The organism is Pantoea sp. RG18, from assembly GCF_025910075.1.
GTDB classification, from domain to species: Bacteria; Pseudomonadota; Gammaproteobacteria; order Enterobacterales; family Enterobacteriaceae; genus Pantoea; species Pantoea agglomerans.
Map to the genome: position 1 here is coordinate 288358 of NZ_JAPCIL010000009.1, position 57671 is coordinate 346028.

General features: G+C 55.3%; 58 protein-coding genes and 1 tRNA gene (2 of these 59 only partly in view). 29 read left to right on the top strand and 30 right to left on the bottom strand.

The genetic code is table 11. The annotated features are described in order from the left end of the window. The 8 genes from murA to OK409_RS12405 form a co-directional block, all read right to left on the bottom strand. A protein-coding gene (gene murA, locus OK409_RS12370) for a UDP-N-acetylglucosamine 1-carboxyvinyltransferase (RefSeq protein WP_264367118.1) crosses the window boundary here: on the bottom strand, positions 1–1010 show its 5' portion. The gene continues 250 nt to the left of window position 1, outside the view; only the first 1010 of its 1260 coding nucleotides appear in the window; the start codon lies at positions 1008–1010; the stop codon falls past the left edge of the window. Between the two features lie 66 nt (positions 1011–1076). Further along, a complete protein-coding gene (gene ibaG, locus OK409_RS12375) occupies positions 1077–1334 on the bottom strand; it encodes a BolA family iron metabolism protein IbaG (protein ID WP_264367119.1) in 258 nt (85 codons plus the stop codon). A gap of 113 nt (positions 1335–1447) precedes the next feature. Continuing rightward, a complete protein-coding gene (mlaB, locus tag OK409_RS12380) occupies positions 1448–1753 on the bottom strand; it encodes a lipid asymmetry maintenance protein MlaB (RefSeq protein WP_010251883.1) in 306 nt (101 codons plus the stop codon). Next, a complete protein-coding gene (gene mlaC / locus OK409_RS12385) occupies positions 1753–2388 on the bottom strand; it encodes a phospholipid-binding protein MlaC (RefSeq protein WP_010251887.1) in 636 nt (211 codons plus the stop codon). The genes mlaB and mlaC overlap by 1 nt, the downstream gene beginning before the upstream one ends. 15 nt (positions 2389–2403) lie before the next feature. After that, a complete protein-coding gene (mlaD, locus tag OK409_RS12390; RefSeq protein ID WP_010251890.1) occupies positions 2404–2949 on the bottom strand; it encodes an outer membrane lipid asymmetry maintenance protein MlaD in 546 nt (181 codons plus the stop codon). 4 nt (positions 2950–2953) lie between these two features. Beyond that, complete coding sequence (gene mlaE, locus OK409_RS12395; RefSeq protein ID WP_010251894.1) at positions 2954–3736, bottom strand: lipid asymmetry maintenance ABC transporter permease subunit MlaE; 783 nt, start codon at positions 3734–3736, stop codon at positions 2954–2956. A gap of 4 nt (positions 3737–3740) precedes the next feature. After that, a complete protein-coding gene (mlaF, locus tag OK409_RS12400) occupies positions 3741–4556 on the bottom strand; it encodes a phospholipid ABC transporter ATP-binding protein MlaF (protein ID WP_010251897.1) in 816 nt (271 codons plus the stop codon). Beyond that, complete coding sequence (locus OK409_RS12405) at positions 4528–4785, bottom strand: hypothetical protein (RefSeq protein WP_124889623.1); 258 nt, start codon at positions 4783–4785, stop codon at positions 4528–4530. The genes mlaF and OK409_RS12405 overlap by 29 nt, the downstream gene beginning before the upstream one ends. Here OK409_RS12405 and OK409_RS12410 point away from each other — a divergent pair. From OK409_RS12410 to npr, 11 genes are all read left to right on the top strand, one after another. Beyond that, entirely contained in the window at positions 4784–5764 is a 981-nt protein-coding gene (locus tag OK409_RS12410) for a calcium/sodium antiporter (protein WP_010251901.1), read from the top strand. The two genes, OK409_RS12405 and OK409_RS12410, sit on opposite strands and share 2 nt — an antisense overlap. A gap of 16 nt (positions 5765–5780) precedes the next feature. Further along, positions 5781–6764, top strand: coding sequence for an arabinose-5-phosphate isomerase KdsD (gene kdsD, locus OK409_RS12415; protein WP_010251903.1), 984 nt, complete (start codon positions 5781–5783; stop codon positions 6762–6764). A gap of 13 nt (positions 6765–6777) precedes the next feature. Then, complete coding sequence (kdsC, locus tag OK409_RS12420) at positions 6778–7344, top strand: 3-deoxy-manno-octulosonate-8-phosphatase KdsC (RefSeq protein WP_010251905.1); 567 nt, start codon at positions 6778–6780, stop codon at positions 7342–7344. Beyond that, entirely contained in the window at positions 7341–7913 is a 573-nt protein-coding gene (gene lptC / locus OK409_RS12425) for an LPS export ABC transporter periplasmic protein LptC (protein ID WP_010251907.1), read from the top strand. Before kdsC ends, lptC begins: the two co-directional genes overlap by 4 nt. Further along, a complete protein-coding gene (lptA, locus tag OK409_RS12430; protein WP_010672013.1) occupies positions 7888–8439 on the top strand; it encodes a lipopolysaccharide ABC transporter substrate-binding protein LptA in 552 nt (183 codons plus the stop codon). Before lptC ends, lptA begins: the two co-directional genes overlap by 26 nt. A 5-nt stretch (positions 8440–8444) precedes the next feature. Continuing rightward, positions 8445–9170: an LPS export ABC transporter ATP-binding protein gene (gene lptB / locus OK409_RS12435; protein WP_003851107.1), complete on the top strand. Its 726-nt coding sequence runs from the start codon at positions 8445–8447 to the stop codon at positions 9168–9170. A gap of 48 nt (positions 9171–9218) precedes the next feature. Next, complete coding sequence (gene rpoN, locus OK409_RS12440; RefSeq protein WP_264367120.1) at positions 9219–10652, top strand: RNA polymerase factor sigma-54; 1434 nt, start codon at positions 9219–9221, stop codon at positions 10650–10652. 21 nt (positions 10653–10673) lie between these two features. Next, a complete protein-coding gene (gene hpf / locus OK409_RS12445) occupies positions 10674–10961 on the top strand; it encodes a ribosome hibernation promoting factor (RefSeq protein WP_010251913.1) in 288 nt (95 codons plus the stop codon). Positions 10962–11113: 152 nt separating this feature from the next. Then, a complete protein-coding gene (ptsN, locus tag OK409_RS12450) occupies positions 11114–11593 on the top strand; it encodes a PTS IIA-like nitrogen regulatory protein PtsN (protein WP_010251916.1) in 480 nt (159 codons plus the stop codon). Positions 11594–11640: 47 nt separating this feature from the next. After that, complete coding sequence (gene rapZ / locus OK409_RS12455; protein ID WP_010251920.1) at positions 11641–12495, top strand: RNase adapter RapZ; 855 nt, start codon at positions 11641–11643, stop codon at positions 12493–12495. Further along, positions 12492–12764 carry a PTS phosphocarrier protein NPr gene (gene npr, locus OK409_RS12460; protein ID WP_010251923.1) on the top strand — a complete coding sequence of 91 codons (273 nt, stop codon included), beginning with the start codon at positions 12492–12494 and terminating at the stop codon, positions 12762–12764. The genes rapZ and npr overlap by 4 nt, the downstream gene beginning before the upstream one ends. A 3-nt stretch (positions 12765–12767) precedes the next feature. Here npr and mtgA read toward each other — a convergent pair whose 3' ends face one another. Both mtgA and arcB read right to left on the bottom strand, forming a co-directional pair. Beyond that, positions 12768–13487, bottom strand: a complete 720-nt coding sequence (mtgA, locus tag OK409_RS12465; protein WP_250488958.1) for a monofunctional biosynthetic peptidoglycan transglycosylase — start codon at positions 13485–13487, stop codon at positions 12768–12770. An 888-nt stretch (positions 13488–14375) separates the two neighbouring features. Beyond that, a complete protein-coding gene (gene arcB, locus OK409_RS12470) occupies positions 14376–16709 on the bottom strand; it encodes an aerobic respiration two-component sensor histidine kinase ArcB (RefSeq protein ID WP_033780457.1) in 2334 nt (777 codons plus the stop codon). A gap of 889 nt (positions 16710–17598) precedes the next feature. On the opposite strand from arcB, the gene OK409_RS12475 reads away from it, so the two are divergent. Together OK409_RS12475 and OK409_RS12480 are read left to right on the top strand one after the other, a co-directional pair. Continuing rightward, complete coding sequence (locus OK409_RS12475; RefSeq protein WP_158149632.1) at positions 17599–23130, top strand: glutamate synthase-related protein; 5532 nt, start codon at positions 17599–17601, stop codon at positions 23128–23130. Between the two features lie 185 nt (positions 23131–23315). Then, positions 23316–25073 carry a sulfite reductase subunit alpha gene (locus OK409_RS12480; RefSeq protein ID WP_031592002.1) on the top strand — a complete coding sequence of 586 codons (1758 nt, stop codon included), beginning with the start codon at positions 23316–23318 and terminating at the stop codon, positions 25071–25073. Between the two features lie 111 nt (positions 25074–25184). Here the strand turns inward: OK409_RS12480 and sspB are convergent, their stop codons facing one another. The 5 genes from sspB to zapE form a co-directional block, all read right to left on the bottom strand. Then, complete coding sequence (gene sspB, locus OK409_RS12485; protein ID WP_010251939.1) at positions 25185–25670, bottom strand: ClpXP protease specificity-enhancing factor; 486 nt, start codon at positions 25668–25670, stop codon at positions 25185–25187. Positions 25671–25673: 3 nt separating this feature from the next. Beyond that, positions 25674–26315 (bottom strand): stringent starvation protein SspA, encoded by a 642-nt coding sequence (gene sspA / locus OK409_RS12490; RefSeq protein ID WP_009092481.1) that lies wholly within the window; start codon positions 26313–26315, stop codon positions 25674–25676. A 331-nt stretch (positions 26316–26646) separates the two neighbouring features. After that, positions 26647–27039 carry a 30S ribosomal protein S9 gene (gene rpsI / locus OK409_RS12495; RefSeq protein WP_008925401.1) on the bottom strand — a complete coding sequence of 131 codons (393 nt, stop codon included), beginning with the start codon at positions 27037–27039 and terminating at the stop codon, positions 26647–26649. Between the two features lie 15 nt (positions 27040–27054). Further along, positions 27055–27483: a 50S ribosomal protein L13 gene (gene rplM, locus OK409_RS12500; protein ID WP_008925400.1), complete on the bottom strand. Its 429-nt coding sequence runs from the start codon at positions 27481–27483 to the stop codon at positions 27055–27057. 227 nt (positions 27484–27710) lie between these two features. After that, positions 27711–28838, bottom strand: a complete 1128-nt coding sequence (gene zapE / locus OK409_RS12505) for a cell division protein ZapE (protein WP_010672014.1) — start codon at positions 28836–28838, stop codon at positions 27711–27713. A gap of 178 nt (positions 28839–29016) precedes the next feature. Here zapE and zapG point away from each other — a divergent pair, with 178 nt between their 5' ends. The 3 genes from zapG to degS all read left to right on the top strand — a co-directional run bounded on the left by zapG (position 29017) and on the right by degS (position 32053). Continuing rightward, complete coding sequence (gene zapG / locus OK409_RS12510) at positions 29017–29418, top strand: Z-ring associated protein ZapG (RefSeq protein ID WP_003848291.1); 402 nt, start codon at positions 29017–29019, stop codon at positions 29416–29418. A 110-nt stretch (positions 29419–29528) separates the two neighbouring features. Next, a complete protein-coding gene (gene degQ, locus OK409_RS12515; protein ID WP_010251960.1) occupies positions 29529–30902 on the top strand; it encodes a serine endoprotease DegQ in 1374 nt (457 codons plus the stop codon). Positions 30903–30991: 89 nt separating this feature from the next. Next, positions 30992–32053 (top strand): outer membrane-stress sensor serine endopeptidase DegS, encoded by a 1062-nt coding sequence (degS, locus tag OK409_RS12520; RefSeq protein ID WP_010251964.1) that lies wholly within the window; start codon positions 30992–30994, stop codon positions 32051–32053. A gap of 151 nt (positions 32054–32204) precedes the next feature. Here degS and epmA read toward each other — a convergent pair whose 3' ends face one another. After that, on the bottom strand, positions 32205–33182 hold the full coding sequence (gene epmA / locus OK409_RS12525; RefSeq protein WP_003848297.1) for an elongation factor P--(R)-beta-lysine ligase: 978 nt from the start codon (positions 33180–33182) through the stop codon (positions 32205–32207). Between the two features lie 135 nt (positions 33183–33317). On the opposite strand from epmA, the gene OK409_RS12530 reads away from it, so the two are divergent. After that, the gene (locus OK409_RS12530) at positions 33318–33842 is read left to right on the top strand and encodes a lipocalin family protein (protein ID WP_010672015.1); all 525 of its coding nucleotides are present in this window, start codon (positions 33318–33320) and stop codon (positions 33840–33842) included. A 55-nt stretch (positions 33843–33897) separates the two neighbouring features. Here the strand turns inward: OK409_RS12530 and OK409_RS12535 are convergent, their stop codons facing one another. From OK409_RS12535 to efp, 3 genes are all read right to left on the bottom strand, one after another. After that, positions 33898–34032, bottom strand: a complete 135-nt coding sequence (locus OK409_RS12535; RefSeq protein ID WP_003848302.1) for an entericidin A/B family lipoprotein — start codon at positions 34030–34032, stop codon at positions 33898–33900. 102 nt (positions 34033–34134) lie between these two features. After that, positions 34135–34266 (bottom strand): entericidin A/B family lipoprotein, encoded by a 132-nt coding sequence (locus tag OK409_RS12540; RefSeq protein ID WP_003848306.1) that lies wholly within the window; start codon positions 34264–34266, stop codon positions 34135–34137. A 51-nt stretch (positions 34267–34317) separates the two neighbouring features. Then, a complete protein-coding gene (efp, locus tag OK409_RS12545) occupies positions 34318–34884 on the bottom strand; it encodes an elongation factor P (protein ID WP_010251979.1) in 567 nt (188 codons plus the stop codon). Between the two features lie 43 nt (positions 34885–34927). On the opposite strand from efp, the gene epmB reads away from it, so the two are divergent. Beyond that, complete coding sequence (epmB, locus tag OK409_RS12550; RefSeq protein WP_010251981.1) at positions 34928–35956, top strand: EF-P beta-lysylation protein EpmB; 1029 nt, start codon at positions 34928–34930, stop codon at positions 35954–35956. Between the two features lie 53 nt (positions 35957–36009). On the opposite strand, the gene OK409_RS12555 is transcribed toward epmB, so the two are convergent. The 5 genes from OK409_RS12555 to OK409_RS12575 all read right to left on the bottom strand — a co-directional run bounded on the left by OK409_RS12555 (position 36010) and on the right by OK409_RS12575 (position 39948). Then, positions 36010–36357: a DUF4156 domain-containing protein gene (locus tag OK409_RS12555; protein WP_010251983.1), complete on the bottom strand. Its 348-nt coding sequence runs from the start codon at positions 36355–36357 to the stop codon at positions 36010–36012. A 303-nt stretch (positions 36358–36660) separates the two neighbouring features. Then, positions 36661–36816 carry a YegP family protein gene (locus OK409_RS12560; RefSeq protein ID WP_010251985.1) on the bottom strand — a complete coding sequence of 52 codons (156 nt, stop codon included), beginning with the start codon at positions 36814–36816 and terminating at the stop codon, positions 36661–36663. 217 nt (positions 36817–37033) lie between these two features. Continuing rightward, on the bottom strand, positions 37034–38683 hold the full coding sequence (groL, locus tag OK409_RS12565; protein ID WP_010251987.1) for a chaperonin GroEL: 1650 nt from the start codon (positions 38681–38683) through the stop codon (positions 37034–37036). A gap of 49 nt (positions 38684–38732) precedes the next feature. After that, a complete protein-coding gene (locus OK409_RS12570; protein WP_010251990.1) occupies positions 38733–39026 on the bottom strand; it encodes a co-chaperone GroES in 294 nt (97 codons plus the stop codon). A 460-nt stretch (positions 39027–39486) separates the two neighbouring features. Then, positions 39487–39948 (bottom strand): FxsA family protein, encoded by a 462-nt coding sequence (locus OK409_RS12575; protein WP_010251992.1) that lies wholly within the window; start codon positions 39946–39948, stop codon positions 39487–39489. A 328-nt stretch (positions 39949–40276) separates the two neighbouring features. Here OK409_RS12575 and aspA point away from each other — a divergent pair, with 328 nt between their 5' ends. From aspA to OK409_RS12605, 6 genes are all read left to right on the top strand, one after another. Further along, complete coding sequence (aspA, locus tag OK409_RS12580) at positions 40277–41713, top strand: aspartate ammonia-lyase (RefSeq protein WP_010251996.1); 1437 nt, start codon at positions 40277–40279, stop codon at positions 41711–41713. Between the two features lie 111 nt (positions 41714–41824). Further along, on the top strand, positions 41825–43126 hold the full coding sequence (locus OK409_RS12585) for an anaerobic C4-dicarboxylate transporter (RefSeq protein WP_010252002.1): 1302 nt from the start codon (positions 41825–41827) through the stop codon (positions 43124–43126). A gap of 65 nt (positions 43127–43191) precedes the next feature. Further along, positions 43192–43506: a divalent cation tolerance protein CutA gene (gene cutA, locus OK409_RS12590; protein ID WP_010672018.1), complete on the top strand. Its 315-nt coding sequence runs from the start codon at positions 43192–43194 to the stop codon at positions 43504–43506. After that, positions 43482–45182 (top strand): protein-disulfide reductase DsbD, encoded by a 1701-nt coding sequence (locus tag OK409_RS12595; protein WP_052271183.1) that lies wholly within the window; start codon positions 43482–43484, stop codon positions 45180–45182. Before cutA ends, OK409_RS12595 begins: the two co-directional genes overlap by 25 nt. A 63-nt stretch (positions 45183–45245) precedes the next feature. Continuing rightward, entirely contained in the window at positions 45246–45821 is a 576-nt protein-coding gene (dicD, locus tag OK409_RS12600) for a division control transcriptional repressor DicD (protein ID WP_010252014.1), read from the top strand. Between the two features lie 107 nt (positions 45822–45928). Continuing rightward, positions 45929–46004: transfer RNA gene (locus OK409_RS12605), tRNA-Phe, on the top strand. 261 nt (positions 46005–46265) lie between these two features. On the opposite strand, the gene OK409_RS12610 is transcribed toward OK409_RS12605, so the two are convergent. The 3 genes from OK409_RS12610 to OK409_RS12620 all read right to left on the bottom strand — a co-directional run bounded on the left by OK409_RS12610 (position 46266) and on the right by OK409_RS12620 (position 49539). Further along, on the bottom strand, positions 46266–47435 hold the full coding sequence (locus OK409_RS12610; RefSeq protein ID WP_010252017.1) for a Gfo/Idh/MocA family protein: 1170 nt from the start codon (positions 47433–47435) through the stop codon (positions 46266–46268). A gap of 10 nt (positions 47436–47445) precedes the next feature. Continuing rightward, complete coding sequence (locus tag OK409_RS12615; protein ID WP_264367121.1) at positions 47446–48363, bottom strand: sugar phosphate isomerase/epimerase; 918 nt, start codon at positions 48361–48363, stop codon at positions 47446–47448. 150 nt (positions 48364–48513) lie between these two features. Next, positions 48514–49539 (bottom strand): LacI family DNA-binding transcriptional regulator, encoded by a 1026-nt coding sequence (locus tag OK409_RS12620; protein WP_010672023.1) that lies wholly within the window; start codon positions 49537–49539, stop codon positions 48514–48516. 330 nt (positions 49540–49869) lie between these two features. Here OK409_RS12620 and OK409_RS12625 point away from each other — a divergent pair, with 330 nt between their 5' ends. The 4 genes from OK409_RS12625 (at position 49870) to OK409_RS12640 (ending at position 53196) form a co-directional block, all read left to right on the top strand. Then, a complete protein-coding gene (locus tag OK409_RS12625; protein ID WP_010672024.1) occupies positions 49870–50913 on the top strand; it encodes a Gfo/Idh/MocA family protein in 1044 nt (347 codons plus the stop codon). 18 nt (positions 50914–50931) lie between these two features. After that, on the top strand, positions 50932–51810 hold the full coding sequence (locus OK409_RS12630) for a sugar phosphate isomerase/epimerase family protein (protein WP_031593622.1): 879 nt from the start codon (positions 50932–50934) through the stop codon (positions 51808–51810). A gap of 218 nt (positions 51811–52028) precedes the next feature. Continuing rightward, on the top strand, positions 52029–52892 hold the full coding sequence (gene yghU, locus OK409_RS12635; RefSeq protein WP_010252027.1) for a glutathione-dependent disulfide-bond oxidoreductase: 864 nt from the start codon (positions 52029–52031) through the stop codon (positions 52890–52892). A gap of 10 nt (positions 52893–52902) precedes the next feature. After that, complete coding sequence (locus OK409_RS12640; protein ID WP_010252030.1) at positions 52903–53196, top strand: DUF1330 domain-containing protein; 294 nt, start codon at positions 52903–52905, stop codon at positions 53194–53196. A gap of 30 nt (positions 53197–53226) precedes the next feature. On the opposite strand, the gene OK409_RS12645 is transcribed toward OK409_RS12640, so the two are convergent. Together OK409_RS12645 and OK409_RS12650 are read right to left on the bottom strand one after the other, a co-directional pair. Then, positions 53227–54321 carry a YncE family protein gene (locus OK409_RS12645; protein ID WP_187511252.1) on the bottom strand — a complete coding sequence of 365 codons (1095 nt, stop codon included), beginning with the start codon at positions 54319–54321 and terminating at the stop codon, positions 53227–53229. Positions 54322–54522: 201 nt separating this feature from the next. Further along, on the bottom strand, positions 54523–55461 hold the full coding sequence (locus OK409_RS12650) for a LysR family transcriptional regulator (protein ID WP_022625248.1): 939 nt from the start codon (positions 55459–55461) through the stop codon (positions 54523–54525). Positions 55462–55525: 64 nt separating this feature from the next. Here OK409_RS12650 and OK409_RS12655 point away from each other — a divergent pair, with 64 nt between their 5' ends. Beyond that, a complete protein-coding gene (locus OK409_RS12655; RefSeq protein ID WP_033769471.1) occupies positions 55526–56596 on the top strand; it encodes a tartrate dehydrogenase in 1071 nt (356 codons plus the stop codon). A 1-nt stretch (position 56597) separates the two neighbouring features. Here OK409_RS12655 and OK409_RS12660 read toward each other — a convergent pair whose 3' ends face one another. Continuing rightward, positions 56598–57671, bottom strand: the 3' portion of a protein-coding gene (locus OK409_RS12660) for a glycoside hydrolase family 28 protein (protein ID WP_264367139.1). 258 nt of this gene lie beyond the right edge of the window; 1074 of the gene's 1332 nt are visible here — the last part of the coding sequence; the start codon falls outside the window, past its right edge; its stop codon occupies positions 56598–56600.

Below are 57671 nucleotides of genomic sequence, written 5' to 3' on the forward strand. Positions count from 1 at the left end.
TCCGGGATATGCATGAAACGGTTTTCGAAGATGGTTTCGGTAATCACGCCCGTGCCTTCCGCAACCATGTTTAACAGTGTGAACTGCGCCTGCATATCGGTCGGGAAACCTGGATGCGGTGCAGTGCGCACGTTGACCGCTGTTGGCCGCTTGCCGTGCATATCCAGACTGATCCAGTCTTCGCCGGTTTCGATATCGGCACCCGCATCACGCAGCTTGGCCAGCACAGCATCCAGCGTATCCGGCTGGGTTTTGTGACACATCACTTTGCCACCCGAAATGGCGGCAGCCACCAGGAAGGTACCGGTTTCGATACGATCCGGCAGGACACGATAAACACCGCCACCCAGACGCTCTACGCCTTCGATGGTGATTTTATCGCTGCCTGCACCACTGATTCTGGCGCCCAGGGTGTTAAGGAAGTTGGCGGTATCGACAATTTCCGGCTCACGCGCCGCATTCTCAATCACGGTAGTACCGGTCGCCAGCGTCGCAGCACTCATGATGGTCACGGTCGCGCCGACGCTGATTTTGTCCATGACAATCAGTGCGCCCTTCAGGCGGCCATTGACTGACGCTTTCACGTAGCCCTCTTCCAGCTTGATCTCGGCACCCAGCTGTTCAAGACCGGTAATGTGCAGATCAACCGGACGCGCGCCGATAGCGCAGCCACCCGGCAGGGAAACCTGACCCTGACCAAAACGCGCCACCAGCGGGCCCAGCGCCCAGATTGAGGCACGCATAGTTTTGACCAGATCGTAAGGCGCACAAAATACATCTACCGCGCTGGCATCGACATGCACAGAACCGTTGCGTTCCACCTTCGCACCCAGCTGGCTCAGCAGCTTCATGGTGGTATCAATGTCGCGCAGCTTTGGCACATTCTGGATCTCGACCGGCTCTTCAGCCAGCAGCGCAGCAAACAGAATAGGAAGCGCGGCGTTCTTTGCCCCGGAAATGGTTACTTCACCACTTAAGCGGGTGGGGCCTTGCACACGAAATTTGTCCATTAACACGGCTCTCAATTAACTAGCTAAAGATTGGACTCGCCAGCGACGAGTTCACCCCGCTGGGGATCAGAAACCGTTGAGTTTACGGTCACGCGCCCATTCAGCGGGAGTATAGGTTTTGATAGAGACAGCATGAATGCGGTTATCCGCGATAAATTCCATCAGCGGCGCGTAGACAGCCTGCTGCTTTTTTACGCGGCTCAGTTCGCCAAACAGTTCGCCTACGGCGATCACCTGAAAATGGCTGCCATCATTGCTCATCACATGCACTTCATCTAAAGGCAATGCTGCCATCAGCACGGCCTGAATTTCACAGTTTTCCATTGGGCTTAACTTCACTTAATAATAATAAGGCTGACATAGTAGAGGAAAGCGGCTGACTCTTAAATACGCAAAAGCCCCTGTTGAAAACAGGGGCTTAGCATAACAACCGGATATCAGGCGCTTTTATCCGCAGAAACAATAATCTGTTGCAGATTGTAAAGCGTTATCAGCGAATGCAGTTTGTCGCTGATGCCCGTAAAGCGAGGGGTAATACCCTGTGCCCGCGCGATTTCCCGCAGATGCACCAGCAGGGCAAGCCCGGAAGAGTCCACACGCTCCAGCGCCGCGACGTCGATGGTATCGACATCTTTAATCAGCGTTTCACGTTGCTGCCACAGGCTCATCAGCGTGTCGCGATCCAGTTCGCCTTTCAGTAATAGCGTGCTGGCTTCCCGCTCCCAGCGTAACGATTCGTGCATTATTGTTGTTTATCCAGCGTGATTGGCTGTGCCGCAGAAGATTTCAGCTGCGCCGTCAGACCATCGATACCTTTGGTACGTAACAGATCGCTCCACTCATTTTGTTTGGTGGTGATCATGCTGACGCCTTCAGCGATCATGTCATACGCCTGCCAGTTACCGCTCTGGCTGTTTTTACGCCACTGGAAGTCGAGGCGAACCGGTGGACGGCCATTTGGATCGATAATGGAAACGCGAATAGCGACAATCTGGGCATCGCCTAACGGCTGCTCAGGCTGAATCTGGTAGCTCTGTCCGTTGTACAGTGCCAGTGCCTGACCATAAGCCTGCGCCAGATAGTCACCAAAGGCGCTGAAGTAGGCTTCACGCTGAGCGGGCGTCGAATCACGATAGTAGCGGCCCAGCACTAACGCGCCCGCATATTTGATCTGTACATAAGGCAGCAGCTCCTGACGCACAATCTGACGCAGGTAGTTAGGGTCCTGCTTGATTTTCGGCTGCTCGTTTTTCAGACGGGTGAACGTCTTTTGCGCCGCTTCATTCATCAGTTTGTAGGGGTTGCTCTGATCGGCTGCGGTTGCCGTCAGCGGTACCGCAACCACCAGCATGGCAATCATCAGTAAACGTTTAAACATGGTATACCCTCTTCTTTAAGGTTGAGCCGGTGCCGCAGGCGCAGCACTGTCGCCTTCCTGCGCATCCTTGTTTTCACTGTTTTGTTTATTATCGCCGCTCTTATAAAGGAACTGACCGATCAGGTCTTCGAGCACCATGGCGGATTTCGTATCGCGCAGCGTATCGCCATCTTTCAGCATCGCCGAACCCAGTTCAGGATCGTCAAATCCTAAATTGAGTGCCAGGAATTGCTCACCCAGCAGTCCCTGAGTGCGAACCGCCAGCGAGCTGGTGTCTGAAATTTTATTCGCATACTGATCGCTGATGTCCATGGTGACACGGGGCAGCAGCGTTTTCGGCTCTAACTCAATGTCGGTCACCCGGCCAATCACCACCCCACCAATCTTGACCGGCGAACTGGCTTTGAGACCACCAATATTGTCAAAGGTGGCGTAGAGCTTCCACGTCGGCTCGGTGCCCATTGACTTTAAATCGGCGACGCGCAGCGCGAGAAACAGCGCCGCCAGCAACGCCATAATCATAAATATGCCAACCCAGATTTCGCTTTTTTTGCTTTGCATTGCATCAATTCCCAAACATCAGTGCTGTCAGCACAAAATCCAATCCGAGCACCGCCAGTGACGCGTGCACCACAGTGCGCGTCGTCGCGCGACTGATCCCTTCAGAGGTTGGAATCGCATCATAGCCGTTAAACAGCGCAATCCACGTCACGGTAATGGCAAATACCGCACTTTTAATCAGGCAGTTAACCACATCGGCACGAAAATCGACGGCATTCTGCATCGCCGACCAGAAGAAACCGGGATCAATCCCTTTCCAGCTCACCCCGACCAGCGCCCCACCGGCAATCCCTACCGCGGTAAAAATCAGCGTCAGTAACGGCATACTGATAAAACCGGCCCAGAAGCGCGGCGAGACCACCCGGCGCAACGGGTCAACCGCCATCATCTCCATACTGGAGAGCTGTTCGGTGGCCTTCATCAGGCCGATTTCGGCGGTCAGCGCAGACCCTGCCCGTCCGGCGAACAGCAGCGCGGTCACAACCGGCCCCAGTTCGCGCAGCAATGACAGCGCCACCAGCATACCGAGGCTGGTTTCCGCGCCATAGGTGTTTAAGACCAGATAACCCTGAAGGCCAAGCACCATGCCGATAAACAGACCGGAAACCACGATGATCAGCAGCGACAGCACGCCGACGCTATAAAGTTGTTTAATCAGTAGCGGCGTGTGTCTGCGGAACGCTGGCTTGCCCACCAGCGCATGAAAGAGCATGAGTCCTGCGCGTCCAAAACTGGCGCACGTTTCAATTCCCTGACGTCCAAATGTCGCCAGCGCCTTCAACACCATCAGTTTAGTTACTCCCTGAGCCGGTTAAATCAGCGAGATAGTCGCCGGCAGGAAAACGGAAGGGAACCGGACCATCCGCATCGCCATCAATAAACTGGCGAACGCGCGGGTCATTGTTCGCTCGCAACTCCGGCGTGGTGCCGTGTGCGATAATTTTTTGTCCGGCCACGATATAGGCATAGTCCGCAATACTCAGTACTTCCGGTACGTCGTGCGAGACCACAATACAGGTCAGGCCCAGAGCATGGTTCAGTTCATCAATGAGTTTTACCAGCACACCCATCGTGATCGGATCCTGACCGACGAAAGGCTCATCAAACATGATCAGTTCCGGCTCCAGCGCGATAGCGCGCGCCAGTGCCACACGACGCGCCATTCCGCCCGACAGCTCCGCGGGCTTCAGCTGGGCCGCGCCACGCAGACCCACCGCTTCCAGCTTCATCAGCACTGTGCTGTGCAGCAGCGGAGGAGGCAGACGGGTATGTTCACGCAGCGGCCAGGCAACATTTTCATAGACCGTCAGGTCAGTAAACAGCGCGCCAGACTGGAACAGCATGCTCATTTTTTTGCGCGCTTCGTACAATTTAGTGCGAGACAGTGACGGAATGTTTTCACCACGGAAAAAGATTTCACCGCTGGTCGGCTGAAGTTGCCCCCCAATCAAGCGTAGCAGCGTGGTTTTTCCTATCCCCGACGGCCCCATTATCGCCGTCACTTTGCCTTTTGGCACGGTCAGCGAAATGTCATCGAAGATGGTGCGATCTCCGCGCGAAAAACTCACGCCACGAACCTCAACCAGATTCGATTGCTGCTGGATCATTATAACCTCTTGTAAGGATCGGGCGTAAACATGGGGTACGATGGTAGCCTGTTCGGTCCTGATTCACGATAGCTTTACAGAAACTTACCGCTAAGATTTGGCGAAAATGGTCATTAAATTTACTTTTGCCGTCCGGACGGTCAAAATCAGCGCCTGTCTCGCCAAACAGAACCTTAAACCGGTCGGGAAAGGCATTGCCGGCCTGGGTTTTTACGCAAGGATTTTTCATGTTCGTAGCTTCTGCACTGCTGATTATCGGTTTGCTTTTACTGGCATATGGTGCCGATCGTCTGGTGTTTAGCGCCTCTATACTGTGTCGATCATTTGGCATCCCGCCACTGATTATTGGCATGACCGTTGTCAGCATCGGCACCTCGCTGCCAGAGATGATCCTCTCCTTTTCCGCCGCGCAGCATGGCCAGATGGATCTTGCTGTTGGCACCGCGCTCGGCTCGAATATTACCAATATTTTACTCATCCTGGGTGCCGCTGCGCTTATGCACCCGCTCAGCGTCCATTCTAATCTGATACGCCGTGAACTGCCGTTAATGTTGCTGGTTACCCTGCTCAGCGGTTTCATGCTGTTTGACAATCAGCTTAGTCGACTGGATGGAATAGGCCTGATCGCCATTGCCGCGATTTATCTGATGGTGGTGATTCGCATTGCGCGTAAAGCAGAACGGGATAACAACGACACCCTGACCCGCGAGCAGCTGGCCGAGCTGCCACGCGAAGAGAGCGGAAATACGGTGGCCTTTCTCTGGCTGGCCGTCGCGCTGATTATCCTGCCGATGTCGACACGAATGGTGATCGACAATGCCACGGCGTTTGCCGACTATTTTGGCGTCAGCGAACTGGTGATGGGCCTGACGCTGATCGCCGTGGGCACCAGCCTGCCCGAGCTGGCAACGGTTATTGCCGGTGCGCTGAAAGGCGAAGATGATATCGCGATCGGCAATCTGATCGGCGCCAACATTTATAATATTGCCATTGTGCTGGGTCTGCCGGCGCTGATTCACCCTGGCAGTGTCGATTATCACGCCTTCGCCCGTGATTACTGGGTGATGCTGGGAGTCAGCGTGCTGTTTGCCCTGCTCTGCCTGCTACGTCGCCGCCGCGTTGGCCGTACGGCAGGCTTATTTTTACTCTGTGGTTTCTTCGTCTGGGTGACGCTGCTGTGGATGCAGCCGGCATTCATGGACGGCTAACAAGGACAGACTCACTATGTCATATCAGCAACCAACAGCATTTGATTTCCAGCAGGCGGGGAAAACCGTACTGCGCATTGAGCGCGAAGGTCTGGAACAACTCGATCAATATATTAACGACGATTTCGCCCGCGCCTGCGCCCTGATCTACGCCTGTCAGGGTAAAGTGGTGGTGATGGGCATGGGCAAGTCTGGCCATATCGGCAAAAAAATGGCGGCGACCTTTGCCAGTACCGGCACGCCCGCTTTTTTTGTTCATCCGGCCGAAGCCAGCCATGGCGATCTGGGCATGGTGAGCAAAAATGATGTGGTCATCGCCATCTCCAACAGCGGTGAGTCGAACGAAATCCTCGCGCTGATTCCGGTTTTAAAGCGTCAGCACATTACGCTGATCTGCATGACCGGACGGCCTGACAGTGCGATGGGCCGGGTTGCCGATGTGCATCTGTGTGTCCATGTTCCGCAGGAAGCCTGCCCGCTGGGTCTGGCACCGACCACCAGCACCACGGCCACGCTGGTGATGGGTGACGCGCTGGCGGTTTCGCTGCTGGAAGCGCGCGGCTTCACCGCCGAAGACTTTGCTTTGTCCCATCCTGGCGGTGCGCTGGGTCGTAAACTGCTGCTGCATGTGGCTGATATCATGCACAGTGGCGATGAACTGCCGCACGTCACACGGGACGCCTCGCTGCGCGATGCGCTGCTGGAGATTACCCGCAAAAATCTGGGGCTGACGGTGATCGTCGACGACCTGATGAAAATTGAAGGTATCTTTACCGATGGTGACCTGCGCCGCATCTTTGATATGGGCATCGATTTCCAGCGCGCCACCATCGGGGAAGTGATGACGCCAGGTGGCATCCGCGTCCGGCCTAATATGCTGGCAGTGGAAGCCCTGAACCTGATGCAGACCAAAAACATTACCTCGATTCTGGTGGCCGATGACGACCATCTGCTCGGTGTGGTACATATGCATGACATGCTGCGCGCTGGCGTAGTCTGAACAGGAAGAGAAAATGCAACAGGCAACCCACCCGATTGAAACCTGCTACGGCCCGGTCAGCGCTGACGTTATGGCGCGCGCCAGCAGGATTCGTCTGCTGATCTGCGATGTCGATGGCGTGATGTCCGACGGAGTGATCTACATGGGGAATAATGGCGAAGAGCTGAAGGCATTCAACGTGCGGGACGGTTACGGCGTTCGCTGTTTGCTGACCTCCGATGTGGAAGTGGCTATTATTACCGGCCGCAATGCCCGCCTGATGGAAGATCGCTGCAAAACGCTCGGCATCCGTCATCTTTATCAGGGACAATCGGATAAGCTTTTGGCCTATCGTGAACTTCTGGATAAACTGTCTCTTTCCGACGACCAGGTCGCCTACATTGGTGACGATCTGATCGACTGGCCGGTTATGGCGAAAGTGGGTTTAAGCGTGGCGGTGGCGGATGCACATCCGATCCTGTTGCCGCGCGCGCATTATGTCACGCGGATTGCCGGTGGACGCGGTGCAGTTCGCGAAGTATGTGACCTGATCTTAATGGCGCAGAACAAATTTGAGGATGCCAAAGGGCAATCAGTATGAGTAAAAGCAGGCGTTGGATAACGCTGATTCTGACCTTGATTGCACTGGTTTTGATCGGCTGGAATCTTACTAACCAGGATGACGATGGCACGCCAGTCGGCACGGACAGTCAGTCACCGACCTATACCAGTGCTGATTCACACACTGTGGTTTATAACCCGCAGGGCGCGCTGTCATATAAACTGGTCTCTGACAAAGTGACCTATTTTTCGGATGATGAACTGAGCTGGTTCGACAATCCGGTCATGACCACCTTTGATGAGAACAAAATCCCTACCTGGACGTTACGCGCGGATAAAGCAAAGCTCACCAAAGATCGTATGCTTTACCTGTATGGCCATGTTGAGCTGAATACGCTGACGCAGGATTCTCAGCTTGAGCGGATCAAAACCGATAACGCCCAGATTAATCTTGTCACTCAGGATGTTACCTCTGATGACCAGGTGACATTGTATGGCCGCAGTTTTAACTCCACCGGCATGAAAATGCGCGGCAATTTACGGACAAAAAACGCCGAGTTAATCGAGAAGGTCAAAACCTCTTATGAAATTCAAAATGAACAAAAATAGCCTGAAGCTTTTACTGGCCAGCATGCTGCTGGCAACCAGCGTTCCGGCGCTGGCTCTGACCGGTGACTCGGACAAGCCCGTCAATATTGACTCGCAGAATCAGGCGCTGGATTTGCAAGGCAATGTCGCGACCTTTACCGGCAATGTCATCGTGACGCAGGGCTCAATTAAAATCACGGCAGATAAAGTCGTGGTGACCCGTCCGGGCGGCGACAGCAAGAAAACCATCGTTGATGCCTACGGTAATCCCGCCACCTTCTATCAGATGCAGGACAGCGGTAAGCCGGTGCAGGGCCATGCCGCAAAACTGCACTATGAACTGGCTAACGATTTCGTTGAACTGACCGGCAATGCATTCATTGAGCAGCAGGACAGCAACATCAAAGGCGATCGTATTACCTACCTGGTGAAAGAGCAGAAAATGCAGGCATTCAGTCAGGGTCAGAACAAGCGCGTCACGACTGTACTGGTGCCGTCGCAACTTCAGGACAAAGGTTCGTCCAACAGCGGAAAGAAGAGTAACTGATAGCTATGGCCACATTAATCGCAGAAAACCTGGCGAAGGCATATAAAGGCCGTCGCGTGGTAGAAGATGTCAGCCTGCAGGTAAAATCCGGCGAGATTGTCGGCCTGCTGGGCCCGAACGGTGCCGGTAAAACTACCACCTTTTACATGGTGGTGGGCATTGTGCCGCGTGACGCTGGCCGCATTATTATTGATGATGAAGATATCAGCATCCTGCCGCTGCATGCCCGTGCGCGTCGTGGCATCGGCTATCTGCCGCAGGAGGCATCGATCTTCCGTCGCCTCAGCGTCTACGATAACCTGATGGCGGTCTTGCAGATCCGTGACGATCTGACCGAAGAGCAACGCCAGGATCGTGCCCGTGAGCTGATGGAAGAGTTTCACATTGAGCACCTGCGCGACAGCATGGGCCAGGCACTTTCGGGTGGTGAGCGACGTCGTGTTGAGATTGCACGGGCGCTGGCGGCTAATCCTAAATTTATCCTGCTGGATGAACCTTTTGCCGGTGTTGACCCCATCTCCGTTATCGACATTAAGAAGATCATTGAGCATCTGCGTGACAGCGGCCTCGGTGTGCTGATTACCGACCATAACGTACGCGAAACGTTAGCGGTCTGTGAGCGGGCTTATATCGTCAGCCAGGGGCACCTGATCGCACACGGCACACCGAATGAAATTCTTGCGGATGAGCAGGTTAAGCGGGTTTATTTGGGTGAAGAGTTCAGACTCTGATAAGGTGTCGTTAATACCGATGTTTACCTGGGAACGATCATCCTGTCTATGAAGCAAGGTTTACAACTCAGGTTCAGCCAACAGCTGGCAATGACTCCGCAGTTGCAACAGGCGATTCGCCTGCTGCAACTCTCTACGCTTGAACTCCAGCAGGAGCTTCAGCTTGCGCTGGAAAGTAATCCGCTGCTTGAGCAGACTGACCTGCATGAAGAGATCGATTCACGGGAGTCTTCAGATGCCGAGGCGCTGGATACACGCGAAGCGCTTGAGCAGAAAGAGATGCCTGATGAACTGCCGCTGGATGCGACCTGGGATGAGATCTACACCGCGGGTACGCCTTCCGGCACCGGCACCGATTACCAGGATGATGAGTTACCGGTTTATCAGGGCGAAACGACCCAGTCGCTGCAGGATTATCTGATGTGGCAGGTCGGACTGACGCCGTTCAGCGATACCGATCGCGCCATTGCCACCTCTATTGTCGATGCTATTGATGACACCGGGTATCTCACCGTTTCGCTTGAGGAGATCCTTGACAGCATCGGCGATGATGAGCTCGAAGCGGATGAAGTTGAAGCGGTGCTGAAACGCATCCAGCGCTTTGACCCGATTGGTGTTGGCGCGCGCGATCTGCGTGACTGCCTGCTGGTGCAGCTTTCACAATATGCGCCCGAAACGCCGATGCTGGCAGAGGCGCGTCTGATCGTCAGCGAACATCTCGATCTGCTGGCAAACCATGACTTCCGCAGCCTGATGCGGGTCACACGCCTCAAAGAAGAGGTGCTGAAAGAGGCGATGCTGCTGATTCAGTCGCTGGACCCGCGTCCGGGTCAGTCGATCAACACCGGCGAACCAGAATATGTCATTCCCGATGTGCTGGTGCGTAAGATCGGCAGCCGCTGGACGGTTGAACTCAATGCCGATAGCGTGCCACGTCTGAAGATCAATCAGCACTATGCGGCAATGAGCGGCGCGACGCGGAACGACAGCGACAGCCAGTTCATTCGCAGTAATCTGCAGGAAGCCCGCTGGCTGATTAAGAGCCTGGAAAGCCGCAATGATACCCTGCTGAAAGTGACGCGCTGTATTGTTGAGCAACAGCAGGCCTTTTTCGAGCAGGGTGAAGAATTTATGCGCCCGATGGTGCTGGCGGATATCGCCCAGGCCGTTGAGATGCACGAATCGACCATCTCCCGCGTTACCACGCAGAAGTATCTGCACAGCCCGCGTGGCATTTTTGAACTGAAGTACTTTTTCTCCAGTCACGTTAATACGGAAGGTGGCGGTGAAGCCTCCTCTACCGCGATTCGTGCCCTGGTGAAAAAATTAATTTCGGCGGAAAATCCAGCCAAACCCTTGAGCGACAGTAAACTGACCTCCATGTTATCTGATCAGGGGATCATGGTGGCACGGCGTACCGTCGCCAAATATCGTGAGTCTTTATCCATCCCGCCATCGAACCAGCGTAAACAACTGGTTTGAAAGAAATGAGAAGGAAGACCTATGCAGCTGAACCTGACCGGGCAACACGTTGAAATCACTCCACCTCTGCGTGAATTCGTCAACGGTAAATTTGCCAAACTGGAACACTATTTTGAACATATCAATCAGGTCTATATTGTCCTGAAGGTTGAGAAAGTCACGCAGGTGGCTGACGCAACACTACACGTGAATGGTGGCGAGCTGCACGCCACATCCGAAGCGGAAGATATGTATGCGGCCATTGACGGACTGATCGATAAGCTCACCCGTCAGTTGACCAAACACAAAGATAAACTGAAAAAACACTAACCTTCACGCTAGCGACGCGCGCCTGGCGCGCAGAGCCGACAGGATGGGGCGGATAATCCGCCCCGTTTTGTCATCTGAGCAGGCGCCGTTTGTCACACGCGTCAATACGCGCTGGCGGTGAATGGCCTGGTGAACACGCAAGTGAAACGATAATGAACAACGATCTCACACTGGAATTGAGCACAGTGCTTTCGCCAGACTGCACCCGCAGCGGCGTCCACTGCCAGAGCAAAAAACGTGCGCTGGAAATCATCAGCGAACTGGCCGCTAAGCAGCTCAACCTGCCGCACCAGACGCTTTTCGAAGCGATCCTGACCCGCGAACGCATGGGCAGTACCGGTATTGGTAACGGGATAGCCATCCCGCACGGCAAGCTGGAAGAGGATACGCTGCGCGCGGTTGGGGTGTTTATCAGCCTCGAACAGCCGATTGCGTTTGATGCCGTCGACAACCAGCCGGTCGATCTGTTGTTTGCCTTACTGGTCCCGGCTGACCAGTGCAAAACACATCTGCACACCCTGTCACTGGTGGCAAAGCGTCTGGCAGATAAAACGGTTTGCCGTCGTCTGCGCGCAGCGCAGAGTGATGAAGAGCTCTATGCCATTATTACGGAAGTCCAGTCGGAGCAGTAACGCGTCTTTACCGGCCCGGTGCCGGTTTTAAAACGGGAGAGAAGGTCATGGTGCTGATGATCGTTAGCGGTCGTTCAGGCTCGGGGAAGTCAGTGGCGCTCCGTGCGCTGGAAGATATGGGGTTCTACTGCGTTGATAACCTGCCGGTCGTGCTGCTGCCTGAGTTAGCTAACTCGCTGGCTGAGCGCAATATTTCGGCGGCGGTCAGCATCGACGTGCGTAATATGCCCGAATCCCCGGAAATTTTTGAAACCGCACTGAATAATCTGCCTGATACATTTTCCCCTCAGCTGCTTTTTCTCGACGCCGATCGCAACACCCTGATTCGTCGTTACAGCGATACGCGCCGTTTGCATCCCCTCTCCAGCAAAAACCTCTCGCTGGAGAGCGCGATTGATGAAGAGAGCGATCTGCTGGAGCCACTTCGTTCACGTGCCGATCTGATCATCGACACCTCAGAGATGTCGGTGCATGAGCTGGCAGAGATGCTGCGTACCCGCCTGCTGGGCAAGCGTGAACGTGAGCTGACCATGGTGTTTGAGTCGTTTGGCTTCAAGCATGGCATTCCGATTGACGCTGACTATGTATTTGACGTGCGCTTTCTGCCCAACCCCCACTGGGATCCCAAACTGCGCCCGATGACCGGCCTCGATCGCCCTGTGGCGGCCTTCCTTGATCGCCACACTGAAGTGCATAATTTTATCTACCAGACGCGCAGCTACCTTGAACTCTGGCTGCCGATGCTGGAGACCAATAACCGTAGCTATCTTACCGTGGCGATTGGCTGCACCGGCGGTAAACACCGCTCAGTCTATATTGCAGAACAGCTGGCAGATTACTTCCGTTCACGGGGTAAGAATGTGCAGTCACGCCATCGTACGCTGGAAAAGCGCAAATCATGACCGTCAGACAAACTGTAGAAATTAAAAATAAGCTGGGCATGCATGCACGTCCGGCGATGAAGTTATTTGAGCTGGTGCAGAGCTTTGATGCCGAAGTATTACTGCGTAATGAAGCGGGCACTGAAGCCGAAGCCAGCAGCGTGATTGCGCTGCTGATGCTCGACTCGGCAAAAGGCGGCCACATTGAGATTGAAGCCAGCGGCCCGGAGGAGATTCCGGCGCTGGCAGCGGTCATTGAGTTATTTGAAGCGGGTTTCGATGAAGATTAACGCTTAATCGAGCTGATTACGCTGCAGGAAGCCTTCCCCGCCAAGCTGGCGCATCTGACGCAGTATCCACTGCTGCCGCTCTCTGACATAGCCTGAGGGTGCAGCAGCACGATAACGTATCGGATTAGGCAGCACCGCTGCCAGTAAGGCGGCATCTGCTGCGGTCAGCCGGCTGGCAGGCTTATGGAAATAACGCTGAGAAGCCGCCTCAACGCCAAAGATGCCGGGCCCGAACTCCGCAATATTGAGATAGACGGTTAAAATACGCCGCTTCGTCCAGACCGTTTCAATTCCTACCGTCAGACCCGCTTCCAGACCTTTACGCACCCAGCTGCGACCATCCCAGAGGAACAGATTCTTCGCCGTCTGTTGAGACAGCGTGGACGCCCCACGCATCCGGCTATCGCTGTTATCCAGTACAGACTCAATCGCCGCCACATCAAAGCCCCAATGGGTGGGAAACTTTTGATCTTCTGAGGCGATAACGGCCAGCCCCATCCAGGGCGAAATCTCGTCATGGCCGACCCAGTCTGAATGGGCGAAATAACTAAAATCACCGCGTAACCAGGCTCCGATCTGTCGTTCAGCCATCACCGCTGAGAACGGCACGGGTAAGAACGAAAAGAGTAAAATGCCCGCCAGCCATATTCCCAGCCACACCAGTACGATACGACCAACAATACGTCTGATACGCTGTCCGACGCTTCCTTTATGCTTGTTCATGCAATCTTCCCACACTTGTTTCAGACGTTAATCAATCACTCATGTAATCACTGCTAAAAAAGCAGCCTTTTTACGATTATCGCTGAAAACTGACAGGCTGTTTCCAGACTTTATTCAATCATTTTGCATCAACATGCTGCAACAGTTCGAAATAGTTCAAGTACTTCCGCAAAAAAGGAATCGGTTCCATTCATTGCCATTGCTTAGCATCTTTCCAGATAAACACTTAATAATAAGTAATAAGCGCCCGCATGAATCATTTACGATGCTTAACTGTTATTATTTTCTTAATCCTGCCGCGCCCAAAGGTTAATCAGAATTATCGTTATAACGGATAAATAAGCAGCGCTTAATGGCGTCACGGGTTGCCAGAATGGCACTATTTCCTTCCAGTAATAACCCTGATAGCAGAACGACAGAAGGACAAACTTTTAGATTCTTTTTTATCATTCCAAATCGTTTTGGATAATTCGTGTCATTTCAGGCAGCGCGCTTGCAATATCAGCGCGTTAGCCTCACTCAAAAGGCAAATGTTAACGGCGGCTCACTTTGGTGCTGCTCAGCCTCAGTTTCCCTGCCCGGCAGCATTAAAACTACACGAAAAAGCGCAAAACTGATTAAAATAGCAGCAACACAGCACAGAAATTAATTCCTTACTTGACTGTGTTGCCAAATTAATGTTTTCTGTATTTAAACGCTGCTCAATATCACAAATTTTAATGAATCTTGTCGCATGAGAAGATGAATTTGCTAAGGTGATGACAGTGTTAACCAATACCCTGCGGCTGCATTAATTATTCAAATCATAGCGGCCGCAATGATTTCCCTGGTGTTGGCGCAGTATTTCGCGCACCCCGGCCTCGGCTGGGGTCATTTTTTTCCGGGGTATCACTTATCCTGCTCTGCCACCCAGTCGCGTAATACCTGCACATCGTGTCGCCATTCATGCTTCAGCTCATCAATCCATTCACCTACATTGTCCCACCACGCCGGTAACTCCGGACTCTGAATCTGTTTCGCCAGCATCTGCAAACGCTGCAGCCCGACCGAACCCGCCGCCCCTTTGATTTTGTGTCCCTCTTCAGCAATGCCTTTCTGATCGCGCGCCATCAGATTCGACTCCAGCACCGCAAGGTAGTCCGGCATCATCTTTTCAAACATCGTCAGGCTTTGGGTAATCAGGCTGGGACCAACCAGCTCGATATACTGTTCGAGCATCGCGACATCCAGCAGCATTCGGGTTTTGTCATCGCTGACATCAGCGATCTCCTCTTCCGGTTCTGTCTGATAATCCCAGTACTTTTTAATCATCGCAGTGAGTGCCGGCACTGCCAGCGGTTTGCTGAGCACGTCATCCATTCCCGCATCGAAGTACTCTTTTTTGTCTTTGAGAACATTGGCGGTAAGAGCAACCAGCGGGGGCAGATGCGTTCCCTGGTACTGCTGGCGAATCGCACGTGAGACATCCAGCCCGGTCATATCAGGCAGTTGAATGTCCAGCAGCACCAGGTCAAACTCCAGCGGGTCAAACATCGCCAGCGCCTCGCTGCCGGTCATGGCGACCTCTACACTGCAGCCCAGCTTCTCCAGTACCGAGCGCGCGACAATTACATTGAGCTCAATATCTTCAACCAGCAGCACGTGCAGCGCAGGCAGTGGCAGGCTGTCGTCCACGCCTTCATCCTCCACCTCTTCAGCAATGCGTGGCGCTTTAATCTCTACGGTGAAGCAGGAACCCTGTCCCGGCGCACTGTGCACCCGGATATCACCGCCCATCGCCTGCGCCAGGCGGCGTGATACTGCCAGTCCGATGCCGGTACCGGTAGCCGGTTTACCGCCATGCTGATCTTTGACCTGATAATACATAGCGAAGATCTTGTCCTGCTCCTCCTGACGGATACCCATGCCGGAGTCCTGCACCTCAAAGCGCAGCGTCTCGTCCTGCTCATAGGTTACCCGCACCACGATCTCGCCCTGCTGGGTGAACTTCACGGCGTTACCAATCAGGTTCCACAGAATCTGGCGCAGACGCGTTCCATCGGTCGAGATCATATGCGGCAGCGGCAGTTGCGGCGCGAGCACAAACTTCAGCCCTTTCGGCTGTGCCAGCAGGCCAGAGAGGTTTTCTAAATCGGCCAGGAAACCGGTGAAGTCGAGCGGCTGATTATCCAGCTGTACTTTACGGCGCTCGATTTTGTCCACCTCAATCACATCATTGAAGATATTGCCCAGCGTGATGGCGGAGACGTGGATGGTTTTCAGGTATTTCAGCTGTTCCTGATTAAGGTCGGTGTCCAGCAGGATGCGGCTCAGGCCGACAATGCCATTAAGCGGCGTACGAAGCTCGTGGCTGATCGTAGAGATAAAGGTGGTCTTCTCCCGGCTGGCGTTCTCTAACGCGTCCTGATAGCGCTTACGTTCGGTTATATCGCGGCCAAAGCCCATCAATCCGCTGCGCTTACCCACGCGGTCGTAGTAAGGCACTTTACGGATCTCGAAGCAGGCTTTGCGTCCGTCGGGATATTGCAGCCACTGTTCATAGGTCAGCGAGACGTTGTGGCGGAACACCTTTTCGTCCGTTTCCAGCACCTTAGTGGCCGCTTCATCATCATAGATATCGCGCGGCGTCAGGCCAATCAGCTGCTTTTCGCTTTTGCCGGTCAGCAGCTCCATCGCGCGGTTGCAGCCGGAGAACTGTTTATCGATGTTGCGATAGAACACCAGGTCAGGCGAGGCATCCAGGAAGGAGCGCAGGAAGGAGGATTGCTGTTCCAGCTCAATCTGTGCCTGCTCACGACGCGTTACCTCTTCACGCAGCTTATCCATCACCTGTTCGCGTGCCAGCTCCGCCTTTTTACGATCGCTGATCTCCTGATTCAGCTGCGTAATGGTCTCTTTCATCTGCTGATTGAGTTCCAGATCCCGGGTACGCATCTCTTCCAGCTTATCCACCAGCCGTGCCAGTCGTTGCCGTGACTCCTCCAGCTGATCGACCACCACCGAGAGAAAATAGACCGCCCAGGGCGTGATCAGCAGCCCGAAGAAGACCGAACGCACCACGTCAATGCTCTCGACATGGCCCCGCAGTACCATCGTGACCGCCATCTGGACAATCATCGCCAGCACCACCAGCGCAGACGCCAGCAGCAGCGAGAACCTCACCAGTCCAAGCTTCACCATTAAATCAACGTAGTACTGCGCCAACAGACGAATTTGTTTCATAACAACTCCCTGGAAGAGAAACAGCCTCATAATAGCGCAGTTAACCCGCTGCCGTCGCAGCACGTCGCGTGGAGATAAGGGATCAAATGCGCTTTTATGGTGCAGCAGCCTCGCCGATCGGCGACGTTAAGGACAAAGCGGTTAAAACCCTTGACTGACTGTGCCAAATGAATAATCTGTAAGGCCGCCAGCGAATCACCGATTTCTCTGTACGGCCTTTTTTCAATATCCTGGCAGCGTCCTGTTGCACAGGCACACCCTTTTATATGCATAGCCATTCATCTTTAATGCTGTTTTAAGCATGCCCATGCTGATTAATTTTTCTTATAACCAACCGCGGTTTCATTCAAATAACCGGACATAAGAAAAACAGATACATGCTATGCATCATGGGTGCTGAACAGCATTTAATGCTGCTTAACACCCTGTCACCAGCATGGTGCAGAGATCTGACGCCTGCACTACAGTGAGTCAGTTCACATTTATCGGCCTGTCGCCAGGCACCAGAGTGATACATTTTAAACCTTAAAAAGCATTTAATTCATAGACTTAAGCAGATAAAACGCATGATAATCCCGTCTGACCGCCCTATTTGACCTGATTACGCTTTCCCGATAAGTTGGAAATCCGCTGAAAGCTTTCCAGACGGGCCATTGTCTCGGCATATCTATGCAACAAGAAGACTCCCGCGTGGTTTAAGTCATCTCCTTTAAGAGACCGGAAATCAGAGAGCAGCTCAATTAAGGACGTTTTACCGATGTCTGGAGAGAAATGCTCAGGGCTATGACGCGCGCTCGACAGAGCATGGCGATGAAAATGATAGCGCCCCCGTTGCGCTCAGACCCTGAAACAGTGCAGGTAATGTCAAAGCAGTTTAAGGAGACCCTCAATGTCCACTAAAAAACCTCAATCCTATGGCTTGTATGATCCGACAGCAGGCAGTGACAGCTGTGGTGTAGGTTTCATTACGCGTAAGGACGGCGAGCAGACCCACGAGATTCTGCAGATGGCGCACAGCGCCCTGTGTACGGTGCCTCACCGCGGCGGCATGTCAGCGGAAGGCGTTGGCGACGGCGCGGGGGTCAACGTTGATCTTTCGCTGCAATTCTTCCGCAAAATTACCGGCCAGCCGCTGGAAGCGGGACGCTTCGGTGTCGGTAACTTCTTTGTGCCGAAAGATGCTGAGCTGCGCGCGAATGCCGAACGTCTGGTGGATGAAACCCTCAGCAGCTTTGGTCTGCCGGTACTCATGAAGCGTGACATGCCGCTCGACAGCAGCGTGACGCGCCCGGCAGCCGCGCAGTTCCAGTTACCGATTCTGCAGTGGATTTTCACTGCGCCACAGGATGTGGTGGATCAGAACGACTTCGAAAAACGCATCTACCGTGCCCTGTTAACCATTGAAGCCCGAGCTTTCACCGAAAGCGAATTTGGCGGCCTCTATCCGCTGTCGCTGTCATCACGCACGCAGGTGTTCAAAGCCCGTCTGAATTCCAATGAAGTGATCCCTTACTTCAAAGATCTGACCGATCCCGATCATCAGGTGCGCGGGCTGTTTTTCCACACCCGCTTCTCCACTAACACCGATCCCCATACCACGATGGCGCAACCGTTCCGCCTGATGGCGCACAATGGCGAGCTGAACACTGACCGTAAAAACCGCATCGCTGAGTCCGCGCTGGCACTGGCCCGTGGCAAGACCATCGTGCGGCCTAAAGGCCAGTCCGACAGTTCGCGCCTGGATCAGAGCATCCACAGCCGTCTGATGGAAGATGACCTCGATCTGATCACCGCCGTGGTGTCGATGATGCCGCCCGCCTGGGAAAACGACAGCGCGCTGTCGCCAGAAGTGCGTGACATGCTGGAGTACTTCTCGCTGTATGAAGAGAAGAACGACGGCCCTGCTGCCTTAATCTTTGGTAACGGCGAAGTGATTGGCGCGCGTCTTGATCGTCTGGGTCTGCGTCCCCTGCGTTCAGTAGAAACCGCTGACTATATCGGTGCGATGTCGGAAGCCGGCCAGATCGCCTTCCCACCTGAAAGCGTGTTGCGTCGTGGGCGTATCGAAGCGGGCGGTATGCTCTATTTCGATCACCGTGAAAAACGCAGCTATACCACGCTGCAGGCGCTGGAAAAACTGGCCGCAGAGAAAGATTATTCGGCGTTGCTGCGTGAAGCGCGCGTCGGTCTTGACGATCTGCCCGAGATCCCGGCAGAACAGCAGGGTTCACCGCTGCGTTATCGTGGCGATCTGAAAACGTATCAGCGCTTTGTTGCCTACTACTACAATCAGGAAAGCTTCAAGTTCATGATGGACCCGATGCTGAATACCGGCGCAGAGAAGATCTCTGCGATGGGTTACGGCAACGCCATCAACGGCTTATCCGATCATGAAGGCGGCATGGCGCACTACTTCTCTCAGCGCTTTGCGCAGGTCACCAACCCGCCGCTGGACTCTATCCGCGAAGTGGATGGCATGACGTTGCGTGTCGCGCTGGGGGCAAAACCCCATCTGGGCCGCAGCAAAGGCCGTCAGATTGTGGTGCCGACCCCGATTCTAAGCCACCTCGATATGCTGCGTTTACGCGAGCAGACTATCGCACCTTATGCCCGCTTTGAGATGCTCTATGAGCCGGTGATCGGCAAAGATCTGCTGAGCACCACCGCGAACGCGAATGCTTTGGAAAAAGCGATTGATGACCTGGCGCAACAGGTGGTTGATTTTGCCCGTACCCAGGGTGGCATCGCCGTACTTACCGATCGCCATATCTCTTCAAAGCACGCCGCGATCCCGATGCTGCTGGTGGTTTCCGCCATCAACCAGCGCCTGATAAAGGAAGGGTTGCGTCTGGATGTTTCTCTGGTGGTTGAAAGCGGCCAGAGCATCTCGTCGCACCACATTGCCGCCACACTTGGCTTTGGAGCGTCAGCTATCTATCCGCTGGGCGTACAGATGCGCGCAGAGGAGAAATTTGGTGAAGGTGAAGAAGGTAACAAAGCCTTTAAGCGCTATGCCAAAGCGGCTGAAAAAGCACTGATGAAAACCATGGGCAAAGTGGGCCTCTGTACCGTTGAGAGCTACAGCAGCGGTGAGTTCTTTGAGCCTAACTTCCTCAACACCGATGATCCGGTGCTGAAAAAGTATTTCCCGAATATCAAAACGCCGGTGGGCGGCGCAGGCTTCGCGACGATCGCGCAGATGGCCGTTGACTGGCACCAGAGCGCACTGAAGATTCAGGGCGAATCTGAAGTTCCGTTGCTGGGCCTGTTCAAAGAGCGTGCAGAAGGCGCAGGTCACTCCTACGGCACCATCGCCGTGCGGACCTTTATCGACATGACCGAAGAGCCGATTCGCTTTGCCGACAAAGCGCGCGAAGAGGACAACTTCATCCGCCTGATGACGCTGGCTAAACTGGATAATGCGTTTGGTATCAAGCCAGAGACCTTTAAAGACAGCAGCTTTGAGCGCATCCCGGATGAGGTGATTAATAATTTCGCGATTACTGCTGATTACCGTCAGTTCTCAAGCCTGATGTATGAAGAGCGTAAACGTCGCCCGGCGGCCCTGCGCGACATCCTGACATTCCCGGCTGACCTGACCCACATCGACAGCGAAGCGGAGTTCCGCCGCAAGCTGGGACGCTACTCGCTGACCAACAACGGCTTTGCCATTCGTGGCATGGAGTGTGAAGCGGTAGATGGCAGCCTGAATCACTTTATGCTGCGTCTGACCGATGCGATTGAAGGACTGAAGCCTGAGAGCGAACGCCTGCAGAACCTGTCACGCGCCCTGAAATCCCGCTTCGGCGACGATATTGAAAGCAGCGAAGTGGTGACTGGCGGTCTGAAAGTGACCGCTTACGGTAAAGCGGCCGATTATCTGTCACGTATCTTCACCACCCTGCCCTCACTGCCGCTGAGCGAAGTGCAGCCAGCCTGTGAAATTACCCGTACCTTTGCGTCCGGGGCGATGAGCCACGGTGCGCTGGTGGCTCCCGCTCATGAAGCGGTCGCGCACGGTACCAATATGGTCGGCGGCATGAGTAACTGCGGTGAAGGCGGCGAGCATTATTCCCGTCACGGCACCATTCGTGCCTCACGCATCAAACAGCTGGCTTCGGGCCGTTTCGGCGTCTGGGCTGCCTATCTGGCGGATCCGATGCTGGAAGAGCTGGAGATCAAAATTGGTCAGGGTGCGAAACCTGGCGAAGGCGGCCAGCTACCGGCGGCCAAAGTTACCGTCGAGATTGCTGCCGCGCGTGGCGGTACGCCTGGCGTCGAGCTGGTCTCACCGCCGCCCCATCACGACACCTATTCCATCGAAGATCTGGCGCAGTTGATCCACGACTGTAAAGCCGCGCGGGTGCGCGTTATCGTCAAGCTGGTCTCGTCTGAAGGGATCGGCACCATCGCGGTTGGCGTGGCCAAAGCGGGTGCAGACGTGATTAACGTTGCGGGTAACACCGGCGGTACCGGCGCTGCGTCGGTGACCAGCCTGAAATATACCGGACGCGTGGCTGAAATCGGCATCGCTGAAGTCCACCAGGCGCTGTGCGCCAACGGCCTGCGTGAGAAAGTGCTGCTGCGCTGCTCTGGCGCCCAGCAGACCGGCAGCGACGTGGTGAAATCTGCGCTGCTGGGCGGCGACAGCTTTGAGTTCGGTACGACGGCGCTGATGATGCTGAAATGCGTGATGGCGAAGAACTGTAACGTTAAGTGCCCGGCTGGCTTAACCACGAATGCCGAAGCGTTTGATGGCGATCCGCGTCAGCTGGCGCAGTATTTCCTCAACGTGGCGCATGAAGTGCGTGAAATCCTGGCGCGTATGGGCCTGCGTTCCCTGCGTGAGGCACGCGGTCGCTCTGACCTGTTGCACCTGATGGATCACCCGCTGGAAGTGGGCAAGCTCGACTTACGCGCCATGCTTACCGTGGTGCCTGAGCTGAAAATCGACAAGCCGGTTTATCTGGAAAAAGATTTTGAGCTGGATGATGTCTGGATTGAGCAACTGAAGCTGTCGCTGGTGGATCAGGGAAATCCTGACGTCACTCTGGGCAACAACATCGTGCTGAATAACCGAAACAAAAGTGTCGGCGGCCAGCTGGCCATCGATATTGAGCGGATGCTGAACCATCAGCTGAGTTCTGAGCAGCTGCAGGCGATGCCTGCCGTAATGACTGACGATCGCGGTCGTCGCTATCTGGCCCCTGAGAGCGTAAAAATTTCCACCACCGGTTCTGCCGGTCAGTCGTTTGGCGCCTTCTGCAACGATGGCATGCAGCTGACCCATTACGGCACCTGTAACGACGGTGTCGGCAAAGGACAGTGTGGCGGCGAACTGATCGTGATGTCGCCTGGCGGCGGCGCGCAGGATGCCGATGGCAACGTGCTTATTGGTAACTTTGCGCTGTTTGGCGCGACCGGCGGACGTCTGTTCGTGCAGGGCCAGGCCGGTGACCGTTTCGCGGTGCGTAACTCCGGTGCCACCGCCGTGGTTGAAGGCGTCGGTGACTTCTGCTGCGAATATATGACCAATGGCGCCATCCTCAACCTGGGCACCTTCGGTAAAGGATTTGGCAACGGCATGAGCGGCGGCTTCGCCTACCAGTACGACCCCTATGGATCGCTGGCCAGCCATGCTGCCGGTGATTCGGTGCAGTTCGGCTCGATTGCCGATCAGGATGAGATGGCCCAGGTGCATAAGCAGGCGGTGCTGACCATGCTGAACTGGCATCTGGAGGCGACCAAATCACCGCGTGCCGCCTGGCTGCTGGAGAACTGGGAAACGGAGTGTCACCACTTTGTTTACGTGATGCCGCGCTCGCTGCTGCTCTATCAGGATGGCGGCGAGATTCTGAAAGCCAAGAGCCGCAAAGATCTGCTCGAAGAGCTGTCGACGGCGCTGGCAGGCCATCAGGTGGCGAAGTTTAAAGCCGCATGGCGTCAGGGTAAAACCATCGCCAACGGTGCCGTACCAGCTTATGGCGCGACCGATACGCTGGAGATGTTTGTCCTGCTCAACAACTACACCGTGCTGAGCTTTGCCCAGCAGCTGGCGCTGGCTAAGTTGCCGAAAGGCACCCCGGTTGAAGATGCGGCAGTTGAAAAAGCGGTCCGTAATCTGTTGATGACGGAAGACTTTTCGCTGATAAGCAAGCTGCAGCGTCATGCCCGTTCCGCTATCGAGAGCTACAGCGATGATGAACTGGCGAGTCTGATTGGTACCAAACGCATGTCAGATTACAAAGCGGCGCTGACGCAACGTAACATCCGCTCCATGGACAGTCTGGCAACCTATGGCTGGATCATGTATCAGGATGCCTGTAACCGGGAAGTGCTGGGCCACCTGCCTGACTTTGAAGAGCTGTTTGCACGTGCGGCATTGCCGGAAATCGCTGCTGCGGTGGGTAAACTCTCCTGACAGTGATACTGATCAGGCTGAACTGAATATTATTAATTGATCATTGCCCGGATTAATCGTTGTACCGGACAGATGCAGCACCGCTCTCCCCTGTCGCACACGCTGCGGCGCGGGAAAGCGGAACCGCTTTCACACCGGACAATGCCACTGATGACGGGCGAGAACGGGATTGAGTAAAAGTACCCATGAAAATTCCTTATATTCCAGAAGATGCACCTTTTAATGGCGATCAGAAGTACTGGCTGGCTGGCTTTCTTGCGGGTCTGCACTCCCGTTTGCTGGTATTAGAAGACAAGCAGCAACCCGCCGCGGGCACAGGCGCAGCCGCGACGACGCAACTGCACATTCTTTATGGTTCACAGACCGGCAATGCTGAAGCACTGGCGCAGACCGCAGCGAAATCTGCCCGCGCTAAAGGACTGGTGCCGGTGGTTCAGGCGCTGGGCGATGTCGATCTCGACGTATTTGCCACCATGCGCCATGTACTGATCGTCACCTCGACCTATGGCGAAGGTGAAATGCCGGACAACGCGCAGCTGTTCTGGGATGCGATCTCTGCCAGTACCGCACCGCGTCTGGAGCAGATGCATTTCGCCGTGCTGGCGATTGGCGATACCGGCTACGATGGCTTCTGTCAGGCGGGCAAGTTTATTGATATGCGCCTTGAGCAGTTGGGCGCGAAACGCGTGGTTGATCGTATCGATTGTGATATCGATTTTGAGGAGCCTTCCAGCGAGTGGCTGAACAGCTCAATGCCACAGTTTGCCGCCAGCGCGGGCAGCAGCGGCACCGTGCTGGAAAGCGCGCCTGAAGCGCCAGTCATTCCAGGCAGCAACAAATCCAATCCATACGCCGCCGCGCTGATCACTAACAAGCGTTTGTCAGGCGAGCAGTCAGCCAAAGATATTCGTCATTTCGAGTTCGACCTGTCTGACAGCGGCCTGAAGTATGAAGCGGGCGATGCGCTGGGCGTAATTCCGGTCAACGAGCCGTCGCTGGTCAGCCTGCTGCTGACCCAGCTTAACGCGGACTACGAGACGCCGGTGCCCGGCTTTGATCGCAGCCTTGGCGACCTGCTGACCTATCAGTTTGAGATCTCAGAGCCGTCACGCAAGTTAATCGAATGGGTCGGGCAGAACACCACCAACCAGGAGCTGCGTCATGTGTTACAGCATGATGATAAAGATGCGCTGGGCGTGTGGCTGTGGGGCAAAGATACCCTTGACCTGCTGCAGCTTGAGCTGACGCGCACGCTGGCGGTACCCGAGTTTGTCGCGCTACTGCGTCCGCTGCAGCATCGCGCTTACTCTATTTCATCCAGCTCTAAAGCCCATCCAGACCAGGTACATCTGACCGTTGCCTCGGTGCGTTATCACAGTGGCGGCCGTAATCGCGGTGGCGTCTGCTCAACTTATCTGGCCGAGCGTGTGCGTCGCGGTGAGAAGCCCGCCATCTTTATCTCACCCAATAAATCGTTCCGCGTGCCTGCCAACAACAGCGCACCGCTGATCATGGTGGGACCGGGTACCGGCATCGCGCCATTCCGTGCCTTCCTGCAGGAGCGCCAGGCAACCGGCGCGCAGGGGAAAAACTGGCTGTTCTTCGGCGATCAGCATCAGGAACATGACTTTATCTATCAGGATGAATTACTTGCCTGGCGCGATAATGGCTTGCTGACGCGTCTGGATCTCGCCTTCTCACGCGATCAGGAGAAGAAGATCTACGTGCAGAGCCGGATGCTTGAACAGGGCGCTGAGCTGTATGCCTGGCTGCAGGAAGGGGCTTACTTCTATGTCTGTGGCGATGCATCGCGTATGGCGAAGGATGTAGATAATGCGCTGTATGAAGTGGTTCGCCAGTTTGGTGGTCTCTCCACCGAGCGCGCTGCTGACTATGTCGATCAGCTGAAGAAAGAGAAGCGCTACCTGCGCGACGTCTATTGATCGCGATGGTTTGCTGAAAAAATCCGGCTTGCGCAGGCAGCCGGATTTTTTTATGGCCGACAGGCAAAAAAATACCCGTCGGATGGACGGGTATTCGCTGTTATGTCACTGCTATTTCACTACGCGCAGTGAAGGTCGTCCACCACGTGGCGGTGGATCGTCATCAGGCGGTGTCTCGTCATCGCTGGCATCGTCAGGACGATCACCATCAATCACCGACATCATAGTCTCTTCCTGACCCTCTGACGCCTCATGCGTGCCCAGCTCGTAAGCCGGTTCCGGTTCAAACATCGTCCCGGCGCCATTTTCACGCGCATAGATTGCCAGAATCGCCGCCATCGGCACGTTAACCTGGCGAGGAACGCCACCAAAGCGGGCGTTGAACGACACCTGATCATTCGCCAGATCGAGGTTACCGACAGCACGTGGCGCAATGTTCAGGACAATCTGACCATCGCGCGCATACTCCAGCGGCACCTGCACACCCGGCAGATTTATGTCGACCACCAGATGCGGCGTCAGCTGGTTATCGAGCAACCAGTCATAAAAGGCGCGCAGCAGATAGGGACGACGTGCAGTAAGTTGCGACATTTCCATACGTTAAGCCCGGGCTTGCAGCCGCATTTCACGTTCAGCTTCAGTTAATGAAGCGAGGAAGGAGTCACGCTCAAATACGCGATTCATGTAACCTTTCAGCTCTTTTGAACCTGAGCCGATCAAATCGATACCCATTGACGGCAGACGCCATAACAGCGGAGCCAGATAGCAATCAACCAGGCTGAACTCTTCGCTCATGAAATAAGGCGTACGGCCAAACAGTGGCGCGATAGCCAGCAGCTCTTCACGCAGTTGCTTGCGTGCCGCTTCCGCTTCCTGACCGCTGCTGTTCTCTACTTTCCTCATCAGGCTATACCAGTCCTGCTCGATGCGGTGCATCATCAGGCGGCTATCACCACGGGCAACCGGATAAACCGGCATCAGTGGCGGATGCGGGAAGCGCTCATCTAAATATTCCATGATGATGCGTGATTCATACAGCGTCAGCTCACGATCTACCAGCGTCGGTACCGTGCGATACGGATTGAGGTCAATCAGATCCTGCGGCAGGTTATCCATTTCGACCTGCTCGATCTCTACGCTGACACCCTTCTCCGCCAGGACGATACGTACCTGATGGCTGAAAATGTCAGTAGGACCAGAAAACAGCGTCATTACCGAACGTTTGTTGGCAGCGACAGCCATGAAAACCTCCAAGTTTGTTCACAAAAAGATACTGCGAATAGCCAACCACACGGCGACTCACTTGCTTATCGAACTCGCACGCAACCTGGTTAGCTGCGTCACAGATACTGACGCCCCGACAGTGGGGAGGCGCATAACGCACCGGCCTGCGGGCGCAAAGTGACACAGAGTTTACCAGATTTTAGGCTGCTTGTGGGCGTGGAATGAATCTTTGCAGGTAAATTGAGCGCGGCGTTACGGTTTTCGCGGACAGTTTATGGGAAGGCAGAAAATAAAAAACCCGCCGAAGCGGGTTTTTTGAGCCAATTGCCGCAGCCGGAGCTGCAAACAATTAACGCTTGGAGAACTGAGGACGACGACGTGCTTTACGCAGGCCGACTTTCTTACGTTCAACCTGACGCGCATCACGCGTTACGAAGCCAGCTTTACGCAGCTCGCCACGCAGTGATTCGTCGTATTCCATCAGAGCGCGGGTGATACCGTGACGGATCGCACCAGCCTGACCAGAAATACCGCCACCTTTAACAGTGACATAGAGATCGAATTTACCAACCAGGTCCAGCAGCTCAAGCGGCTGACGAACTACCATGCGGGCAGTTTCGCGACCGAAGTACTGTTCCAGAGAACGTTGGTTAATTACGATGTTACCGCTACCCGGCTTAATGAATACGCGAGCGGTAGAGCTTTTGCGGCGACCAGTGCCGTAGTTTTGAGTTTCAGCCATTGCCTTTAATCCCGATTAAATGTCAAGAACTTGCGGTTGCTGTGCCGCATGGGTGTGCTCGTTGCCTGCGTAAACTTTCAGTTTACGGTACATAGCACGACCCAGCGGGCCCTTCGGCAGCATGCCTTTAACCGCGATCTCAATCACACGCTCAGGACGGCGAGCAATCATCTCTTCAAAGGTCGCCTGTTTGATACCACCGATGTGGCCAGTGTGGTGATAGTAGATCTTGTCAGTACGCTTGTTGCCGGTTACAGCAACTTTTTCTGCGTTCAGAACGATGATGTAATCACCCGTATCAACGTGCGGAGTGTATTCCGCTTTATGCTTACCACGCAGACGGCGCGCCAGTTCAGTCGCCAGGCGACCCAAAGTTTTGCCCGTTGCGTCAACTACAAACCAGTCACGTTGGACGGTTTCTGGTTTAGCTGTAAAAGTTTTCATCGAAAAGCTTACCCAAATTAAGTTACACGTTGGTGAAATCCCAAACGCTTAAGTAAACGAATGAGGCTCACACGACCATTTTGACCAGCAAGCCACCCCTTCGGATAGAGTTACTGGAACACAGAGGATTTGGGAAAAAAATCCTTTGCTGTAACGTGGGGTCGCAAGATTATAGAGAAGTCGGTTACAAAAATCGAACCCTATTTCGGTATTTATCCCGATTATTCTCACGGCAGGTGCGGTAAACGCAGATACTCTTCGCTCTGCATCTCCTGAAGTCGCGATAAACAGCGCTGGTATTCAAACTTCAGCCGCGTGCCCTGATAAATCTCGGTCAGTGACGTTTCTGCCGCGACCACCAGCTTCACATGCCGTTCATAGAACTCATCGACCAGTGCCAGGAAACGCCGTGCCTGATCTTCGGTTTTGTAGATCATCACCGGCACGTCATACAGCAGCACACTGTGAAAACGGCGCGACAGCGCAATATAGTCATGCTGGCTGCGCCCTTCGCCACACAGGGTGGTGAAATTAATCGCCAGCACGCCCTCGCTGACGCCCAGCGTCGGCATCTGGCGGTGATTAATTTCCAGAACCGGCGCATCTTCAGGCTGGCTGCCCGACAGCGCTTTAAACATCCGCGCCATTTCAGCGTGCGTCTCTTTGTTCAGCGGGGAGTTCCACAGGTGCGCGGAGGTCAGCGTGCGTAACCGGTAGTCGATACCGGCATCCACATTCATCACATCACAATGACGTTTGATCTGCTCGATGGCAGGCAGGAAGCGCGCGCGCTGCAGACCATTACGATAGAGATCATCAGGCGGAATGTTCGAGGTGGCCACCAGCGCAATGCCGCGTTCAAACAGCGCCTCCATCAGCGTGCCCAGCAGCATCGCATCGGTAATATCGGAGACAAAAAATTCGTCAAAACAGAGGATGTCCGTTTCTGCTTTGAATTTGTCCGCGATAATCAGTAACGGATCGCTCTGCCCCTGGAGCTGCGTCAGCTCTTCATGCACCCGCAGCATAAAGCGGTGGAAGTGCAGACGCAGTTTGCGATCGCCAGGAATAGACTGAAAAAAGAGATCCATGACCCAGGTCTTACCGCGACCGACACCGCCCCACATATAGAGTCCACGTACCGGTTGTGGCGTCTCGTTTTTCTCTTTACCGATCAATTTTGACAGGCGACCCAGCAGGCCGGATGTGGCAGGCGCGGCGGATTGTTGCCGGGCAACCAGCGCCTGCTGCAGCGCGTCTAAACGGGTAATCGCTTCACGTTGTACGTCATCGGGCCTGAATTCGCCCTGCGACAGCGCCTGTTCATAGCGTGCAAGCGGAGTTGAGGTTTGCATTGTTGTTTCAAAGTCCCTGAATGGTGTCTGATTCATACCACGGTTGCTGAAAAAAAGGCCGTTCTACACTAAGCCATGCTGCTCCAGAGTTCCACATCCATAAGATTAACGGGTATAGTGACTATTATTGAAATGGTGCAATGCCCTACGGAACAATGGAAATAACACGGGAGTCATTATGACCTGGGAATACGGGCTAATTGGTTTAGTGGTTGGTATTATTGTCGGCGCAGTCGCCATGCGTTTTGGCAACAAAAAGCTGCGTGAGCAGCGCAGCATGCAGTACGAGCTGGAAAAATCGAAAGCGGAGCTGGCGGATTATCGCGAAGAGCTGACCAACCACTTCGCGCAGAGCGCGGAGCTGCTGGACAACATGGCGCGTGATTATCGTCAGCTCTATCAGCACATGGCAAAAGGCTCAAATGACCTGCTGCCGAATCTGCCTGGCCAGAAAAATCCGTTTGCCTATCAGCTGACTGAAGCCGAAGCGGACAACGATCAGGTGCCGGTGCAGATGCCGCGCGACTATTCTGAAGGCGCATCCGGTTTACTGCGTGGCGAGCGCCCTGCCCGCGACTAATCTTTTTGGGGCGCAGCCTGTCTGCGCCCGCTGTTTTTGCGAACCCTGACCGCAAACGACTGTCACACTTATTAATTCCTCCCACCTTTTGCAGCGAGAGCGTTGTAGCAATGAAAAAACAAGCACGCCTGTTTAGCGCATTAGCCCTGAGTATTGGGATGAGCCTTGCCGCCGCGCCAGACGCGATGGCAACGCTGCCAGCACAAATTGCGGGCCAGCCGCTGCCGAGTCTGGCGCCGATGCTGGAGAAAGTGTTACCTGCCGTGGTCAGTGTGCACGTGGAAGGCACTGATTCAGGTGCACAGGCTCAGGATATTCCTGAACCGCTGAAGCGTTTTTTTGGTCAGATGCCTGGCGGAAATAGTCAGCCACAGCCGTTTGAAGGTTTAGGTTCTGGCGTGATCATCGATGCCGCGAAAGGCTACGTGCTCACCAACAATCACGTGGTCAACGGTGCGGATAAAATCAACGTACAGCTTGGTGACGGCAGTGAATATGAAGCCAAACTGATTGGCCATGATGAGCAGACCGATATCGCGCTGATTCAGATTCAGGGCGCAAAAAACCTCACGCAGGTAAAAGTCGCGGACTCTGACCAGCTGAAAGTGGGTGATTTCGCGGTAGCGATCGGTAACCCGTTCGGTCTGGGACAGACGGCCACCTCCGGTATTATCTCCGCACTGGGGCGCAGCGGCCTGAACCTGGAAGGGCTGGAAAACTTTATTCAGACCGATGCCGCGATCAACCGTGGCAACTCAGGCGGTGCGCTGGTCAACCTTAACGGCGAACTGATCGGTATCAACACTGCGATTCTCGCCTCCAGCGGCGGTAACATCGGTATCGGCTTTGCTATCCCGAGTGATATGGCGATGAACCTCGCGCAGCAGCTGATTAAATTTGGTGAAGTGAAGCGCGGTCAGCTCGGCATCAAAGGCACTGAAATGACAGCCGATATGGCTAAAGCATTCAATGTCGATGCGCAGCGCGGCGCCTTTGTCTCTGAAGTCTTACCGCAATCTGCCGCGCAGAAAGCGGGCGTGAAGTCAGGCGATATCATTACGTCGATCAACGATAAGCCGATTACCAGCTTCGCTGAGTTGCGCGTGAAAGTAGGAACCACGCCGCCAGGTGAACAGGTTAAACTTGGCCTGCTGCGTGAAGGTAAGCCATTAACGGTTACCGTTACGCTGGAGCAGAGCGCACAGAGCACCGCCAGCGCACAGCTGATGTCACCCGCGCTTCAGGGCGCAACCCTGAGTGATGGACAGACTAAGACCGGTGATAAAGGCGTGAAGGTCGATACCATCGAAAAAGGCACACCGGCTGAACAGGTTGGTCTGCAGAAAGATGATGTGATTATCGGCGTTAACCGCAACCGGGTTCAGACCATTGCTGAAATGCGTAAAATACTGGAAGGGAAACCGCCGGTACTGGCACTGAATGTGGTGCGCGGCGATGAAAGTATCTATCTGTTGTTGAGATAAACCTCGCATTACGGCGGACACAAGCGCGTGTGTGTCCGCCGCTCTCATGCTATTCTCCCCTGCGATCTCCCCTGGCGTAATTTAACACCATGTTTCTTAAACTTTTGCGTGCCGTGGTGCTGGGCCTGATTGTGGCGGGTATTTTGCTCGCAGCACTGCCTGCACTGCGTATGGGCAGCGACGCCCTCTATAACCACGAAAATATTACAGACGAAACGCCCTTTAGCTTCAATCAAGGGGTGCGCCGCGCCGTGCCTGCCGTTGTGAACGTTTACAATCGTAGCGCCCACGGCAACAACAATCGTGGCATCACGACCCTGGGTTCAGGGGTGATCATGAATGCAAAAGGCTACATTCTTACCAATAAGCATGTGATCAATAATGCCGATCAAATTATCGTGGCGCTGCAGGATGGCCGCTTCTTTGAAGCGACGCTGGTGGGTTCCGATGGCATGACCGATCTGGCGGTACTGAAGATCACGGCCTCCGGCCTGCCCGTTATCCCCATCAATCCAAATCGCCAGGCGCATATCGGGGATGTGGTGATGGCGATCGGCAACCCCTATAACCTCGGTCAGACGGTCACGCAGGGCATCATCAGCGCCACGGGCCGGGTTGGCTTAAGCTCATCAGGCCGACAGAACTTTCTGCAGACCGATGCGTCAATCAATCAGGGTAACTCCGGCGGCGCGCTGATTAACTCGCTAGGCGAGCTGATGGGCATTAACACCCTGACCTTCGATAAAAGTAGTGATGGTGAAACCCCGGAAGGGATTGGTTTCGCCATTCCAACCGTTTTAGCCTCGAAGATCATGGATAAGCTGATTCGTGATGGTCGGGTGATCCGCGGCTATATCGGCATTACCGGGCGTGAGCTGCCGCCGCTGCATGGACAGGGCAGCAATCTGGATCGGGTTCAGGGCATTATTGTCAGCGTGGTCACGCCAGATGGGCCAGCGGATAAAGCCGGGATTCAGGCCAACGATGTGCTGCTCAGCGTTAATGGCAAGCCGGCCATCTCCGCGCAGGAGACCATGGATCAGGTGGCAGAAATTCGCCCGGGTTCAGTGATTGATGTGCAGGTACTGCGAAACGATCAGAAACTGACGCTGCCGGTCACCATTCAGGAGTTTCCTGACAGCAGTAGTTAGCTGAAACCTGTGCCAGGTCAGGGATGGCCCGGCTGATCGCAAAGAAGGCCGCCATCCATGGCGGTCGGCCTCGCCATCCTGGCTCGGACGCTTTGCTCTTCATCCGGGCCAACCCTTCCCCGTAAATCCGCCATCGTTTGTGATTAACCCATTAGCAGCGATCCACCGGAAACGCGATGACATCGCTCAATGACTCCGCTTTCAACGCCAGCATGATCAGGCGATCAATACCCAGTGCGACCCCGGAACAGGCTGGCATGCCATGCGCCAGCGCATCCAGCAGATATGTATCAATAGGATGCACAGGCAGGCCGCGCGCCGCACGGCGACGGTTATCCTGCTCAAAACGCTGACGCTGCTCACGGCTGTCGGTCAGCTCACGGAAACCGTTCGCCAGCTCAATGCCTTTGTAATAGACCTCAAAGCGTTCGGCCACACGGTGATCTTCGGTGCTGATCTCCGCCAGGGCTGCCTGGCTGGCCGGAAAATGATAAACGAAGCAGGGTTTATCCTGACCAATCTTCGGTTCCACACCCAGCATAAACAGGAGCATCAGTAAGGTATCGCGATCCTCTTCTGCACGCGCCAGCTCGCCTTCACCCAGCTTCTCTGCCGCTTCACGCAACTGCGCTTTATCCGCTGACAGCGGATCCAGCTCAAGATGACGGATAAACGCCTGCTGATAGGAGAGCGACTCAGCGCTGTCACACTCCAGCACCTGCTGCATCAGATCGTCGACTTCGTTCATCAGACGGTACATATCGTAATGCGGCCGGTACCATTCCAGCATGGTGAATTCCGGGTTGTGGTGACGTCCCGCCTCTTCATTGCGGAAGCTGCGCGCCATCTGATAGATCGGGCCACTGCCCGCCGCCAGCAGGCGTTTCATATGATATTCCGGGCTGGTCATCAGCCAGAGATCGCGCCCCTGCGCAGCGCCAGGCCCGACAAAACGCGTCTGGAATGGCACCAGATGGATATCGGTAATGGTGGCCTGGCTCATCGCCGGCGTATCCACTTCCAGCACGCCGCGATCGGCAAAGAAACGACGCACTTCTGCTAAAATAGCGGCGCGTTTTAACAAATTGGCGATGGATGCGCTTGGTTGCCAGCTTGCCGTTTCGCTCATGGTGATGACTCCTGATACAAATTAGGGGGGGAAGTCTACCTGCAATGCCTGCGGCAAACAATCTCGTGCCCGTACTGCCAAAAACAGCGTTTCGGCTTCTATACTTAAGCGGTTAAATCACAAAGGAATCCCACTATGTCTCCATGGAAAACAGTTGTTGCCAGCCTGAGTGCTTTTCTCTCTGTCGCCTGCAGCACTACGCCGCCAAAGAACGTCACGGTCGTAGATAACTTTGACAGCCAGCGCTATCTCGGTCAGTGGTATGAGATTGCCCGCCTTAACCACCCTTTTGAGCGCGGCCTTGAACAGGTAACGGCAAACTACAGCCCGCGTGAAGATGGCGGCCTGAAGGTAATCAACCGTGGCTATAACGTCAAAAAGCAGCGCTGGCAGGAGAGCGTTGGCAAAGCCTACTTTACCGGTGAACCCACGCGGGCTTCTCTGAAAGTCTCTTTCTTCGGCCCCTTCTATGGCGGCTATAACGTGATTGCTCTCGATCCTGACTACCGCTATGCGCTGGTATGTGGACCGAATCGCCACTATCTCTGGATACTGTCACGCACACCACAACTGGAACCGGGCGTAAAAGAGAAACTGGTTGATCAGGCGCGTCGGGATGGTTTCCCGGTTGAAGAGTTAATCTGGGTAAAACAGAAATAGTGCAGAATCTGACAAGCCGGTACGAAAAGCATTTCGTACCGGTTGGAATAACAGGTTACTTCGTGCTGTTCTGAATCGCCTGGCCGCCCGCTTCGACATCTTCACCTACGCCACGCGTTGTATTACAAGCTGTGAGCAGGGAAGAGAGCACCAGTACAGAGAAGATTGCAGCAATACTTTTCTTTAACATAACAATGTCCTTTTTGATGGATGTAAAGTACAGCGCTTTAAGCATAGCCGGATTTCCGGCAGTTGCTGCTGGCGAGACTTTAAAAAGGACAATCAGTTAAGGTCATTTTGCTGCCCGCGAAATGGCACCACCTAAGTGAGAGACATCTTCGCCAAAACCGTGGAATGTGTTGCAGGCGCTTAACGCAGAGGAGACCAGCAACGCGAACGCGATTAATTTTGCCAGCTTGATCATTTTTTTCTCTCAGACAAGAAAAAGGCGCACCAGAAGATGCGCCTGCGAATCTTATTTCACGCGTGACACGTATTCGCCAGAGCGGGTGTCAACTTTCACCACTTCGCCCTCTTGCACGAACAGTGGCACTTTCACCACGGCACCGGTAGAGAGTTTAGCTGGCTTGCCGCCAGTCCCTGCGGTATCACCTTTCAGGCCTGGATCGGTTTCGATAACTTCAGCTTCGATAAAGTTCGGCGGCTGAACGGCGATCGGACGACCGTTCCACAGCGTAACGATACATTCAGCGTTATCCTGCAGCCATTTCGCTGCATCGCTTACCGTCTTCTCTTCAACCTGGAACTGCTCAAAACTTTCCGGATGCATGAAGTGGTAGAACTCACCGTCGTTGTACAGGTAGTTCAGGTTGGTATCTACTACGTCAGCGCCTTCGGCGGAGTCGGTAGATTTAAAAGTTTTCTCAACGCGAGAACCCGTCAGCAGGCGACGCATTTTAACGCGCGCGAATGCCTGACCTTTACCCGGTTTAACGAACTCACTGGATTCGATGGCATACGGCTCGCCTTCGAACATGATTTTAAGACCGGGACGGAAATCGTTGCTAGAATAAGTCGCCATGAAGGCCCTCTACGAAAATTGACACTGGTACTAAGCCAAAAAAATGGCACACATTGTAACCCTAAAAACACCTTCCAGAGAAGATTGGTTGCAGCAACTTGCGGATGTTGTCACCGAACCTGATGAATTACTGCGGATTTTAGCCCTTGATCAGCACACTGAGCTGGCTGAAGGTGCGGATGCGCGGCGTCTTTTCGCCTTACGTGTACCGCATGCGTTCATCCGCCGGATGAAAAAAGGCGATGCGCACGACCCGCTGCTGCTTCAGGTACTGACCCGCCGCCAGGAATTCACTGATGCGCCAGGTTATAGCACCGATCCGCTCGATGAACAAAGCAACGTTGTACCTGGATTGCTGCATAAATACCGAAACCGGGCTTTATTGTTGGTAAAAGGCGGCTGCGCCGTCAACTGTCGCTACTGCTTCCGCCGTCATTTCCCCTATCAGGATAATCCCGGCAACAAGCGTAGCTGGCAGGCTGCACTGGACTATATCGCCGATCATCCCGAGCTGGATGAGATCATTTTCTCCGGCGGCGATCCGCTGATGGCGAAAGATCATGAGCTCGCCTGGCTTATCGCCGCGCTGGAACAGATCCCGCATCTGAAACGTCTGCGCATCCACAGCCGTTTACCGGTGGTGATACCGGCGCGCATTACCGATCAGCTCTGTCAGATGTTAAGCGAGACGCGTCTGCAGGTGGTGATGGTGACGCACATCAACCATGCGCAGGAGATTGATGATGAGCTGCGTGAGGCGATGAGCAGCCTGAAGCGTGCCGGCGTCACCCTGCTGAATCAGAGCGTCCTGTTGCGTGGCATCAACGATAATGCGCAGACGCTGGCCACCCTGAGCAATGCACTATTTGATGCCGGCATTCTGCCCTACTATCTGCACGTGCTGGATAAGGTACAGGGTGCGGCGCATTTCTTTGTGTCAGATGACGAGGCCCGCCAGCTGGTGCGTGCATTACTGTCACAGGTCTCCGGCTATCTGGTGCCAAAGCTGGCGCGTGAAATTGGCGGAGAGCCAAGTAAAACACCGTTAGATTTACAGTTACGTCAGGAATAAAAACGGCCAGCAAAAGGCTGGCCGGTTCAATTTGGCAGACTGCCTGATTCACATTATGGGCACTTGTAGACCTGGCCGGTCATTTTGCTGTCGAGTGGCGCAAACGCGGACAACAGGTTCTGCGTCGGACTGGTTGCCCCATAAATCACGTTACCGCCCATCTCTGCTGCGCGATTGCGCAGGTCGTTTGCTGCGCCACGCAGTGCACTGGTTTCGCCGCCCGCACCGCTCAGCCAGTTGCTCTGTGAGCCGGTAATATTGCCCAGAAGCTGACAGGTATTGCCAGGCTGCTGATCGGTGAACGTCACGCGCTGTCCTGCTGAAGAGAGTTGCGTAGAGCTGCTGCAGCCCGCCAGCAATAACGCGCCAGCCGTCAGTCCGAGCAAGAGGTTAATCCGCATTGTAATCCCCATTTATTATCATCAGAGTCGGGTGGCAGCGTAGCAGAAAAAGGATTTTTCTTTCTGCACATTCATTGCCCTTATCCCGTTATATCGTCTCAATATTTCACGCCGCTTGCAGGCTGGCAAGCGTGCCGATGCTGGTGAATAAAATGAAGCCAGTCGATCAGTCGGCGCAGCCGCAGACAGCGTGACATATCAAGAGGAAAGACGAACGATTGCGCCTTACTTATACTATTTTCCCACCCAAAAGAAAAACCCCCGACCGTTTCCGATCGGGGGTGATGTCAGAGCGTGATGCCCTTAACCGGTGTAGCCATTACGTCGTGCATTTTCGATGCAATCGGCTTTGTTAACGTAGCCCTGACTGGCGGCGCCGGTAATATTGCCGTTGGGCGCCGTTCTTCTCCAGCGCCACTTGTGTGCTTCGTCCTTATAAAATTCCCATTTATCGTGCATTTTAATTTTCCTTAATCTGTTGTTTATCCCTTTCAGAGCGCGCTATTTTGCGCCGGGATCCACGTTAGAGCATCCCGCCCTGACTAAACCATGATGCAGAACATAAAAAAAGTTAATGGGTTTTTCCTGCTGCTGCCAGCATTCAGACGCTGAAAAAGAAAAACCCCCGACCGTTTCCGATCGGGGGTTCTTTGATGACTTAAGCAGTCAACGGCAATTACATCATGCCGCCCATACCGCCCATGCCACCCATACCGCCAGCGCCGCCGCCTAAATCAGGTGCGTCGCCTTTTGGCAGGTCAGTGACCATACATTCGGTCGTGATCATCAGACCCGCAACAGAGGCCGCGTACTGCAGAGCAGAACGGGTCACTTTGGTTGGGTCCAGGATACCGAAGTCGATCATGTTGCCGTACTCTTCAGTCTGCGCGTTGTAACCGTAGTTACCGTCGCCCGCTTTCACGTTGTTAGCGACAACAGATGGCTCTTCACCGGCGTTAGAAACGATCTGACGCAGTGGAGATTCCATCGCGCGCAGCGCAACTTTGATACCGACGTTCTGATCTTCGTTCTGACCACGCAGATCAACCAGCTGTGCTGCCACGCGAACCAGCGCCACACCACCACCAGCAACCACACCTTCTTCAACGGCAGCACGGGTTGCGTGCAGCGCATCTTCAACGCGGGCTTTCTTCTCTTTCATTTCAACTTCAGTTGCTGCGCCTACTTTCAGAACGGCTACGCCGCCTGCCAGTTTCGCTACGCGCTCCTGCAGTTTTTCTTTGTCGTAGTCAGACGTTGCTTCTTCGATCTGCTGACGAATCTGGGTTACACGGCCCTGAATTGTCGCTTCTTCACCCACACCGTCGATGATGGTGGTGGTGTCTTTGTTGATCACAACGCGTTTTGCCTGGCCCAGATCTTCCAGAGCCGCTTTCTCCAGTTCCATACCGATCTCTTCAGAGATTACGGTACCACCGGTCAGGATAGCGATATCCTGCAGCATAGCTTTACGACGGTCGCCGAAGCCTGGTGCTTTAACCGCAGCCACTTTCACGATGCCGCGCATGGTGTTAACCACCAGTGTTGCCAGCGCTTCGCCTTCAACATCTTCCGCGATGATCAGCAGTGGTTTGCCGGCTTTCGCAACGGCTTCCAGCACTGGCAGCATTTCACGGATGTTAGAGATTTTCTTGTCAGCCAGCAGGATGAACGGAGATTCCAGTTCAATCGCACCGGTTTCTGGCTTGTTGATGAAGTAAGGTGACAGGTAGCCGCGATCAAACTGCATACCTTCAACCACATCCAGCTCATCCTGCAGGCCGGTGCCTTCTTCAACGGTGATCACGCCTTCTTTACCCACTTTCTCCATCGCCTGAGCAATCAACTGGCCCACGGTTTCATCGGAGTTAGCAGAGATAGTACCTACCTGCGCAATCGCTTTAGAGTCAGAGCAAGGAACAGACAGCGCTTTCAGTTTCTCAACCGCAGCGATAACAGCCTGGTCAATACCGCGCTTCAGGTCCATCGGGTTCATACCCGCTGCGACCGCTTTCAGGCCTTCGGTGATGATAGACTGTGCCAGTACGGTTGCAGTGGTGGTACCGTCGCCCGCAGCGTCGTTCGCTTTAGAGGCAACTTCTTTCACCATCTGCGCGCCCATGTTCTCGAACTTGTCTTCCAGCTCGATTTCACGTGCCACAGAAACACCATCTTTAGTGATGGTCGGTGCACCAAAAGATTTATCCAGGACTACGTTACGGCCTTTAGGACCCAGGGTAACTTTTACTGCATCTGCCAGTACGTTCACGCCACGCAGCATTTTTACGCGTGCGTCATTACCGAATTTTACGTCTTTAGCTGCCATCTTTAAATATCCCTTAAATTCGTTTCGTTCAGTGAATTACGCGTAAAAATTACGCTTCAACAACGGCCAGAATGTCGCTCTCAGAGATGATAAGCACCTCTTCGTTGTCGATTTTCTCGGTTTTCGCGCCGTAACCTTCGCTGAAGATCACGATGTCGCCAACCTTCACGTCCAGCGGCTTAATGTCGCCACTCTCAAGGATGCGGCCATTGCCGACAGCCAGTACTTCACCACGGGTGGATTTACCGGCTGCGGAACCGGTCAGCACGATGCCGCCAGCTGATTTAGCTTCAACTTCTTTACGCTTGACGATAACGCGATCGTGCAATGGACGAATTTTCATTTGATAGCTCTCCTTTGAGAAGTCCAATCATTCAGTTTTGGGGTTGAACACCGGGCTGCATGGCTTCCGGCCTCGTGACCAGAGAGATAGGGCCGCTGCCACCCACTTTCAAGGGGGCGGACAACAAATTTTTTACCTGTGAGTGATAAGTGATGGCTTTTTGAACAGATGATGGGGCAAATAAAAAACGCAACCCGAAGGTTGCGCCAGCGTGCTGATAAACTCAGTACAGGATGACCCTGGCAGCAACGGCTAAGCTCAGGGCGCAGGAAACAGGGTCAGAAGAGGAAAGCGTCCCGCGCCACGGATGGCGCGGGCCGAGCAGTCATGGATGACGATTTTGCGACTTTCCGATCTGACCCTGTTCCCTGTGCGGCTCCGGTCTCAAAGCTGGCCGGGTCAGGTTTTTCAACAATCTCACGCAACCCGAGGGTTGCGCTTTCAAAGGTGACAGCTGCGGTTAACGATCCTTGTGATCGTCATGATGCTCAAGGCGATCGCTGTCTTTACGCTCGAACTCGCCATCCATGGTGTAGCCGCTGTCTGGACCGGCTCCCGGTCCCCGCCAGACGCGCAGATGAGGCATCAGCTTCAGCGTCAGATGTTTCTGCACCGGTGGCAGCAGCAGCAGCAGGCCCAGCAGGTCGGTAAAGAAACCAGGCAGCAGCAGCAGGAAACCGGCGATGATCAGCGACACGCTTTTGATCATCTCATTGGCCGGGCTTTCATTACGTGCCAGCTTCTCCTGCATCAGCATAAAGTTTTTCATGCCCTGATTTTTGACCAGCGAGACGCCGATGCACGAGGTGAAGACCACCAGCAGCATGGTAAGCAGCACGCCCATGACGTGTGCAACCTGAATGAAGAGGGAAATCTCAATCCAGGCCAGAACGAAAAAGACTAATAACGGTATCCAGCGCACCGTACTCTCCTGTAAGTAGAGGCTGAACGGCAGCGTGCCGGTCAGCAGAAAGCGTTCATCCTGAGGATGATAAGAAAAGAGATGGGCACCCGCGCCGCCATTTTCAACCGATCCTGTCAAATTTATCCTGCGGGGTTAATTTTGTAACCAACTTCACATATCGTTAACCAGGCTGCAGCATTAAGTGATCTGCATGCGTGCTTTTCATATGCATCAGAATATGATCGCACACGCCCCTATGAAGACGGATAATATGTCGGCACGGGTACACCACGACAAAATAAACACATCCTTTGTGATGGTTAGCGGCAACAACAAGAAGGTTATCATGGCGAACAACATTCGTATCGAAGAAGACCTGTTAGGTATGCGCGAAGTTCCGGCGGATGCCTATTATGGCGTTCATACTCTGCGTGCGATTGAGAATTTTTATATCAGCAACAGCAAAATCAGCGACATACCTGAATTTGTCCGCGGCATGGTGATGGTAAAAAAAGCGGCGGCGATGGCCAACAAAGAGCTGCAGACCATCCCGCGCAACATTGCCGATACCATCATTAAGGCCTGCGACGAAGTGCTCAACAACGGCCGCTGCATGGACCAGTTCCCCGTGGATGTTTATCAGGGCGGTGCCGGAACCTCGGTCAACATGAACACCAATGAAGTGCTGGCGAACATCGGCCTGGAGCTGATGGGCCACCAGAAAGGGGAATATCAGTACCTCAACCCCAACGATCATGTGAACAAATGCCAGTCCACCAACGACGCTTACCCAACCGGTTTCCGCATCGCGGTCTACAGCTCGCTACTGAAACTGCTTGATGGCATCAGCCAGCTGGCCGAAGGCTTCCAGCACAAAGCCGATGAGTTCCAGACCATCCTGAAAATGGGCCGTACCCAGTTGCAGGATGCCGTGCCGATGACCCTCGGGCAGGAATTTCACGCCTTCAGCGTACTGCTGAACGAAGAGACCAAAAGCATTCTGCGCACCGCGGAACTGCTGCTGGAAGTGAACCTGGGCGCGACCGCCATCGGCACCCGCCTCAATACGCCGGAAGGGTATCAGCACCTGGCGGTACAGCGTCTGGCGGAAGTCAGCAACCTGCCGGTGGTGCCAGCGGAAGATCTGATTGAAGCAACCTCCGACTGCGGCGCCTATGTGATGGTCCATTCATCGCTGAAACGTCTGGCGGTGAAGCTCTCTAAAATCTGTAACGACCTGCGCCTGCTCTCCTCAGGCCCGCGTGCTGGTCTGAATGAAATCAACCTGCCAGAGCTGCAGGCGGGTTCCTCTATCATGCCCGCCAAGGTCAATCCGGTTGTACCGGAGGTGGTAAACCAGGTCTGCTTCAAAGTGATTGGCAACGACATCACCGTGACGATGGCCTCTGAAGCGGGCCAGCTGCAGCTCAACGTGATGGAGCCGGTGATTGGCCAGGCGCTGTTTGAGTCGATCAGCATTCTGACTAACGCCTGCTATAACCTGCTGGAGAAGTGCATCAACGGCATTACCGCCAACCGCGCAGTGTGCGAAGCCTATGTCTTCAACTCGATTGGTATCGTGACTTACCTCAACCCTTACATCGGCCACCACAACGGCGACATCGTCGGTAAAATCTGTGCGGAAACCGGTAAAAGCGTACGTGAAGTCGTGCTGGAGCGCGGCCTGCTGACGGAAAGTGAGCTGGACGATATCTTCTCGGTGCAGAACCTGATGTACCCGGTTTATAAAGCCAAACGTTATACTGATGAAAACGAACAGTAAGGTTTAACCGACGCTGGTTAACCAAAGGCACACCGCGATCAACACGGTGTGCCTTTTTTTTTGTTAAACAGCACACCCGGCTATTACCGGTTTATCTTTCAGGAGTCATTCATGTTTGTGGTTGAGCTGCTTATCGTCTTGATGGCGATCTGGTTGGGCGCACGTCTTGGCGGCATTGGTATCGGGTTCGCAGGCGGAATGGGCGTGCTGATCCTGACGCTGGGATTTGGCATGGCACCCGGCGCTATTCCGTTCGATGTGATTGAAATCATCATGGCGGTGATCGCCGCGATAGCCGCCATGCAGGTGGCAGGCGGGATGGATTATCTGGTGAGTCTGGCGGAACGCCTGCTGCGCCGCCATCCACGCCACGTTACGCTGCTGGCCCCACTAGTGACCTACCTGATGACGCTACTGGCCGGTACCGGACATACCGCGTTCTCAACATTACCGGTGATTGCAGAAGTGGCGAAAGAGCAAGGCGTTCGCCCTTCCCGGCCGCTGTCGATTGCGGTAGTGGCTTCGCAGATCGCGATTACCGCATCACCCATTTCAGCCGCGGTGGTCTTCTTCGCCACCCTGCTTGAGCCGCGCGGCGTCAGCTATATCACGCTGCTGGCGATTGCCATCCCCTCAACCATGGTGGGCCTCTTCCTGGCGGCTCTGGTGACTAACTTCTTAGGCCGTGAGCTAAAGGATGATGAGGTTTATCAGGCGCGTCTCGCCAAAGGCGAAGTCACGCTGCGCGGCGCCAGCCTCTACCAGGCAAAACCGGGCGCGAAAAAATCGGTGCTGCTGTTTCTGACGGGCATTGTGGCCGTGGTGCTTTATGCCACCGCGACCAGCGCCAGCGTCGGGCTGATCGTTAATCCGCCGCTGCCACGCAATGAAGCAATTGTGGTGTTTATGCTGACCATCGCCACGCTGATCAGCCTGACCTGCAAACTCGACACCAGCGAAATCCTCAGCGCCAGCACCTTTAAGTCCGGCATGAGCGCCTGTATCTGCGTGATGGGCGTCGCCTGGCTGGGCGATACCTTTGTGAAGGCACATCTGGCGGAGATTCAGATGCTGGCGGGAGACACGCTGAAAACCTATCCGTGGATGCTGGCGCTGGTGCTGTTCTTCGCCTCGATGCTGCTCTACTCGCAGGCGGCGACCACCAAAGCGCTGATGCCCGCCGCGCTGCTGCTGGGCGTTACGCCGCTTACTGCCATCGCTTCTTTCGCGGCGGTTTCAGCGCTGTTTGTGCTGCCGACCTACCCGACCCTGCTGGCCGCAGTAGAGATGGATGACACCGGTTCGACCCGGATTGGCAAGTATGTGTTTAACCATGCCTTTATCATTCCCGGCGTGATCGCCATTGCGCTGTCGGTGCTCTCTGGCTTCATTTTTGGCGGATTGCTGCTATAAGCACACTCCTCGTGTTACGGATGGAGCATGCTATCATCGGCGCTCTTTAAAACAGGAGTCACAGGATGAATGCTGTCGTTATCCTCTGCACCACGCCCGATCAGGCCACGGCGGAGCACCTTGCTGGCCTAGCGCTGGAAGCCAGGCTGGCGGCCTGTGTCACACTGCTGCCGGGCGCCACCTCCTGGTATCTCTGGCAGGGAAAAATGGAGCAGAGCAGCGAAGTCCAGATGCTGCTGAAATGCGACAGCGATCATCAGCAGGCGCTGTGTGATCTGCTCAAAGACGCTCACCCTTACGATGTGCCCGAACTGCTGGCGCTGCCGGTTCAATATGGAGACAGTGAATACTTGTCATGGCTGCACGCATCTCTCGCTTAATTACGCTTCTGCTGACACTGTTTATCGGCCTGCAGGCGCACGCTTCACTCTTTTCAAATCCGGCGACCAGTCGCTTTGTGCCGGTCGATCAGGCCTTTACTTTTGACTTCGACCAGCAGGGCGCGCAGCTCAACCTGCACTGGAAAGTGAAATCGGGTTATTACCTCTATCGCCAGCAGATCCACATCACACCGCAGAACGCGACCATCGCGCCGTTAACGCTGCCGGCTGGTCAGCCGCATGAAGATGAATTCTTCGGCAAAAGTGAAATCTATCCGCAGGATCTGACGCTGCCGGTGACGCTGCAACAGGCGGCCAGCGGCGCCACGCTCAGTGTGACTTATCAGGGCTGTGCCGCCGCCGGATTCTGTTATCCGCCAGAAACGCGCAGCGTTCCGGTAAGTGCGGTGACCGCCAGCAGCGCACCGCCGCCGGTCAGCGCTCAGCCCGCGCCCGCCAGCCCGCTGCCTTTCTCGCCGCTCTGGGCGCTACTGATTGGTATCGGTGTCGCGTTTACGCCCTGCGTACTGCCGATGTATCCGCTGATCTCCGGCATTATCCTTGGCGGACAGCGCCACTATTCGCTGGGCCGACTGTTCGCGCTGGCGATGGTCTATGTGCAGGGGATGGCGCTGACCTACACGCTGCTGGGAGTGGTCGTCGCGGCAGCGGGCCTGCGCTTCCAGGCCGCGTTGCAGCATCCTTATGTGCTGTTCACGCTCTCACTGCTGTTTATCGTGCTGGCGCTGTCAATGTTCGGCCTGTTTACGCTGCAACTGCCCGCCAGCCTGCAAACCCGCCTGACCCTGTGGAGTAATCGTCAGCAGGGTGGCTCGCTGCCCGGCGTCTTCCTGATGGGGGCACTGGCGGGTTTGATCTGCTCGCCCTGCACCACCGCCCCGCTCAGCGCCATTCTGCTTTACATCGCGCAGAGCGGAAATCTGTGGGCCGGTGCCGGGACGCTGTGGCTCTATGCGGTCGGAATGGGATTACCGCTGATCGCCGTGACCCTGTTTGGCAACCGGCTGCTGCCGAAAAGCGGCCCGTGGATGCAAACCGTTAAAGAGGGCTTTGGTTTTGTCATCCTGGCGCTGCCGGTCTTCCTGCTGGAGCGGGTGCTGGGCGATGCGTGGGGATTGCGGCTCTGGAGCCTGCTCGGCGTGGCGTTCTTTGGCTGGGCGTTCAGCGTCAGCCTGCGCGCCAGCAGCGGTAAGTGGCGCGTAGTGCAGATTCTCATGCTGGCCGCTGCGCTGATCAGCGCACGCCCGTTGCAGGACTGGGCCTTTGGCGGACCGGCGCAGCAGCAGGCTGTGGCACCGCTGCCGTTCCATACTATCCAGACGCCGCAGCAGCTTGATAGCGCGCTGCAGCAGGCCCGCGGCCGCATCACCATGGTCGATCTCTACGCTGACTGGTGCGTCGCCTGCAAAGAGTTTGAAAAATATACCTTTAGTGATAGCGCCGTGCGCGATAGCCTGAGTCAGGTACAGCTGCTCCAGGCCAACGTCACCGCCAACAACGCCAGTGATAACGTGCTGTTGCAGCACCTTCAGGTGCTGGGCTTACCGACGATTTTGTTCTTTGATGCGCAGGGCCGCGAAATCGCTGGATCGCGCATCACCGGGTTTCTCAATGCCGCCGACTTCCGGGCGCATTTGCAGAAACTTACCCCGTAAACAACACTGGAGTCAGGTCATTGCCCGGTGCATTACCGGGCCTGCATACCAGAGGAGAGTCACTTGCAGCGTGAACAGATACTCGAGCATGCATTGAATGTGCTTGAACAGAACGGCCTCGCCGCCACCCTCTCATTGGAAACCCTGGCGGGATCCGAATTAACCCGTGACCAGCTTCAGCAGTTCTGGCCCGATCGTGACGCCCTGCTCTACGATGCACTGCGCTATCACGGGCAGCAGATTGATACCTGGCGACGCCAGATCCTGCTGGATGAATCGCTGTCGCCCGACCAGAAGCTGATGGCACGCTATGAGGTCCTGAGTGAGCAGGTCAGCAAAGGACGCTTTCCAGGCTGCCTGTTTATTGCCGCCTGTAGCTTCTACCCGCAGCCCGATCAGCCCATCCATCAACTGGCCGAACAGCAGAAACGCGGCTCATGGCAGTTCACCCACGACATTCTGGTGGAGCAGGCGCTGGACAACCCCAGCATGGTGGCCGATCAGATGGAGCTGATTCTTGAAGGCTGCCTCAGCAAGCTGCTGGTGAAGCGCAATGTGCAGGATGTCGCCACCGCACAGCGGCTGGCGGAGGATGTTTACAGCATCGCGCTATGCCGTAAAAATGGCGCGCTGGCCTGAGGTTTTACCCGCTTTGACTGAAAATCAGGCAATCAGTCACGTTTCCAGGGGTTTTTTAGTGAAAGCCGTTGACGACCCGCGGCCTTTACGGTTTAATGCGCCCCGTTGCCCGAATAGCTCAGTCGGTAGAGCAGGGGATTGAAAATCCCCGTGTCCCTGGTTCGATTCCGGGTTCGGGCACCATATTTAAAGAACCCGCCTCTGGCGGGTTTTTGCTTTTGTGGAACGAACCCGTTATCGAAGGTTCGATACACTCGCCACATCCTGTGGCTCACCCTCCGGGTCGCGCGAAGCCGCGCGATGCAAAAATGCTCCCGGCATTTTTGTCCGGGTTCGGGCACCATATTTAAAGAACCCGCCTCTGGCGGGTTTTTTGCTTTTGTGGAGCGAACCCGTTATCGAAGGTTCGATACACTCGCCACATCCTGTGGCTCGCCCTCTGCTTCAGCACGCCACCCACACTGCACCGGCATCCGCCGATTTCACGCACTGCGCGACCCAGCGCACGCCCATTAATCCGGCATGCACGTCGGGATACCAGAAATCCTGCAGGAAGTCGGTGTCACGGCGATCGGTGGCATCCATCGCCAGCGCGAAGCGACGATAAAGATTGGACCAGGCTTCAAATAACCCCTCGGTATGCCCTCCGCCAATGCGGTCCTCTTCCAGCGCGCGCGGATTAAGATAGCCCATGCCGCGCTCCAGAATGCGCACTGGCTCGCCCTGCACTTCATAGCGCAACTGGTTCGGCTGCTCATCCCACCACTCCAGACTGGCTTTCGATCCGACGACCCGAATCTTCTGCCCGTGCATCGATCCGGCATTCACCGCCGACGCCCATAACGTGCCGACCGCGCCGTTGTCATACTCCATCATCACAAAGGCGTTATCCTCCAGCGGCGCACGCGACGCGACAAAGCTCTGACGCGAACAGAGCAGACGTGTCACTTTCAGCTGTGGCAACATCGTTTCTGCAATAAATAACGGATGCGTCGCCAGGTCGCCTAACACGTAACTCGGGCCGACAAAGCGCGGATCGACCCGCCAGCGGGTGCTTTCACTCTGCAACTCCACCGCCTCATTATGGAAGCCGTGAGCAAACTGCATGTTAACGATGCGGATCTCACCCAGAGCCCCTTCGGCGATCATCTCCCTGGCCTGATGAACCAGCTGATGCCCGGCGTAACCGTAGGTGACGCCAACAACCTTCTGCTTCTCCCGGCTCAGCTGCTCCAGCTCATCCGCCTCTTCGACCGTAAAACAGAGGGGCTTCTCGCACACCACATGCAGCCCGGCATTAAGCGCCGCGCGGCAAATGGCGAAGTGAGTATTATTAGGCGTGGCGACAGACACCGCCTCAATGCCATCTTCACGCGCGGCTTCCCCGGCGAACAGGCTGGCATAATCGGGATAACAGCGGTCCGGTGCCACACCCAGCGCCTGACCAAACTCACGCCCGCGTGCGGCATCAATATCAAACGCCCCCGCCAGCAGCACAAAGTTTCCGTCACGCTGTGCTGCAGAGCGATGGATATACCCAATCTGGCTGGTGCCGCCGCCGCCGATCATGCCCCAGCGCAGCGAGCGATTAGCCGCTTTTTTACCGTTAATCATGCTGTTGTCCTCAGAATCCTGTTGATCGGAGATAGTCCAGGCTGGCTTTAACATCCCGCAGACTGGTGTCGGCATGGCGCGGATCACGCTCCTGTTCGATGGTGATCCAGCCCTGATAGTTACGCTCAGTCAGCAGCGTGCGCACCGCCGGATAGTCAATTGCGCCCTGCCCCAGCGGACACATCACCCCCTGCGCGCAGGCAGTGAAAAAGTCGAGTCCGTGAGAGAGGGCGTCTCGCCAGACCCGCTGGTTAACGTCTTTGAAGTGGAGGTAATCGATGCGGGTCCAGTACTGTTGCAGCGAAGCGACCGGATCCATCCCGGCGTAATAGAGATGGCCGGTATCCAGGCATAAACCAGCCACCTGATGCGGAATATCACTGACCAGCCGCGCAAGCTCATCGGCAAACTCAATGCAGCCGCCCGCATGCGGATGGATCACCGGTCGCACGCCATACTCCTGCCAGGCAATCTCACTCAGAATGGTGATGTGTCGCATCATGCGCTGCCAGTCGTCAGCGGAGAGCCGTGGCGCTTTTTCTGACTGACCGGCATATTTCGCCCGCTCCGGATTCCCGAAGTCGATGATCACCAGATAAGGCGCGCTGGCGCCGGGCGTTTTGACGGCGGCTGGTACGCTGGCCAGCGTACGACACAGATTGTGGGTCAGCGTCACCAGTTCAGGGAAATGCGCTTCACTGACCAAATCATCAAAAATCGTACCCGCCACCAGCGAAAGCTGATGCGCATTAAGCTGCCGGGTCAGTTCAGCTGCATCCGCTGGCAGATAGCCCCAGGGGCCAAGTTCAATACTGGGATAGCCAGCCTGAGCGGCCTCGGTCAGGACTTTCTGCCATGGCGGCAGCCAGGGATTAGCGGGATCGTCGACGCCCCAGCTACAGGGCGCATTAGCAATGTGAAAGGTCATGATATCTGCCTGTGCAGTGATAACTGCTGGCAGTATCAAATGAAAATTTCATCTCAGACAACAATGAAAGTTTCATTTTTTGATAGAGATCGCGTTTAAATATTTCTTTATATGATAGCTTTCTATCAAATACCCGCTAACCTGCTCTTTCTACAGGTTTTCACGCGTCACGATTTCAAAGGGTACGGTCACCTGCGCAAAATGGTCGCGCTGTTCCATCCGGCTGTTGAGGCAGGTGGCGATCACCGCCGCAGCCATGGCATCAATACGATGGCGCAACATCAGCGTAATGGTGCCATCAATCAGCGCCAGCTCATCGCCGGGCAGCGGACCGTGGCACAGCAGATCGATCTGTCTGCGCCCGCTGTCACGCAGCGCCCGCACCACACCCTCGATGCCGCCGCATGGCGCATAAATCATCACCAGATCATCATGGGTGTCCAGCAACTGCCGGGTCGCCTGATAGCCCCCTTCACCCGACTCATGCGTTTTTAACGGTTCCAGTACCCGCTGACTGATGCCTGACTCGCGCAGGTAGGAGCGGAAACTGATCTCGCTGCTCTCCTGGCAGGTAAAGCGGTGATCGCCCAGCAGCACCCCAACGCATCCCGGCTGACGCAGCAGATGCTGTGCCATCCAGGCCGCCGTACGTCCCGCTTTCTGATTATCAATGCCGATAAACCCCGCATGCTCACAGGGCGAGAAATCAGAAAACAGCGCGTAAACCCGTACGCCCAGTCGTGACACATCCTGAATCGCGTGACGAATCAGCGGATGATCCAGCGCCACCAGCGCAATCACATCACTGCGCTGTGCCAGCAGACGCAGCGAGTGCGCCACCGCCTCCACTTCATGAATATCATGCCAGCAGAATTCAGGTTCGCTGCCCTGTGGCTGCTGCGCCTTCAGCTGCTGTTTCAGCACCTCGCCTAGCTGCTGATAAAACGAATAACGGGCAGGCAGCAGGATAAAGCTCACGCGAACTGTTGCCGCAGCGAGCGGCGATGTTGTCCGGATGTGTGCCTGCGTCAGGTGATAGCCCAGCTCGCGGGCCGCAGCCAGCACTTTCTGCTCGGTCACGCTGCGCACCGGCGCGCGTCCATTCAGCACCCGATCCACGGTGGCCACGCCCACGCCCGCCGCCTGCGCAATAGCGGTCATCGTCACTTTTGACATCATCCTTCTCCCTGCTTCTGCTCTCTGTAGCGCTGGCTGACGGCTACGCCTAAATATTCTGTTGTCTGAGACATCAACACTCTATCGCGGCAAAGCCATTTCCTCTCATTTATTTGATAGAAGGTCAGCGTTAATCTTGATCTTCCTCGCAAAATGAAACATTCATTTCTTTCTGCATTCTCTTTAAAACGCCCATTTGCTAAAACGGATAAAAATCCTGCGCCGATCGGGTTGATGGGATCACATCATTAAAAGGTTAGAGCGACGACGACGGGCTTTCTATAGTGGAGCCCTGAGCAGCACCTGCCTGCACGTATAAAAGGAAAAGTTATGTTCCCTTCAACGCTTCCGGTTCCACGCCTGACCGCTGCCAGCCAGGTACCACAGTTGCGCTGGGGCATTATCGGGCCAGGCTGGATCGCCGACCATTTTGCCCATGCACTGCGCAAGCATACCCACCAGCAGATCACGGCGGTGGCTGCGCGTGACCCGGCAAAAGCACAGGCCTTTGCCGACAAATGGTCAATCAGCCATGCCACGGGCAGTATCGACGTGCTGCTGGCGCGGGAGGATGTTGATGCGGTCTATATCGCTACGCCCCACAACCACCATTTTCCCGATGGTCTGCGCGCGATTGCCGCCGGAAAGCATCTGCTGATTGAAAAGCCGCTGGCGCTGAATGCTCAGCAGGCGACACAGCTTAAACTGGCCGCCGCTGCCGCGAACCTGCTCTGTATGGAGGCGATGTGGTGCAACTTCACACCGAAATATGACGTTATCCGTCAGCTGCTGGAGGATGGCGTGCTCGGCGATGTTCACACCCTGATTGCCGATCATGGCGAGTTTTTCACACCAGACCATCGCATCTTCAACGCCGATCTGGCGGGCGGCCCGATGCTGGATCTGGGCAGCTATCTGGTGGCGCTTAGCGTGTTTGTTGGCGGCGGTGCGCCTGACACGATCGTCGCCCGGGGCCAGCCCGTCCCGGCTGGGCGTGTAAACGGTCAGACGTCGATGCTGTTTACCCATCAGCACGGCATGCATTCGGTGCTGAATACCACCCTGTTCAGCAACACGCCAGGCGGCGCGGTGATCGCCGGACGCGAGGCCACGCTGGAACTGGCGGGCCAGTTCTATGCGCCTGGTAACTTCACCCTGACCTCCAGCGATCGGCGTCATCGCCTGCAGTGGCAGGAGCCTGCCAGCCGCTATGAACAGCTCTGTCATGAAATTAACCATTTCGCCTGGTGTATCGGTCAGAACCGGATCGATTCACCCATCCATTCGCTTGACCAGGCGATTACCACCCTGGCCACGATGGACAACGTCAGGCAGCAGATTGGCGTGACCTTCAATGAAGAACAGCAACCTTAATGTGCCCGGAGCAGAAAGATGAAAATCGCTTTTGATGTGGATGTGATTAAAGATTTAGGCATCACCCGTATGGTTCATCAGGTGGCCGACTGGGGATACAAATATATCGAACAGTCGCCGCATCCGCAGATCAACCCGTTTTATAAGCATCCTAAAGCCAGCCGTGAAATCATCACGGAGTATAAGAATGCGTTAAGCGCCACCGGGCTGGAGATCTCCTCGTTTATCGTGGTCTATCGCTGGTCCGGCCCGGATGAGCTGCGTCGTCAGGCGGCGGTGAAGAACTGGAAGCGGATGATCGAGATCGCGGTTGAGATGGGTGTGCAGGTGATCAACACCGAGCTCTCCGGCACGCCTAACGAGCCGGAAATCTGTGAAGAGATGTTCTATCGCTCCATGGAAGAGCTGCTGCCGATCATCGAACGTGAAGGCATCCGCGTCGAAATCCAGGCCCATCCGTGGGATTTCTGCGAAGAGAACAACGAAACCGTGGATATCGTGAAGTCGTTCCGCAGCGATAATGTGAAGTATATCTACAGCGCGCCACACACTTTCTTTTATGACAAAGGCAAAGGTGATGTGAAACCGATGCTGGAGTATGCCGGTGACGATCTGTCACACATGCTGATCGCCGACACCATGAACCATACAAAACACTGTCGCTACATCGTTAACCCGCCAGGGGTGGATGCCACCATTCACCAGCATGTCGGCGTGGGCGAAGGCGAAGTGGACTTCGACACCCTGTTTAAAACGCTGCGCGACACCGGCTTTGCCACCCGCAGTTATAAAGTCGGCGGTGAACCGATCATCGCGGCGTCTCTGTTTGGCTACCCGGAAAAGATGAAGGTTCAGGCGGTAGAAACCCGCGAACTGATTGAGCGTGAACTGCTGTAACCCTGCCTGCCGTGCAGTTGATGCTGACTGCACGGCCACCTCCGCTCAGGATAACGAACCACCTGCCTGACACACTTTTATTCACTTTTCTCCAGTGCCGCTGCCCGCCTGACATCAGCCCCCTGCTGCACGGCCTTGCGCAGCCAGCAGAGTTAAACCCCCTTCGCAGCACCTGCTACACTCCAGACCAATACCACACCATAAGGCGAACTTTCATTATGTCGGAAAATGCATATCAGCCCGCAAAAGTCTGGACCTGGGACCCTGAAGCCAAAGGTAACGGCGCTAAAACTAATCGTCCGTTCGCTGGTCCCACCCATGAAAAAGCGTTGCCGGTCGGCAAGCATCCTTTACAGCTCTATTCGCTTGGCACGCCTAACGGCCAGAAAGTGACCATCCTGCTGGAAGAGCTGCTGGCGCTTAACGTCAACGATGCGGAATATGATGCCTGGCTGATCCGTATCGGCGAAGGCGATCAGTTCTCCAGCGGTTTTGTCGACGTAAACCCGAACTCGAAAATCCCGGCGCTGAGCGACCACTCAGCAACGCCGCCGATTCGGGTATTTGAATCGGGCAACATCCTGCTCTATCTTGCGGAGAAGTATGGCTACTTCCTGCCGAAAGATATCGCTGGCCGCACCGAAACCCTGAACTGGCTCTTCTGGTTACAGGGCTCAGCGCCTTACCTGGGCGGTGGTTTCGGTCATTTCTATCACTACGCGCCAGAAAAAATTGAGTACGCCATTAACCGCTTCACGCTGGAAGCGAAGCGTCAGCTCGACGTGCTGGATCGTCAGCTGGCAGATAACCGCTATCTGGCCGGTGATGACTACACCATCGCTGATATCGCCACCTGGCCGTGGTACGGCAACATGGTGCTGAATGACCAGTATGGCGGTGCCGAATTCCTGGATGTGCAGTCCTATAAAAATGTGGTGCGCTGGGCGAAAGAGATCGCGCTGCGACCTGCTGTGATTCGTGGCCGCAAGGTCAACCGTGTCATGGGCGACCCGGCCGATCAGCTGCACGAGCGTCATGATGCCGCTGACTTCGATACCAAAACCCAGGATAAAAAAGCTTAAGGAGAGACCTGTGAGTGCATATGTTGTATTTATTCGTGATAACACCCTGAACCAGGACGAAATGGCGATCTATGCCGAGAAAGCGGGCGAGGCTCGCGGCGATCATCAGATCAATCCTCTCGCCTTTTATGGCGAACTGGAAACGCTGGAAGGACAGGAAGCAGAAGGCGTGGTGATTCTGGAATTCGCGAGCCGCGAAGCCGCACATGCCTGGTATGACAGCCCGGAATATCAGGCTGCCAAAGCGCACCGTCTGAAAGGCGCGAACTATCGCGTGGTGCTGGTAGAAGGTGTGGCTAAGTAAAGATACAAGCGGCAGCGATGCCGCCTTTTCTTATTGCAGTGTGATACGCGCCACGCCATCCAGCCCCTGACTGCTGTGATCGTCATTGAAGCCCTGTTTCAGGGTGACGAACAGGGTCTGCCCGTCCGGTGAGACCAGCAGACTGTTGGGGTGGCTATCAAATGACCAGCTGTTTTTCACCTCATAGGTGGTGCCATCCAGCTGCAGCACCTTCTTCGATTCGCGCTGGCTGATATAAATCTCATTGCGCTTGCCATTAAACTTAATCCCTAGTGAGTCGCCCGGATTCAGACGCTTAATGACCTTGCCGCTGCGCTCATCAAACACCAGCGTATTTTTCGCTTTTGAATTATCCGTAACAAACAGACGACCGGTTGCCGGATCCTCGGCCATATTCAGGAACAGATACTCCTGCCCGTCACCCGCCGTCAGGCGCTGCTCGATTTTATTATTGCGCGGATTGATCACCAGGATTTCTCCGCTGCCGTTCGCCGCATAAATCCGGTCGCTGACCGGCGAGAAGATGATGCCTGTGACCCACTTCCCGGCATTTTTTATCCGGGTTTTCAGCGTCAGGGTTTTAGCATCAACCACCCAGATCACGCCTGGATCGCCCACGCCGCCGACATAGAGCAGCCCGTCATGCAGAAAGATTTCACGCGTGCCATAGGGCATGCCTTTCTCGTTTTTCTCGTCAAACATCAGGCGCTTCAGCACCTTACCGTTATCAGGATCGATCTTAGAGATACCGCCATCCAGCGTGTTGGTGGCGTAGAGTGCGTTGCCGTCAGGCGCACTGATCAGACCAAAGTTTTTCAGGTCGAAGTGTCCCGCGCCGGTGCTCTGCAGCGTGGAAGCATCAAGACGGTAGATCATGCCGCCGCTGATATCTTTAAATCCCTGCGCGCTGGCGACATAGAGGGCATTTTTTGCTGGCAGATAGGCCATCTCATACAAACCTTCACCCAGCTCGCGCTGAATCAGGTTATCAGGGCTGGAGGGCTGCATCACCACCGGCGCACTGGCATCCACTTTTTTCGCCGGCATCTGGCACGCCGTCAGGCTGAAGGTGGTCACCATCGCCAGTGTAAGTGCCGCTGTACGCGGACTGAACAACGCTTTCATACTTAACTCCCCTATCTGCCTGCTGCTCCCGGCTGGCCACAACGCAGAGGACAGGCAGGAAATAAAAAGAATAAGAATCATACGCAGCCGCTAAAACGCTGTAAACGCAGCGGCACGCTGCCGCAACCGAATCAGCTTAATGCGGTATATTTATTGTCCGCAGGCGTCTGGCCGCGCCAGAAACTGCCTTTAAAAGCCTGGCTAATCAACCGATTGCAGATTGCTCTGCAGAAACGCCACAAATGCGGTAATACGCGCCGGAAGCTGACGCTGCGCCTGCCAGACCGCAAAAATATCGCCATCCGGTGCCTGCCAGTCGGGTAACACCGGCAGCAGTTCGCCCGTCGCCAGACTGTGCTGCGCATCCCACCAGGAACGCAGCAAGATGCCATGCCCATCCATCGCCAGCCGCATCGCCACTTCGCCATCGTTGGTGATCAGACTGCCACGCACTTTCTGATTGATGCTCTGTTCGCCGCTGGTCAGTCGCCACAGGGTAAAATCGCTGTCGTGCTGGCGCAGTAAAATGCAGTTGTGTTGTGCCAGATCGCGCACTGTCTCCGGCAGACCGTGCCGGGCGGCATAGGCGGGTGAGCAGCAGAGAATGCGCGGATTGGTACGCAGTTTGCGCGCCACCAGCCGTGAGTCGGGCGGTTCCCCGACGCGGATATCAATATCCATGTGGGCATCAAGAAAATTAAGTGGCTGGCTGCTGAGCTGCAGCGACAGCGAGAGTTCCGGGTGCAGCGCGGCAAAAGCCGAGACGCAGGGCGCAATATGCCGACGGCCAAAGCCAAATGAGGCGTTGATGTTAAGTGTGCCGCGCAGCTGGGCGGTTTCGCCGCTGACCGCCTCTTCCAGCGCCGCCAGCTGATCCAGCAACGGACGCGCACCCGCCAGATATCGGCGCCCTTCCGGCGTCAGCTCCAGTCGTCGCGTGGTGCGGCGCAGGAGTTGCACACCAAGCCGCTGTTCCAGCTGGCTCAGACGTTTGCTGACCGCCGCCAGCGACAGTCCCAGTTCGCGCGCCGCCGCAGTCAGGCTATCCAGCGCAGCCAGGCGAACAAAGAAGGCTAAATCATCGGTGGAGGTGCGGGATTCTCTACTTTTATTCAACACTGGATTGCCTTTCAGGCTCATTATTTCCCCGTAAGCGACAGTTATACTGCGTACACAATTCGAACATCAACCGGAAAGGTACCCTGTGACTGACAAAATTCACTCTGTTGCCGTGATCCCTGGCGACGGCATCGGCAAAGAAGTGATGCCGGAAGGCGTCCGTGTAATGAATGCGGCCGCAGAGAAATTTAACATTCCGCTGCGCTGGGAGTGGTTCGATTACGCCAGTGCCGACTACTGGCAGCAGCATGGCAAAATGTTGCCTGACGACTGGTTTCCACAGCTGAAAACCTTTGATGCAATCTATTTTGGCGCGGTCGGCTGGCCCGATGTGGTGCCCGACCACGTTTCACTGTGGGGCTCGCTGCTGCAGTTCCGCCGGGAGTTCGATCAATATGTGAATCTGCGTCCGGTGCGACTGATGCCAGGCGTCAAAGCGCCGCTGGCGAATCGTCAGCCCGGCGATATCGACTTCTATGTGGTACGCGAAAACACTGAGGGTGAATACTCCAGCGTCGGCGGCACCATGTTCCCCGGCACCGAACGTGAAGTGGTGATTCAGGAGACGGTGATGACGCGCACCGGCGTCGATCGCATCCTGAAGTTTGCCTATCAGCTGGCGCAGAGTCGGCCGAAGAAACACCTGACCTCCGCCACCAAATCGAACGGCATTGCCATCACCATGCCCTACTGGGATAGCCGCGTTGAAGCCATGGCCGGTCAGTTCCCCGATGTTCGCGTCGATAAGTATCACATCGATATTCTCACCGCTAACTTCGTGCTGCATCCGGACTGGTTTGATGTGGTGGTCGCCAGCAATCTGTTTGGCGATATCCTCTCCGATCTCGGCCCGGCCTGTACCGGCACTATCGGCATCGCCCCTTCGGCCAATATCAACCCGGAAGGCCTGTTCCCCAGCCTGTTTGAACCGGTTCACGGTTCTGCGCCCGATATCGCCGGTAAAGGCGTCGCCAATCCCATCGGACAGATCTGGTGTGGCGCGATGATGCTGGAGCACCTCGGCTACAAAGCGGCAGGTGATGCGGTGTTAGACGCGATTGAACGCACGCTGGCAGCGGGTGAGCACCTGACGCGCGATCTCGGCGGCAGCGCCAGCACCGAACAGCTCGGTATGGCCATCGCCGCCGCGCTGTGATTTAGTCCGGCAACTGCACCACGCACTCGGGGTGCCAGCCTGGCGGTAACGGTTCCGGCCGTACTATCGCCAGGCTGTGCAGTTGCAGGTTCTCCACCCCGCGTGCAAACAGGCCCGGCAGCCCGCCGGGATAGCGCTCTACGCCAAAAGCTTCGCCGGTTTTCGGGTCAAGTTTGTAGGCGTTATCCAGCCCCATGCCGGTCGGGGAGTCCGGGTTACAGGGCGGCCGTACGTCATAGTGTCCCTGTGCAACCGGTGCCACGGTCTGCCGCATCTGCAGCTGGCTGATGACCACATCGCGTATCCAGCCCGGTTCTGCCGCATGCAGGTTAATCGCCCCTTCCGCCACGCCCGTAACGTTACTGAACTGCACCTGCTCTACGATGCCGGGCGTAATGGCGGGATCGCGCCTGCGCACCGAAATATGCAGCGGATCGGCTTTTCCCCAGTGACAGGGCGGCGCATGGTGACAGGCAAAAGTCAGATTACTGAACAGCAGACGCCGCATCGCGCCACCGTCACGCGACAGAATGCCGATGCCACGGTTGGAATCAAAAATGGTGCAGCCGGTCACCGTGACATCTTCCACATCATCCCAGGTTTCAGTGCCGATTTTAAAGGCGCAGCTGTAGCTACGCAGCAGGCAGTTGGTGATCATAATCTGCCGCGCCGGACGCCGCAGCGCGGCCGGTTTATGGGTGGTTTTGATGCAGATGGCATCATCGGCGGCACTGAGATAGCTGTTGCTGACAAACACCGCTTCGCAACTGTCGAGATCGAGCGCATCGGTATTCGGCATGGTCATGGCATTGTCGATGGTGAGGTGGTCGATATGCACATGGCGACAGCTCACCAGATGCACCGTCCACATCGGCGCCTGCACGATGGTAAAGGCGGTCAGCGTTACCTGCTCGCAATCTTCAAACACAATGATCCGCGGCCGGTCCGCACGCGGCAGGCGATAGCCCTGCTCGTCACGCTCAGCGGCAAACCAGGCTTCACCGTCACCGTCTATACGGCCGGTGCCGCTGATGGTGATATTGCGCTGGCCCAGCGCATAGAGCAGCACATTGTG

Coding starts and splice junctions, on each gene's coding strand:
- ibaG (WP_264367119.1), bottom strand. CDS start 1,334: ATGGAAAACTGTGAAATTCAGGCCGTGCTGATGGCAGCATTGCCTTTA.
- mlaB (WP_010251883.1), bottom strand. CDS start 1,753: ATGCACGAATCGTTACGCTGGGAGCGGGAAGCCAGCACGCTATTACTG.
- mlaC (WP_010251887.1), bottom strand. CDS start 2,388: ATGTTTAAACGTTTACTGATGATTGCCATGCTGGTGGTTGCGGTACCG.
- mlaD (WP_010251890.1), bottom strand. CDS start 2,949: ATGCAAAGCAAAAAAAGCGAAATCTGGGTTGGCATATTTATGATTATG.
- mlaE (WP_010251894.1), bottom strand. CDS start 3,736: ATGGTGTTGAAGGCGCTGGCGACATTTGGACGTCAGGGAATTGAAACG.
- mlaF (WP_010251897.1), bottom strand. CDS start 4,556: ATGATCCAGCAGCAATCGAATCTGGTTGAGGTTCGTGGCGTGAGTTTT.
- OK409_RS12410 (WP_010251901.1), top strand. CDS start 4,784: ATGTTCGTAGCTTCTGCACTGCTGATTATCGGTTTGCTTTTACTGGCA.
- OK409_RS12405 (WP_124889623.1), bottom strand. CDS start 4,785: ATGAAAAATCCTTGCGTAAAAACCCAGGCCGGCAATGCCTTTCCCGAC.
- kdsD (WP_010251903.1), top strand. CDS start 5,781: ATGTCATATCAGCAACCAACAGCATTTGATTTCCAGCAGGCGGGGAAA.
- kdsC (WP_010251905.1), top strand. CDS start 6,778: ATGCAACAGGCAACCCACCCGATTGAAACCTGCTACGGCCCGGTCAGC.
- lptC (WP_010251907.1), top strand. CDS start 7,341: ATGAGTAAAAGCAGGCGTTGGATAACGCTGATTCTGACCTTGATTGCA.
- lptA (WP_010672013.1), top strand. CDS start 7,888: ATGAAATTCAAAATGAACAAAAATAGCCTGAAGCTTTTACTGGCCAGC.
- lptB (WP_003851107.1), top strand. CDS start 8,445: ATGGCCACATTAATCGCAGAAAACCTGGCGAAGGCATATAAAGGCCGT.
- rpoN (WP_264367120.1), top strand. CDS start 9,219: ATGAAGCAAGGTTTACAACTCAGGTTCAGCCAACAGCTGGCAATGACT.
- hpf (WP_010251913.1), top strand. CDS start 10,674: ATGCAGCTGAACCTGACCGGGCAACACGTTGAAATCACTCCACCTCTG.
- ptsN (WP_010251916.1), top strand. CDS start 11,114: ATGAACAACGATCTCACACTGGAATTGAGCACAGTGCTTTCGCCAGAC.
- rapZ (WP_010251920.1), top strand. CDS start 11,641: ATGGTGCTGATGATCGTTAGCGGTCGTTCAGGCTCGGGGAAGTCAGTG.
- npr (WP_010251923.1), top strand. CDS start 12,492: ATGACCGTCAGACAAACTGTAGAAATTAAAAATAAGCTGGGCATGCAT.
- mtgA (WP_250488958.1), bottom strand. CDS start 13,487: ATGAACAAGCATAAAGGAAGCGTCGGACAGCGTATCAGACGTATTGTT.
- arcB (WP_033780457.1), bottom strand. CDS start 16,709: ATGAAACAAATTCGTCTGTTGGCGCAGTACTACGTTGATTTAATGGTG.
- OK409_RS12475 (WP_158149632.1), top strand. CDS start 17,599: ATGTCCACTAAAAAACCTCAATCCTATGGCTTGTATGATCCGACAGCA.
- OK409_RS12480 (WP_031592002.1), top strand. CDS start 23,316: ATGAAAATTCCTTATATTCCAGAAGATGCACCTTTTAATGGCGATCAG.
- sspB (WP_010251939.1), bottom strand. CDS start 25,670: ATGGAAATGTCGCAACTTACTGCACGTCGTCCCTATCTGCTGCGCGCC.
- sspA (WP_009092481.1), bottom strand. CDS start 26,315: ATGGCTGTCGCTGCCAACAAACGTTCGGTAATGACGCTGTTTTCTGGT.
- rpsI (WP_008925401.1), bottom strand. CDS start 27,039: ATGGCTGAAACTCAAAACTACGGCACTGGTCGCCGCAAAAGCTCTACC.
- rplM (WP_008925400.1), bottom strand. CDS start 27,483: ATGAAAACTTTTACAGCTAAACCAGAAACCGTCCAACGTGACTGGTTT.
- zapE (WP_010672014.1), bottom strand. CDS start 28,838: ATGCAAACCTCAACTCCGCTTGCACGCTATGAACAGGCGCTGTCGCAG.
- zapG (WP_003848291.1), top strand. CDS start 29,017: ATGACCTGGGAATACGGGCTAATTGGTTTAGTGGTTGGTATTATTGTC.
- degQ (WP_010251960.1), top strand. CDS start 29,529: ATGAAAAAACAAGCACGCCTGTTTAGCGCATTAGCCCTGAGTATTGGG.
- degS (WP_010251964.1), top strand. CDS start 30,992: ATGTTTCTTAAACTTTTGCGTGCCGTGGTGCTGGGCCTGATTGTGGCG.
- epmA (WP_003848297.1), bottom strand. CDS start 33,182: ATGAGCGAAACGGCAAGCTGGCAACCAAGCGCATCCATCGCCAATTTG.
- OK409_RS12530 (WP_010672015.1), top strand. CDS start 33,318: ATGTCTCCATGGAAAACAGTTGTTGCCAGCCTGAGTGCTTTTCTCTCT.
- OK409_RS12535 (WP_003848302.1), bottom strand. CDS start 34,032: ATGTTAAAGAAAAGTATTGCTGCAATCTTCTCTGTACTGGTGCTCTCT.
- OK409_RS12540 (WP_003848306.1), bottom strand. CDS start 34,266: ATGATCAAGCTGGCAAAATTAATCGCGTTCGCGTTGCTGGTCTCCTCT.
- efp (WP_010251979.1), bottom strand. CDS start 34,884: ATGGCGACTTATTCTAGCAACGATTTCCGTCCCGGTCTTAAAATCATG.
- epmB (WP_010251981.1), top strand. CDS start 34,928: ATGGCACACATTGTAACCCTAAAAACACCTTCCAGAGAAGATTGGTTG.
- OK409_RS12555 (WP_010251983.1), bottom strand. CDS start 36,357: ATGCGGATTAACCTCTTGCTCGGACTGACGGCTGGCGCGTTATTGCTG.
- OK409_RS12560 (WP_010251985.1), bottom strand. CDS start 36,816: ATGCACGATAAATGGGAATTTTATAAGGACGAAGCACACAAGTGGCGC.
- groL (WP_010251987.1), bottom strand. CDS start 38,683: ATGGCAGCTAAAGACGTAAAATTCGGTAATGACGCACGCGTAAAAATG.
- OK409_RS12570 (WP_010251990.1), bottom strand. CDS start 39,026: ATGAAAATTCGTCCATTGCACGATCGCGTTATCGTCAAGCGTAAAGAA.
- aspA (WP_010251996.1), top strand. CDS start 40,277: ATGGCGAACAACATTCGTATCGAAGAAGACCTGTTAGGTATGCGCGAA.
- OK409_RS12585 (WP_010252002.1), top strand. CDS start 41,825: ATGTTTGTGGTTGAGCTGCTTATCGTCTTGATGGCGATCTGGTTGGGC.
- cutA (WP_010672018.1), top strand. CDS start 43,192: ATGAATGCTGTCGTTATCCTCTGCACCACGCCCGATCAGGCCACGGCG.
- OK409_RS12595 (WP_052271183.1), top strand. CDS start 43,482: ATGGCTGCACGCATCTCTCGCTTAATTACGCTTCTGCTGACACTGTTT.
- OK409_RS12610 (WP_010252017.1), bottom strand. CDS start 47,435: ATGATTAACGGTAAAAAAGCGGCTAATCGCTCGCTGCGCTGGGGCATG.
- OK409_RS12615 (WP_264367121.1), bottom strand. CDS start 48,363: ATGACCTTTCACATTGCTAATGCGCCCTGTAGCTGGGGCGTCGACGAT.
- OK409_RS12620 (WP_010672023.1), bottom strand. CDS start 49,539: ATGTCAAAAGTGACGATGACCGCTATTGCGCAGGCGGCGGGCGTGGGC.
- OK409_RS12625 (WP_010672024.1), top strand. CDS start 49,870: ATGTTCCCTTCAACGCTTCCGGTTCCACGCCTGACCGCTGCCAGCCAG.
- OK409_RS12630 (WP_031593622.1), top strand. CDS start 50,932: ATGAAAATCGCTTTTGATGTGGATGTGATTAAAGATTTAGGCATCACC.
- yghU (WP_010252027.1), top strand. CDS start 52,029: ATGTCGGAAAATGCATATCAGCCCGCAAAAGTCTGGACCTGGGACCCT.
- OK409_RS12645 (WP_187511252.1), bottom strand. CDS start 54,321: ATGAAAGCGTTGTTCAGTCCGCGTACAGCGGCACTTACACTGGCGATG.
- OK409_RS12650 (WP_022625248.1), bottom strand. CDS start 55,461: ATGAGCCTGAAAGGCAATCCAGTGTTGAATAAAAGTAGAGAATCCCGC.